We start from the raw sequence: 43,233 nt of genomic DNA on the forward strand, positions 1-43,233 counted from the left end.
TCCCGCCCCACGTCCAGACCGCTGCCGAAGCCCGTACCGCACGGCACGTTCGCGGGCCTAAGGATCACACGGCGCGCGCCGCGTGCCGCCTACCGGTCGTACCGCCCGGCGCGGATGTCACGCGCCAGCACACCGAACGCCGCACGCCCGAACGCCAACTTCGGCCCCTCCGGGTCCTTCGAATCCCTCACAGCCACGACCGACGCAACTCCAGCAACCTCGACACAGGCGCCTCCTTCCGAGTCGCTCTTAGCACTCTTGCTCCAGCGGGCGGACGATAGGTCGAGTGTGCTCACGGGCTCTCCATGATCGAACGGATCAAGTTTCCAGACTCTTTCGCGGACAGTGCGGCGGTCTGGATCACGTTGAAGAGTATGGCAAGTTCCTGTACGTCGGGTGGGTTCGTGAGCACCTGTCCGTGATGTATCACTCCGTCCACGTAGGCGACGTCGGGCGCCTGCTTGAAGCTGAGCAACTGAAAACCGCACGGTTGAAAGACAGCGGCATCCGCTGGGATGAGTTGAATTGAGAGCTTGGGGTGCTCCATGACTTCCAGCAGACGCTTACACTGCTCCGACCGAAATTCGGTCTTAAGATCACGGACGACCGCTTCGCGGATAAGTACGAACAGCCAAGGCGGATCGGCCCTGCGAAGAATCGACTGTCGCTCCATACGTATCGCAACCAACTCGTCCACATTGCCTGCCCGCATTCCAGCTCCAAACACAAACCGTGCGTACTCCTCTGTTTGCAGGAGGCCGGTGAGCAACAGAGGCTCGTAGATGCTGATCTGCGCTGCCTCCGGTTCCGCCTCAGCCAGCGGACGGAAGCCGTTCGGAATCAGGCCCCGCTTCCGTGCTTCGACGTGCTTCTCCCACATGCGACGGAACATGCCGCCAGCCTGGAAGTAGGTGTCCAGGTCGTCCGCGAGTCCTTCGGACGGGGGCTTCTCGAAGGTCTCGACCTTGGCTATCCACTGCGGTGTGCAGCCGAGCGCCGCCGCGAGCCTGTTCCGAGAGAGACCGGACGACTCGCGGCGCGCCCGCAGCTCGTTGACGAACATCTCCTGCTGGGGCGAGGCGCTGGTGTCACGCGAGGGTGCCATCGGGTGTCTCCCGGGTGTCGGCCCGTGTGTTCGGGGGTGTCGCCTGACTTGCTCGGGTGCCGGTGGGGGGTAATCGGTTCGTGGCTCAGCGTAACTCTGCCCTGGAAGGGTTTCCGTTGAAACGCCGAACCGATTCGCAGGGGACCCGGCCCGTGAATGATCAAGAACGCGCACACCTTGAGGCGCAGTACCCGGGCTGGCACATTCGCCGGCCGCCGATGATGGAATGCCTCGTGGCCACCCGCCTCGGACGCCCGCTCACGCACCGGGAGATCTACTACGGCCTCTGCGCGACCATCGTCGAAGACACCTACGAGTTGCTCAGCGAGGCCCTCGCAGGACAAAGCAAGATCGAGGGGTCCTTGTGATCTTCACATTGGCGGTCACCGGTGCCGCGCTCATCGCCGTCTTCGCCGCCTGCATACTGATCCTCTTCCTCAGCATGGCCATTGCCGACAACGGTTACGTCGGAAAGCACCGCGGCCTTGCCGATCAGCGGAGGAAGAGGGCCACGAAGCGAGACCGGGTCCCCGGCAATCCTCGCTCCTACCACCGGACGCTCGGTGGGCGAAATACCGGAACGGCTGACCGCCGTCCCGTCCCCCGCACCCGGCAGGCGCACCCATCGGCATGAGCCGATCAAGCAGCGGCCCTTGAGCCGCTGCGTCCCGAACTCCCCGGAGCGGCCACCGCCCGCGAGTACGCCTACGCCCCCCCCGGCGACCTCGCAGGCGTACCGCGTTCCCCCAGCACGGCGGCCGCTCCGGGGGCAGGTCGTGCCGTGCGGACGACCTCGCCCGAGTCGGGAACCGGGCGGTCAGCCCGAGAACACCGCGGCCAGGATGATCGCGATCATGCTCGGGGCCAAGAGCAGGGCGGATCAGTCCCGTCCGGGGTCGGCGTTGATGCGCTGCTGGAGTTGGGCGTTGATGCGCTGGGCCTCGGTGAGCTGGTCTTGAAGGATGATGATGCGGCAGGCCGCCTCCAGCGCGGTGCCCTGGTCGATCAGGTCGCGGGCGCGTTGGGCCAGGCGCAGCTGGTAGCGGGAGTAGCGGCGGTGGCCGCCGGCCGAGCGTTGCGGGACGAACAGTTCCGCGGCGTCCAGGCCGCGCAGGAACCCCGGGGTGACACCCAGCATCTCGGCGGCCCGGCCCATGCTGTAGGCGGGGTAGTCCTCGTCGTCGAGCTTGTCGTCCAGCCTGCCGTCGGGACTGCTGACGGGCCCGGTGGCGGGGTCCTGCCGTTCGGCGTCGTCTGGCACCGCGCCGGGCTTGGCGGGGTGCGGGTCGTGGTGTGCCGGGTGGGTGCCGGGCCTAGCCGACTGGGGTGCTTTCACAAAACCTTCCGTACTGTCGTTGGGTGCCGGGTGCAGGCCGGATGCGTCCTTGGGGAACGACGGGGCCCCGGCGCCGAAGGGCGGCGCCGGGGCCATGAGGTACAACACCATCATCCGGCGCTGTGGCCGGGTGTCTTCCGCGCCGGCCGCCTGAGGCGGGGGCGCGGGGATCGCGGATGCGTGACCGTAGACCACCGTCCAATCTGTGGGGCTGCGGTACCCGCGCGGCGTGACTGGAGCCTGCAACGGGCGATCCCGATGGTGCCGAGACACTCCTTCCGTGTTCTCTACCTGCATTACCTGTGTTCTCTGCGGTGTTGCCACTTGCCTTCGTGCCGTCGGCGGCCCGTTGGCCGCCGGGCGCGGAGCCGGCTGCCGGGGTCCCTTCCACTGCGTTGACCCCGGCACGTCCGGCCCGCGACATCCATCTGTCCGGGCAGTTCGTCATCTGCCGCGTCTCATGGACTCGTCTCTCTTCGATGACAGGAACACTACCCCACCCCGTCGCGAATATCTACCTCGATCGGCATAGGTTTTCGGAGATCAGCTGATGCGGTTGTCCGTCGCCGGCGCGCGGGCTTACACCCAAACTCGGCGTCCGGACCTTCGCGGCGGGCGATTTCAGCAGGTGAGGTGGGTGATGACGCGGTTCAAGGTGGCGGTGACGGAGATGTGCCTGTCCACGCCGGGGGCGGCGACACTCACCACCAGCACCCGGCCGTCCGGATCAGAATCGCCGGTTTCATCACGCTCCGGCGGCGCGGACTCGGGTGACGAAAGGCGGCTCGGGCGGCGCGGTAGTCGACTGCGGCGCGGGCGTGCTGGTCGGCCAGTTCGCCCGAGCGGGCGGCGGGCCGGGAGGCGAGGTGGGTCGCCCGAGCACCGGGCGGGCGCCGGTCAGGAATCGAGAAGCGCCAGGCCTCACGGCAGGGCTAGCGTCACATCGCATCACACCGATCACGAGCAGGGGGAACAGCGATGAGTGCGGATTCCGGAGATGGGAGCACCAGCGGCTTCTCCGAGCAGGAACGCGCGGCCATGAAAGAGCGCGCCGCGGAACTGAAGAAGGAGGCGGCCCGTGGTCGTGGCGGCAAGGCGGCCGCCGGGGAACTCGACGTGCTGACGAAGATCGCGGAGATGGAGGCTCCGGACCGCGCAGCGGCCGAACGCATCCACGCGATCGTCACCGCCAACGCCCCGGAACTGTCACCGAAACTCTGGTACGGGCAGCCCGCCTACGCCAGAAAAGGCAAGGTCGTGTGCTTCTTCCGGAGCGGGCACGCCGACAAGGAGCGTTACTCGACCTTGGGCTTCACCCCCGAAGCCGACTTCGACGACGACAGCGGCCTGTGGCCGACCTCCTACGCCGTGACCGAGCTGAGCGCCGAAGCCGAAAAGACGATCACTTCGCTCATCAAGAAGGCCGTGAGCTGACACCACGCCGATCTCACGCGACCGTGGCCGACGAGGTGTCAACCCATTCGAGGGGACCGCTACGGGAGCATGGTGACCGATTCCGAATCCATGAGTGCCTCCATTAGAGCTGTTTCGCAGGGGTGGGCGCGGGGTGCGACGGCGAGCCCCCTCGCCCGCCCCGCGTGATGATCAGCCGGGCGGTGAGGCACGCGGCGGCTACCAGGAGCGCGAATGCGACCGTCAGGGCGACGGTGTAGCCGTGCACGACGGACGCGTCCGGCAGTGCGTTCGGATGGGCGGCGAGGAAGGCCGCGCCGGCGCTGGCCGCCAGGGTGTTGAACAAGGCGGTGCCCAGGGCGGCGCCCAGCTGTTGAGCGGCGTTGTAGGCCGCGGAGGCGGCCCCGATGTCGTGCCCCTGCGTGCCCGCTGTGGCGAGGCTGGCGGTCGGTGGCATGACGCAGCCGAGCCCGAGCCCGGTGAGCATCAGCGCCGGGACCAGGTAGAAGGAGAAGACGCCGGTGGTGTCGGCCGTCAGCCGCGTCAGGAGCAGCATCCCGGCCGCGGCGGCGAGCAAGCCCGGCACGATCAGGGCGGCGGGCGGGACGCGGCCGTGCAGCTTCCCGGCGATGAGCATGGATCCGGCCAGTGCCGCGAGCGCGTTGATGATCAGTGTGAGCCCGGCCTGGACGGGCGAGTAGCCGAGCACCGTCTGGGTGTAGTAGCTCATGAACAGGTAGAAGCCGAACATCGCGACGAACATCAGCGTGATGGCCAGGAACGCCCCGGCGCGGAGCCGGTTCAGCAGCACCCGCATCGGCAGCAGCGGATGGGATGCGCGGCGCTCGGCGCACCGCCAGTAGCAGTACCGTTCCTACACAGTGATCAGGAGTGAGTCTTGGACCCACATCCCGGTACTGCGCGCATCCCGAACGGTGTTGGATGCGCTGGGTCCCCGCGTTCGCTTTGGTGTCCCGGTCCGGCTGGATGCATCGTGTGCACGTTCCGTGACGGGTGGGCGGGTTCCCTCACGCCCTCGGACACTTGGTTCGGCCTGGGCGGTCCGATGCCTCTGCCCATCGCTCTGGTGGGCAGGGGGCGGTGTCGTCCGTCGCCGGATCGGGTGTCCGAGGGCGCGTCTGCCGATCGCCACCGAGGCGGCGTCATGGCGGGTCATTGGACGTTTGCTGCTGGTGAGGGGCTTGCGCCAGTGCTGGTCGCCCCACTGGAGGTGTAGGCCGGGTCGACCGCGACGATCGCGAGACCCTGCACGGCGGCCATCGAGACCAGCCGCGCCTTGAGCTTCCCAGTGGGGAAGCCGGAGATCAGCTGCCGGAACCGTTTACGCCGCCCGTGCTTCTCCCGGGTCTTTTCCTGCGCGAAGTCAAGGTCTTCGATGGCGATGGCGGCGACGCCGCATCGCCGGGCCCAGTGCAGTAGGGCGGTGATGGCGTGCCGGATCTGCGCGTCCCGGTGGTCGGCGGTGCCGGACAGGTCGTAGCCGAACCGCACGGGGTCGCCGATGGGGTTGCCGTGGGTGTCCAGGCGGTAGGCGGCGAAGTGGTCGGCGTTGGTGTCGACCCCGATGATGCCGTGGGTGCGGGCAGCCTCGAGCGGGACTGTAGGGATGGCGGGGCGTTGCCAGGACGCGGTGAGGTACCAGCGGTCCCGGTCCGGGTCGTGGTGGATGCGGTAGGCCACCGCCCTGTCCGCGCAGATGCGGTCGGCCCACTCGGCGGCCCGGTGCGCGAACCGGGCGCGGGCGGCCAGGACGTAGCGGCTGTGCGGGGCGTTGGCCAGGTGCGCCAGCGGTGCGGGCAGCCTGATCGATACTTCGCCGTCGGGGGTGACGCGGATGGTCTCGTTGCCGTACCGCTTCCCACTTTCCCGTCGGCGTGGCAGAACCACCGCCCGGCCTCCCACCGCGCCCGCCAGTGCTCTTCGGTCAGCCCAGCGGCCTCTAGGTTATGGCGGTTGTTCAGCAGACGCTTGCCGCCGCGCACCACTCGCACCCGCCCGGCCTCCCAGTCCGCCCGCACGGCGGCGAGACGGTCCTTGAGGACGTGCAGGCGGCGGGACTTGGCGAACCACTCCCGCCTCGACCGGTACCCGCCTGGTGTCCGCCGGGTGCCCTTCTGCCCGACCGGGACCGACAGCCGCCGCTCGATGGCCGCGACCCCGGCCTCCAAGCTCTTCAGATGCGCGAGCTGGGCGCGGCGGGCCAGCGCCCACTGGTCATGGGTGGCCTTGGTGATCGACCCGGCCCACCGCGCCGACGACCCACCCGTCAACTCCCGCTTACGCGCCGCCCACCCGTCGGCGTCGTGCGCTGTGCCGTCCCGGCACCGGGCCGCCAGGTCACGGCCGGCCAGCGACCCCAGATGACTGCCCACCTCCCGCAGCACCTGCTCGTCCTGGAGCGTGAGGCCCTTGAGCCGGGCCCGGATCGCCACCCCCGCCTGGCCGGCGGCCACGAACGACGCACCGATCGGCCGTATCGACGGCACCGCCGGTGGCCGCTCGTCCCGCCCTGCGGTATGCGCGGCGGCAGGGTCGTTCCCCTTGGCCGTACCGTCCACGCCGGGGTGGGCGACCGCCGTGGGGACGGCGTCCACCCCACTGACGGTGGCGAGCTGCGACATGACGGATACATTAAGTCATCATATTCGAACATGCAATCGACTTGACCGCGCACCGTTCTCCCGCCGCCCGCGACATGCCCTTCGGCCACCGGCGCGCAGCGAACAGAGCCCCTGCGCACTCGTCCCACCGGCTCCACAATCACCCACGTCACTCATGAACGGCTACCGACACTCATGAACACCCAACCGCCAGCAGTTCCGAACCCTCAGCCCGCGTCGCGGGAGGACCCGAATACGAGAAGACGGGGTCACGTAAGGCCGGGCGTCTTCTGCGGTGCCGCGGCGAGCGCGCCCCGCACGAAGGCGATCATGGGCGCGCGGGTATTCGAGATGTGTATCCCGGGGTGCAGATCGGCACGGCCGGAAGACCTTGTGCGTCGGCCGGGTGGTCAGCCCGAGGCCACTGCGGCCAGGATGAGCGCGATCATGCTCAGTGCCAGGAACAGGAACAGCACGCCGAAGACCGCGTAGGTGAAGATGACGCCGGGCCATTTCTGCGGCGCGGGGCCGAGCGCGCCCGCCATGAAGACGATCATGGGCGCGCGGTATTCGAGATGCAGCTGCTGGCCCGGCTGCACCGGGACGGTCGCCCCGGCACGCCCGACCTCGGGCGGCAGGAGGTAGGGAAGGTGGATGAACAGCTGATGGTGGCCAGGCGGAAGCGCCAGCGCGTTGGGCCCCCACCTGCCGGGAAGGCGCTGCCCGTTCAGCGTGATCACAGGTGAGAAGAAGCGGTAGATCCACGCCAGTGGATGGTGCTTGATGTCGACCACCAGTTGGCCCTGCCCCGCGGCGGACTGCCCCGCCCACTGGGGCTGGCCCTGCTGCCCGTACCCGCCCGGCGAAGGTTGCTGCGGGGGCATCCCCCAAGGTTGATTCATGGTCCCCTCATCTGCGCATTGGCGGACAACCTATATCAGAGGGGCGGGACGCCCATGGAACCCTGCCTGGGTGTGCAGGCGGCGGTGAGGGTGTCGAGGACGGTGGTGCGGAGGAGCGGCAGCTTGTAGGCGGTCTGCGGGAGTGGGGTGGCGCGGGCGGTGGCCAGGTCGGCGGCCGCCGCCAGGGTTTCCTCGGCGGCGGGCTTGCCGAGCAGCGCTTCCGCCACTTCGGGGAGCAGGAGGGGCGTGCGGGCCACTCCCCCTACGGCGACGGCGGCGCTGGTGATCGTGTCGCCGTCGAGGGTGAGGCGGGCGGCTGCTTCGGCCAGCGGCCACTCCGCCGTCTCGCGGCTGGTGGCGCGGCGGTAGGCGGCCCGTTCGGACGGGGCCGGCACCGGCATGCGGACCGTCTGGAGGATCTCGCCGGGCGCCAGGCGATGGTCGCGCGTCGGGTCGCCGCCGTCCCCGTACAGGTCGGCGATTCCCAGCGGGGAGCGGCCGTGGACGTCGGCGGTGGCGCCGTAGGTGAGGAGCGCGACGGCGAGTGAGGACGGGTGCGGCGCGACGCAGGGGCCCTGGTCGATGACGGCCGAGTAGAGGTGGGCGCCCTCGCGGGCGGGGCAGGCGTCGCCTCCGGTGTGGTGGCAGGAGAAGCCGGGGGTGCGCAGGTACCAGCAGCGGTTGCGCTGGAGGAGGTTGCCGCCGACGGTCGCGACGTTGCGGATCTGCGGGGTGGCGACGGCGGCGGCCGTGGCGGCGAGCGCGGGGTAGGCGGCGGTCAGCCGGTCGTCGGCGAGCAGGTCCGCGATGGTGGTCAGCGCGCCGATCGCGGCGGAGCCGTCCGGCCGCCAGGTGACGCCGCGCAGGCCGGGGACGCCGAGCAGGTCGACCAGGGGGCCGGTCGTCCGGGTCATGACGTCGGTGCCGCCCGCGCGCAGTTCGCCGCCGGTCTCGCGGACGGCTCCGGCGGCGTCCTCGATGGTGGTCACCTGGCGATCCCCTCGAGCAGCCGGTCGGGCCGGATGGGCAGGTCGTGCGGGCGCCAGCCGGTGGCGGCGCGGACAGCGTTGCCGATCGAGGCGGCGACGCCCATGGTGCAGATCTCGCCCAGGCCGACGCCGCGGCCGGGCACGTGGTCCCAGCCCTCGGTGTGGAAGTGCACGTCGATCTCCGGTGTGTCGGCGATGCCGGGGATGCGGTAGTCCTCGAGGTTCGCGGTGAGGACGGTTCCGGTGCCCGGGTCATCGTGGCGCTGCTCGAACAGGGCGTAGCCGATGCCTTGGACGACGCCGCCCTCGCACTGGTTGCGGGCCGGCCTCGGGGCGTAGATGTGGCCGGCGGCCACCCCGCACCAGACGCGGGCGGGTCTGATGCGTCCGAGGAGGGTGTCCACCTCGACCTCGGTGACGACGACGGCTCCGGAGAAGCCCCGTCCGATGGCGAAGTGGTCCAGGGGGAAGGGTGTGACGTATCCGCGGCGGTCGCGGGGGCGCCTGCCGACGACCCGGGTCCCGCCGGCCTCGTCGAGGGAGCGGGCGCCGAGGGCCTTGCGGAGGCGGCGGGCCGCGTCCTGCGCCGCCGGGGCGATCGAGGCGGTGGAGCAGCTGCTGGCGGCCGTCGGCCCGTACACGTGGTCGCTGTGGCCGAGTTCGACGCGCACCTGGCCGGGCAGCAGGTCGAGCGCGGACCGTACGACCTCGGCGATCACCGAGCGGCTGCCGGTGCCGATGTCCTGGGTGGCGATCCGGGCGACCACCGCGCCCTGCTCGACGACGAGCTCGACCTTGGTGCCCGGGTCGAGGAAGTACATGTAGTTGGCGGCGGCGACGCCCACGCCGCGGCGGACGCGTCCGTCGCCGGGGTCCGTCCGGTCGCGCCACATCGGCAGGGCCGAAGCCTCGTCGTACAGGGCGTGGCGCTTGGGGTTGCCGTCCCAGCGGCGGCGCAGCTCGATGGGGTCCTCACCGCGGCGCAGCGCCATCTCGTCGACGGCCTGCTCCAGCGCCCACAGCATCGGCGGCATGCCGGGGCCGCGGAAGGGGATGCCGGGCGCGCGGTTGGTGACGTGGTCGTAGTCGCGGATCCGGCGCGGCGCGTTGCCGTAGACGAACCGCGAGTGCCACGCCGCGTTGGACCCGATGGAGACGCCGGAGTCGCCGTGGGAGTCCATCGTGAAGGCGGCCAGCTCGCCGTCGGCGCCGGCGAGGAGGGCCAGGTCGATGCGCGTCCCGGGCCGGGTGCCGCCGTCGACGATCTCCTCCGGCCTGCTGAGGACGACCCTGACCGGCGCGTCGTGCAGCCGGGACAGCTCGACGGCGGAGACCACGTCGGCGGTGACGTTGACCTTGGAGCCGAAACCGCCGCCCACATGCTCGGCCACGATGTGGACCTGCTCGGGCTTGAGTTTCCAGCGCTTGGCGGCCTGGTCGGCGACGCGGGTGACGGCCTGGGTGGACAGCTGGAGATGGAGCTCTCCGCCTTCCCACCGGGCCACGCAGCTGTGCGGTTCCATGCAGGTGTGCGCCTGCACGCCGGTGGTGAAGGAGGCCTCGACCAGGGTCCGGCCGCCGTCGCCCCGGGCCTTCTCGATGCGCTTCGCGGCCGTGCCGCCGCGCCAGCTCATGGAGGCGGGGCCCCGGACGTTGCCGTTCCACTTGGCGCTCGCGAGCGGTCCCTCGTTGGCGCGGGGGGCCGCCTTGCGGGACTCCTCGGTGGGGTAGACGACGGTGTCGTCCTCCGGAGACAGGACGGCGGGCAGCACCGTGTAGTCGATCTCGACGCGGGCCGCGGCGGCGAGCGCCTCCGCTTTGGTGGGCGCGGCGACCGCGGCCACCGGCTGGCCCACGTAGCGGACGACGCGGTCCGCCGGGAGCAGTTCGGCCAGCGGGCCGTCGTAGCGGATCCCGTCCACCTTCGCGTGCGGGTGCGGCGAGCGCACGATCACGCCTTCGAGCCGGCCGTCCAGGACGACGTCCGTCGTGTAGCGCGCCGCGCCCGTGATCTTGCTGAGGGCCTCGACGCGTACCGGCGTCACCGTGCCCTCGTCGTGCTTGCCCGCGCACGCCGCCGCGACCGCCGCGTAGATCCCGGCGTAGGCACCGCAGCGGCACAGGTGCCCGGCCAGGGCGTCGGCGATCTGCTCGCGGGACGGCTCGGCCGTGCCGTGCTCGTCCCGCCACCGGTCCACGAACGCGGCGGCCTCCACGACGAAGCCCGGCGTGCAGTAGCCGCACTGGAGCGCGTCGTGCTCGGCGAAGGCGCGCTGCACCGGATGGTCGCCGGCGTCGCCGCCGAGCCCCTCCACGGTCGTGACCTCGCGGCCGGCGACCGCACCGGCCGGCAGCAGGCAGCTCGCCGCCGTGCGCCCGTCGACCAGCACCGTGCAGGTTCCGCACACGCCGGTGCCGCAGGCGACCTTCGTCCCGGTCAGCCCCAGCCGCTCGCGCAGCATCTCCGCGGCGGTCTCGTCCTCCCCAGCACCGACGTCGATGGACTTGCCGTTGACACTGACTTCCATACGCGCTCCATGCGCCGGATCGGGGATCGCCGCCATCGTGGCACGACAGCGCCTGGTAAACCACTACATTGGTCTGATTTCACCTTCTAGGATGATCATCCAACCTATCGTCGCGGCGGATGGGAACCAGCGTGTCGCAAGAGCAGAGCGTGCCACCGGGCATCGACCCGAGCATCCCTAACGTCGCCCGCATGTACGACTACGTACTCGGCGGGAAGGACAACTACGCCGCCGACCGCGAACTCGCCGGCCACCTCATCGCCTCGATCCCCGACGGCGTCGAGGCCCTGCGCGGGAACCGCCGCTTCCTCGGCCGCGCCGTCGCCCACGTCGCCGAGCAGGGCATCGACCAGTTCATCGACCTCGGCGCGGGACTGCCCAACCAGGGCAACGTCCACGAGATCGCCCAGCGCGTCCACCCGCACGCCCGCGTCGTCTACGTGGACATCGACCCGGTCGTCATCACCCACGCCCGCGCCCTGCTGGCCGCCGACGACCGCACCGCCGCCATCCAGGCCGACATGCGCGACCCCCGGGCCGTCCTCGACTCCGAGGCCGTCGCCCGGCTCATCGACTTCGACCGCCCGGTCGGCGTCATCTTCAACGCCATGCTGCACTTCGTCACCGAGGACGAGGACCCCGCGGGCATCGTCGCCGCCTTCACCGACGTCATCGCCCCCGGCAGCCACCTCGTCATCTCCCACAGCACCGTCGACGACCGCCCCGCCGACCTGGTCGAGATCATCGAGAGCGCGTACGAGAACGCCTCGGCGCCCATGGTCTTCCGCGCCTACGACGGCGTCCTGCGCCTGTTCAACGGCCTCACCCTCGTCGAGCCGGGCCTGGTCAAGGTCAACCGGTGGCGCGCCGACGCCGCCGAGGCCGCCGCGAGCGGCGGCGCCTGGGTCTACGGCGGCGTCGCCGTCAAATGACCGCGCTGGGGCCCGCATTCAGGCGGTGAAGGCCTCGACGAGCATCCAGGTGGCCAGGCCTGCCATGCAGAGGGCGCCGATGCGTTGGACGGTCTTCAGCGGGACGCGCTTGGCGATGAACTTGCCCGCCAGCAGGGCCAGGGCCGACACCGACATCAGGGCGGCGGCCGAGCCGATCGCCGTCGGCAGCCAGCCGTTGGTGGCGGCCAGGTTGGCCGTGGTGATCTGGGTCAGGTCACCCCACTCGCTGACGAACACGGCGGTGAAGGCGGCGGCGTAGGACGGCCAGAACCGGGTGATCGTCCCCCCGGCGTGGTCGTCGTCATCGTCGTCCCCGCCGCGCATCAGCATGAAGGCGCCGAAGGCGAACAGGGCGGCGGAGACCAGCTTGACCGCCATGTCCGGCAGCAGGCCGAGCAGGCTGCCGGCGCCCACCGCGATCGCGACGTGCACGATGAACGCCGTGGACGTGCCGAACCACACGTACAGCGGGCGCATCCGCGTGCCCATGGCCAGCGAGGCGAACATCGTCTTGTCGGGGAGCTCGGCGAGGAAGATCAGCCCGAAGGCGGTGAGGATCGCCAGGGGGTCCAGGGTCATGAACGAGGCCTTCCGCTGGGGCCGGGCCGCGTGCTTCGGGTCGACACCAGAAGGCGCCGGGGATCCACTCGGCCCGGCACGACGGGACGGCCCGCACGGTGGTGCAGGCCGGGTCATGCCGTGGCCGAAGGTCTCGTCCGCCCTCCGCACGGATGCGGGGGCCCGGTGGCCGGGACGTCCTGGGACGTCCAGCGTGTCGACCAGCGGTGTTACAGGACTACTCCCCTTCGCCGCCCGCGAGTCTAACCGATGCCCGCACCAGGCGATGTGGCGCGGGTCAGGCCCGTCTCGCTTAAGGGAGGCGGTGCTGGGAGACGAAATCCCAGATTACGGTGTTGGCGTTTATGTCGTAGGTGGTGCCGCCGAGGAACGGGCCTAGGAATGGGAGGCCGCCGGGCCAATTGTGACCGCCGCCCTTGATCTGGTAGACGACGACGGGGCCGTCGGCCGCGCAGTCGGGGTGGTCGTGGCGGACGACGGTGGTGTTGTCGTCGGGCGCGATGTCGGGCAGGTTCGTGGCGACGGTCTCGCCGCCGCACTCGTTGTTGCGCGTCCAGAAGTCGAGCGCCGGCTGCACCGTGGAGTAGGGGACGATGAAGTCGCCGTCGCCGTGGATCATGACGATCGGGACATGGCGCCCCGGGCTGCAGGAGGCCGGGTCGGACAGCTGGCCGGCGACGGCGACGTAGGCGGCGAACCGGTCGTTGTCGCAGGCCATCTTGCTGGTGAAGAAGCCGCCGTTGCTCATGCCGGAGGCGTAGAGGCGCTTCGGATCGGCGTTGAACCGCTGGACGAGGATGTCCTGGAGTCGCTGTACGAAGCCGGGGTCGTCCACGTCGGGGGATGGCGTCCCGGCAGGGACGCCCTGCCAGCCGGGCCCGTAGTGCTCAGGGGTGATCATGATGAAGCCGCGGGTCTGCGCGTAGTCGGCCATGCGGCCGTAGTACTCGGCGATGCCCGGCGTCTCCAGGAGCCCGGGGAAGTGGAACAGCACCGGCCGCGGGGTCCCGTCGTAGTCGTCGGGCAGGCGGAGGATCGCGTTTCTGGCCTGCCCGGCGTGGGTGATGCGGATGGCGTGGTCGCCCGGATCGGGACGGCGGTCCTCGATCGTGAACGTGACCGGCTGGGACGAGGAGGAGTCGCCGCGCCGTACGGTGCCGTTCCCCTCCCACTTCACCGTCGCGGTGCCCGGGACCGTGACGCCGCCGTTGACCTTGGCGGAGATCTCCACGCCCGCACCGGGGTCCTTGAGGGTGAACTCACCCTTCAACCCGAAAACGTTACGGGCGATCTGGAACGAGACGTTCGCCGTCCCGCCGCCGGCACCGGGGAGCGTGCCCGAGCCCTGGATCTTGTCGGTCTCATACGTCGCGACGTTGTCGAGGACGGCGATGGCCCCCGAGGACAGTTCTCCGGTCAGTTCGTAGGCCGGAGAACCGGCCGCGGTGACCGTGACGCGGTCTTCGAGTGGTGGAGCGGCGTGGGCGGTCCCGGAGGGTGCGACGCTCAGCGCCGCCCCCGCAAGGCACGCGGCGGCGAGACCGCGCCAGGACCGAGGGGAATGGTGAACCACGGCAGGCATCTCCTGATTCATGGACGAGGAACGGGGCAGTCAGAGGGGGCCGAGGCCGTCTACTCGGAGTAGAGAGCCGGTGGTGTAGGACGAGGCGTCGCTGGCGTAGTAAAGGGCGGCCGTGACGATCTCCTCGGGGTGGCCGAGGCGGCGCAGCAGCATGTCCGGCCTGTCCTCCCCCGGGGTCGCCCAGCCCTTGGAGATGTCGGTGTAGAACCCGCCGGGCGAGATGACGTTGAAGCGGACCTCTGGGGCGAACTCCTGCGCGAACGCGACGCTGATCGCGTTGAGGGCCGCCTTGGACCCGGCGTAGGGGGCGAAGTTCGGGGACGGCCGCAACGCACCCGTGCTGGAGACGCTGATGACCGAGCCGCCGCCGCCCGCCTTCATCCGCTCGGCCACCACCGCCGACAGCCGGAACGGGCCCTTGAAGTTGACCCCGACCACCTTGTCGAACAGTTCCTCTGAGGTCTGCGCGGACGAGGGCGCCAGCGGTGACATGCCCGCGTTGTTGACCAGGACGTCGATCTTGCCGAACCGTTCGTAGGCGGTTTCGGCGAGTGCGTCGAGCGAATCCCAGCGGCCCGCGTGGCAGGCCACCGGCAGGGCCTTGCGGCCGAGCGCCTCCACCTCGCCGGCGACCGCCTCGCAGGCGTCCAGTTTGCGGCTGGCGATCACGACGTCGGCGCCGGCGGCCGCGTAGGCCAGCACGATCGCGCGTCCCAGCCCGCGGCTTCCGCCGGTGACCAGCGCCACCTTGCCGGTGAGGTCGAACAGTTCGGCGGGGGTTCGCGTCACGAGACCGCTCCGATTCCGTGCGCCCCGTAGCGCTCGCGCAGCAGGCGTTTGTAGAGCTTGCCGTTGGGGTCGCGGGGAAGTTCGTCGACGAAGTCGACCGTGCCGGGGCATTTGTACGTCGCCAGTTCGAGCCGGCAGTGGGCGATCAGTTCCGCGGCCAGCGCGGGGTTCGCCGTGGCGTCGTCGGTGAGCTGGACGACCGCCTTGACGGCCTCGCCCATCTCCTCGTCCGGGACGCCGATGACCGCCACGTCCGCCACGGCGGGGTGGCCGACCAGCGCGTTCTCCGCCTCCTGCGGGTAGATGTTCACCCCGCCCGAGATGATCATGTGGGCGCGGCGGTCGGTGAGGTAGAGGTAGCCGTCGCCGTCCAGGTAGCCGATGTCGCCGAGGGTGCGCCAGCCCTTGTCGTTGGTCACCGACGCGGTCTTCCCGGGGTCGTTGTGGTACTCGAACGGCCGCCCGCCCGCGAAGTACACCACGCCGGGTTCGCCGGGCGGCAGGTCCCGGCCGTCCTCGCCGACGATGTGGCACTCCTGGTAGGGCCTGCCGACGGAGCCGGGATGGGCCAGCCACTCCTCGGGCGTGATCGAGGTGTGGCCGACGTCCTCGGTACCGGAGTAGTACTCGTGGATGATCGGCCCCCACCAGTCGAGCATCCGCCGCTTCACCGATACCGGGCACGGCGCCGCCCCGTGGGTGGCGTTGACCAGGCTGGAGAGGTCGAACCGCTCGCGGTCGGCCTGCGGCAGCCGCAGCATCCGGATGAACATCGTCGGGACGAACTGCGCGTGGGTGACCCGGTGCCGTTCGATCAGTTCCAGGCATTGCCGGGCGTCGAACTTCTCCATCACCACCACCGTCGCGCCGAGGCGGTGCATCGATGTGGAGAACACCAGGGGCGCGCCGTGGTACAGCGGCGCGGGCGACAGGTAGACGGCCCCCGGCCCGGTGCCCTGCATGACCAGGCCGTTCGCGATCTGGACGGGCGGCGACTCCGGGTCGCCCAGGCGGGTGCGCGGCAGCGGCTTGCGCACGCCCTTCGGCCGTCCGGTGGTGCCGGACGAGTAGAGCATCTCGCGTCCCTCGCACTCGTCCGGGAGGGGGTCGGCCGGGTGCGCGGCGAGAAGGTCGTCGTAGCGGTCGAAGCCGGGGATCTCCCCGGCCGCCGACACCCGCACGGGGATCCGGGCGAGGTCGAGCCCGCCGACCACGCCGGCCATCGCCTCGCTCGCGATCAACGCGCCCGCCCCGGAGTCGTCCAGCACGTACTGCACCTCGGCGGGACGCAGGTGGCTGTTGATCGCGGTGTAGTACAGGCCGGAGCGCTGCGCCGCCCACGCGACCTCCAGGTACGCCCGGTTGTTCTCCATGAGGATCGCGATGTGATCGCCGACCTGGAGACCGCGGGCGCGCAGCGCCTGCGCGAACCGCAGCGACCGCTCCTCCAGTTGCGCGAAGGTCACGACCTCGCCGGCCCCCATGATGACCGCGGGCCTGTCCGGGGTGCGCCGGGCGTGCCAGGCGAGCGTCATCGACTCCGTCATGATACGGGCCCTTCACTGGCGAAGAATTATGTTCTCCTGTATGAGAAACTTATTCTCATACCCGATGTGAGGCAATGCCCGATTCCCGCCCGGGGCGTCGTCCGTCGAGAGGAGAAGGCATGGCGTGGGACTTCGAGACCGAACCCGAGTACCGCAAGAAGCTGGATTGGGCGGACGAGTTCGTGCGGGACGAGGTCGAACCGCTCGACCACCTGTGGGGCAGCGAGACCTTCGTCCCGAGGGACGAGACCAAGCGCAAGATCCTGGAGCCGCTCAAGGACGAGGTGAAGCGGCGGGGCCTGTGGGCGACGCATCTCGGCCCCGAGCTGGGCGGGCAGGGCTTCGGTCAGCTCAAGCTGGCGCTGCTGAACGAGATCCTCGGCCGTTCGCCCTGGGCGCCGCACGTGTTCGGGTGCCAGGCCCCCGACACCGGCAACGCGGAGATCATCGCGCACTACGGCACGCCGGAGCAGAAGGAGCGCTACCTGCGGCCGCTGCTGGACGGCGAGATGTTCTCCAGCTACTCGATGACCGAGCCGCACGCCGGAGCCGACCCGACCCTGTTCACGTGCCGGGCCGTCAGGGACGGCGACGGGTGGATCATCGACGGCTGGAAGTACTTCTCGTCCAACGCCAAGGTCGCCTCGTTCCTCATCGTGATGGCGGTGACCGACACCGAGGCGAGCCGGGGCCAGGGCATGTCGATGTTCCTGGTCCCCGCCGGCACACCGGGCATCAAGATCGAGCGCAACGTCGGCCTGTACGGGGAACCGATGAACGAGGGCTCCCACGCGCTCATCCACTACGACGGCGTGCGGGTGCCCGCCGAGGCCCTGCTGGGCGGGGAGGGACAGGCTTTCGCCGTGGCCCAGACCCGGCTCGGCGGCGGCCGCATCCACCACGCGATGCGCACCATCGGGCTGGCGCAGAAGGCCCTCGACATGATGTGCGAGCGCGCGCTGTCCCGCGAGACGCAGGGCAGCCGCCTGGCGGACAAGCAGTTCGTCCAGGGCTACATCGCCGACTCCTACGCGCAGCTCGTCCAGTTCCGCCTGTTCGTGCTCTACACCGCGTGGGAGATCGACAAGTACAACGACTACAAGAAGGTCCGCAAGGACATCGCGACGGCCAAGGTCGTGATGCCGGCCGTGCTGCACGACATCGCCTGGCGGGCGATGCAGGTCCACGGCGCGCTCGGCACCACCAACGAGATGCCGTTCTTCCAGATGATCCACGGGGCGGGCGTGATGGGCCTCGCCGACGGCCCCACCGAGGTCCACAAGGTCACCGTGGCCAAGCAGGTCCTGCGCGACTACCGGCCCAGCGACGACCGGTGGCCCACCGAATGGATCCCGAGGAAGGCCGAGGCCGCCAAGGCCAAGTACGCCGAGTATCTCGAACATGAGGTAGGGAACCTGTGATCGATTCTGAGCGGCTCGCCCGCTGGATGGACGACGCCGGGCTGCCCGGCAAGGGCGCACCGGTCGAGCAGCGGCTGCTGTCCGGCGGAACCCAGAACGAGATCTACGAGATCGTCCGCGGCGATGAACGCTGCGTCATCCGGCTCCCGCCGCCGGAGGCGCCCGCGGACCGCGACAAGGGCATCCTGCGCGAGTGGCGGATCGTCGAGGCGCTGGACGGCACCGAGGTTCCCCATGCCAAGGCGGTCGCGGTGTGCCGGGACGCCTCGGTGCTCGGCCGTCCCTTCTACCTCATGGGGTTCGTCGACGGCTGGTCCCCGATGGGCCGCACGACCTGGCCCGCACCGTTCGACACCGACCTGATGGCCCGTGCCGGGCTCGGGTACCAGCTCGCCGAGGGCATCGCCCTGTTGTCCAAGGTGGACTGGCGGGCGAAGGGCCTGCACGACCTCGGGCGCCCGGACGGCTTCCACGAACGTCAGGTCGACCGGTGGACCCGGTTCCTGAACCGGATCAAAGGCCGCGAGCTGCCCGGCTTCGACGAGGCCGCCGCGTGGCTGCGCGCCCACCGCCCCCTGGACTACATCCCAGGCATCATGCACGGCGACTACCAGTTCGCCAACGTGATGTACCGGGACGGCGCCCCGGCCCGGCTGGCCGCCCTCGTGGACTGGGAGATGGGGACCGTCGGCGACCCCAAGCTCGACCTGGCCTGGATGATCCAGAGCTGGCCGCAGGACACCGCGGCCCCGGAGGCGTCCGAGAGCAGCTACGTCGACCTGCGCGGGATGCCGTCCCGGGACCGGCTCCTCGCCCACTACTCCGAGATCTCCGGACGGCAGGTCGACGACATCGACTACTACCTCGTCCTCGCGAAATGGAAGCTGGGCGTCGTCCTGGAGCAGGGCTACCAGCGGCGCGGGAGCGACGAGAAACTCCATGCCTTCGGCCCGGTCGTCCTCGACCTGATGAGAACGGCCGCTGACCTCGCTGAATCGAGCGGATACAAATCATGACCGACGAGCTCGTCAGGGAACGGCGCGGTGCCGTACTGATCGTCCGGCTGAACCGGCCGGAGGCGCGCAACGCGCTCAACAGCGCGCTGATCGACGGGCTCGGCCGCGCGGTGGCCGACGCCGAGGACGACCCGGAGATCCGCGCCGTCGTGCTGACCGCCGCCGGCGACCGGGTCTTCTGTTCCGGCATGGACCTGCGGGAGTTCGCCGCCGGCGGCGCGACGCCCTCGGCCGAGGGCGTCGCGGCCTTCACCCGGCTGTGCCGGGGCGAACTCTCCGTGCCCGTGATCGGGGCCGCGGCCGGCGCCGCGGTCGGCGGGGGCCTCGAACTGCTGCTCGGCTGCGACGTCATCGTGGCCGCCGACACCGCCCGGTTCGGTTTTCCGGAAGTGAAGCGGGGCCTGTACCCGGCGGGCGGCGGCACGAGCATCGGCACCCGCATCCCCCTCGCGATCGCGCTGGAGATGACGATGACCGGCGACCCCGTCGATGCCCACCGCGCCTACGAGCTGGGCCTGGTCAACGCCGTCGTGCCGCCGGAGAAGGTCCTTGACGCCGCACTGGACCTCGCGGAGCGGATCGCCGCGAACGCGCCGCTGGCACTCGCGGCGGTCAAGGAACTGGTGCGGCTCCACGTCACCGATTCCGCGCGCGCGGCCGAACGCGACGCGGAGCTGCAGGCGTCGGTGTTCGCCAGCGAGGACGCCAAGGAAGGCGCGACGGCGTTCATGGAGAAGCGCAAACCAGAGTGGAAGGGCCGGTGAGGGCCGCGCGTCAGCCGTCGCCCGGCTCGATCAGCACCTTGCCGGTGGACGTCCGGTCCGCGACGGCGGCCAGCGCGGCGGTCGCCTGCTCCAGCGGGTAGACGGCGTGGATGTGCGGCTTCAGCTCGCCCGCCTGGAGGAGCCTGGCCAGCTCGGCGCCGCCGCGCCGCAGCGCCTCGGGGTCCCGCCGGCCCCAGCCGCCGATCTCGAAGCCGCGCACCGTGACGCCCTTGAGCATGACCAGGTTGAGCGGGATGCGCGGGATCTCTCCGGTGGCGAAGCCGACGGTCACGAACCGTCCGCCCCATCGCATCGCGCGCAGCGAGGGCTCGGCGTGCTCGCCGCCGACCAGGTCGATGACCACGTCCGCGCCCCCGGCATCGGCGAGCCGCCGCTTCAGGTCGTCGTAGGGCAGCGCGACCTCGGCGCCCTTGGCCAGGCACAGCTCCCGCTTGGCCTCGGACGAGGCGACGGCGATGACGCGCGCGCCGAACAGCCGGCCGAGCTCGACGGCCGCGAGGCCGACACCGCCCGCCGCGCCGAGCACGACCAGGGTCTCGCCCTCCCTCAGCTCGGCGGCCAGCGTGAGCGAGTGATAGGCGGTGGCGTAGGCGACGCCGAACGCGGCGGCGGACCGCAGATCGATGCCGGGCGGCAGCGCGGTCACGCTCGTCGCGGGAACCACCACGCGCTGCGCGAAGGCCCCGACGAACGTCGAGCCGGACACCGCGTCACCAGGCGCGATCCCTTCAACATCGGGGCCGGTCTCGACGACCCGCCCGGCGAACTCGCTGCCCGGCGTGAACGGGACGGGCGCCGCGACCTGGTAGGTCCCGCCGACGATGAGGATGTCGGAGAAGTTCACCGCGGCGGCATGCACGTCGACGACGACCTCGCCGGGCCCTGCCGTGGGATCGGGCAATTCGTCAACCGTGAGCCCGTCCAAGGCCCCGTGAACCGAACACCGCAGCGCCTTCACCACCGGCCTCCTCGCCTTCGAATCCGCAGACCTGGAGAGAATAACATTCTCAAAACCTAGAATCTGGCTCTCATCGAGTCTGTGATGCGAGGGCGGGACGGGACAGGTCAGCGCGCCGGGTACTGCTTGACCTGCTCGATCAGACCGGCGAACTCCCTAACGGACAGGGTGAGGTGCCCCCCGTCCGGGTCCCTGCTGTCCCGCACACCGATGCCGACCCCTGACGCAAGACGTCCCAGCTCAACGCACTGGTGGTCGTCAACGCCGCCGCTGTGACTGCTCTTCCGCCAACGAACGATCATGAGTACTGCTCCAAGTACTTCTCGACAAGGGCACGCGAGGCGTCTTCGGGGAGGGCCTTCGCGCCGATACGTTCGAATCTAGTCGAAAAGTCCCTCACCTCGATGGGGCTCTCGATCAAGCGTCCGCCGTGTTGCGCACCGGCGTAGGCGACGTCCCGCTCTTCCAGACATATGACTTGGAACGGCCCGTCGAATCCCTGATGAGCGCCAGCCGCGGTCGGCACAATCCGCATGATGACGTTCTGGTGGCCCGCCATGTCGAGCAGGTACTCGAGCTGGTGCTTCATGACCTCGGGGCCACCGATGGGAGACGCCAGAACGTTCTCGTCCACGAGCATCCACAGCGTAGGCGCATCCGGGCGTTCCAAGATCAAGCGCTGCCGCTCCACACGCATAACCACCCCGGCCTCGATGTCCTTGGTCGACCCCGGTTCGAGGAGCGCGCGGATGTACCCCTCGGTCTGGAACGGTCGGGGTATCGCCTTCCCGTGGTAGGTCTTGATCGCGGTGGACGTCTTCTCGTACTCCATGCACTGACGTGCCCAATCCGGATCATGGGCCATTCGGGCAAACCAGAGGATCAACTGAAAAAGCAGACCTGTCCCGTAGTGCTTGTCGAGCAGCCGCATTTGATCATCCTGGGGGCGCCGCCTGCCCGCCTCCATGTTGGAAACAGTCGATCGGGCGAGACCGATAAGCTCGCCGCACTGGGCTAGTGACAGGCCTGCCTTCTCCCGCATGAAACGCATGAAGAAGGCCAGGAAATGCCACATCGAGACCCGAGGGTCCAGGGGTTCACGGACGGGGGGCATCGCTTCTCCCTAGTTTCCAACTTACGTGGACACAACAAAAGATTAGACGTCTCGGTGATCCTTGTCACAGGAAATCGGAATCTCGGACAAGGACAGGACGATGGCGATGACGGCGACCGAAGAGTCGGTCATGCCCCTTATGGGCACACCGGCTGCCGTGGGGCTCGCACGCACTTTTGTGGATGCGCGAATCCGCAAATGGGACTATCTCCACATTCTCGACAGCGCACTTCTCGTCGTCTCGGAAATCGTCACCAACGCGAGCCGCCAGACGCCGCATGAGGAGATCCGGCTCCAGCTCAGCCGGGACGCGTACGGCGTCATCATCGCCGTCTGGGACGCGGCCCACGAGCTGCCCCAGGCCAAGCCCATGACCGAACTCACCCTCGACGACCTCGACCTGTCCGAGGAGGCGTTCGACGACAACGGCGGCTGGGGCCTCCACATCGTCCAGGCCCTCTCCACCAGGTGCGGCGTCATCGGCGACCCCGCAGGCGGCAAGTGGATCTGGGCACGAATTCGCCCGTAGCCGACCTGTGCCCACGGAGAGTCGAGGCCCGGGTTTTATTTTAAGGACGTAAATTCGCTGTTAAGTTCGTAATTCGTGCGCTGTCTGGCCACCTTTCCGGCAGTAGTGTCCGAAACGTGTTGATCAGCCCACATGAGCAGGAGCGCCTGCTCCTGCATGTCGCAGCGTCGGTCGCGGACGCGCGCCGGGATCGCGGTCTGCGGCTCAACCATCCGGAGGCGACCGCGATCATCGCGGTCCATCTGCTGGAGGGTGCCCGGGACGGGTATTCCGTCGCCGAGCTGATGGAGTCCGGCCGCACGGTGCTGACCCGGGAGGACGTCATGGACGGCATCCCGGAAATGCTCGACTCGGTGCAGATCGAGGCGACGTTCCCCGACGGGACCAAGCTCGTCACCGTCCACCGGCCGATCCCGTGAGCCGGCGCCCGCTGGTCCCCGGCGAGGTCGTCACGGGCGACGGCCCTCCGGTCTCCCTCAACACCGGCCGGCCCCGGGTCGCCGTCACCGTGGTCAACACCGGCGACCGTCCCGTCCAGGTCGGCTCCCACTACCACTTCGCGGTGGCCAACCCCGCGCTGCGGTTCGACCGCTCCGCCGCCTGGGGGCACCGGCTGGACGTGCCGGCCGGCACCTCGGTGCGGTTCGACCCCGGGCTGACCAGGGAGGTCGCCCTGGTGCCGCTGGCCGGGAACCGGGTGGTGCCGGGGCTGCGGCCCGAGCAGGCCGGAGCGCTGGATGGCTGAGCTGTCCCGGGCCCGGTACGCGCAGCTGTACGGGCCCACCGCCGGCGACCGGATACGGCTGGCCGACACCGACCTGTTCATCGAGGTCACCGAGGACCGCAGCCGCGGCGCGGCGGCCGGCGACGAGGTGGTCTTCGGCGGCGGGAAAGTGATCCGCGAGTCGATGGGGCAGGCGCGCACCACCCGCGCGGACGGCGCCCTCGACCTGGTCGTCACCGGCGCCGTCGTGCTCGACCACTGGGGCGTCGTCAAGGCCGACGTCGGGATCCGCGACGGCCGGATCGTCGCGCTCGGCAAGGCCGGCAACCCCGACACGATGGACGGCGTCCACCCGGACCTGGTCATCGGGCCGTCCACCGAGGTGCTCGCCGGCAACGGCCGCATCCTGACCGCCGGGGCCGTGGACTCCCACGTCCATCTCATCTGCCCCCAGCTGCTGGACGAGGCGCTCGGCTCCGGCGTCACCACCCTCATCGGCGGCGGCACCGGCCCGGCGGAGGGGACCAAGGCCACCACCGTGACCGGCGCCTGGTACCTCCCCCGGATGCTGGAGTCGCTCGACTCGTGGCCGGTGAACGTCGCGCTGCTCGGCAAGGGCAACACGGTCGGCGAGGAGGCGCTGTGGGAGCAGCTGCGCGCCGGGGCGTCCGGCTTCAAGCTGCACGAGGACTGGGGCTCCACCCCGGCGGCCATCGACGCCTGCCTGCGCGTCGCCGACGCGTCGGGCGTCCAGGTCGCCCTGCACTCCGACACCCTCAACGAGGCCGGGTACGTCGAGTCGACGCTCGGCGCCATCGCCGGGCGGTCGATCCACGCGTACCACACCGAAGGTGCGGGCGGCGGGCACGCACCCGACATCATCACCATCGCCGCGCACCCGAACGTGCTGCCCTCGTCCACCAACCCGACCCGGCCGCACACCGTCAACACCCTCGACGAGCACCTCGACATGCTCATGGTGTGCCACCACCTCGACCCGTCGGTGCCCGAGGACCTGGCCTTCGCCGAGTCGCGCATCCGGCCCACGACCATGGCCGCCGAGGACGTCCTGCACGACCTGGGCGCGATCTCGATGATCGGCTCGGACTCGCAGGCCATGGGACGGATCGGTGAGACCATCGTCCGCACCTGGCAGACCGCCCACGTCATGAAGCTCCGCCGCGGCGTCCTGACCGGGGACGGCCCGGCCGAACCCGCCGACAACCTGCGGGCCCGCCGGTACATCGCCAAGTACACGATCAACCCGGCCGTCGCGCACGGCCTCGACGGCGAGCTCGGTTCGGTGGAGCCGGGCAAGCTCGCCGACCTGGTGCTGTGGCATCCGGTCTTCTTCGGCGTCCGCCCGCAGGTCGTCGTCAAGGGCGGAATGATCGCCTGGGCGGCGATGGGCGACGCCAACGCCTCGATCCCCACCCCGCAGCCGGTCCTGCCGCGCCCGATGTTCGGCGCCGTCCCGCGCACCGCCGCCGCCACCTCGGTGCACTTCGTCGCCCCCGCCGCCATCGACGCGGGTCTCGCCGACCGGCTGGGGGTGAACCGCGCCCTCGTGCCGGTCAAGGACACCCGCCTGCTCGGCAAGGCCGACATGGTCCTCAATGACGCGCTGCCGCGCATCGACGTCGACCCGGACACGTTCACCGTGTCGATCGACGGCGACGAGGTCGAGCCCGCCCCCGCGACCGAGTTGCCGATGGCGCAGCGCTACTTCCTGTTCTGATGACACTGCCGGCGCTCCTGCTTCTGCTCGCCGACTCCCGCCTTCCGGCAGGAGGCCACGCCCACTCGGGCGGCCTGGAACCGGCGGCGGGGGCGGGCGCGGTCACCGATCTGCCGTCGCTGGCGGCCTTCCTGCACGGACGTCTCGCCACCGCCGGGCTGGTCACGGCCGGGCTCTCGGCCGCCGCCTGCGCCCTCGCCGGCCGCCCTGCCGATCGGGAGGCGTGGACGGTGCTGGACGCGGAGGCCGACGCGAGGATGCCGTCGCCCGCCGGGCGGCGGGCCTCCCGGGCGCAGGGCAGGTCGCTGCTACGCGCGGTCCGCGGTACGTCGCCGCATCCGGTGCCGGACGCGCTCGGAGCGTTCCCGGCGCCGCACCACCCGCTCGTCCTCGGCGCCGCGGTCGCCGTCGCCGGCGGCTCCCCCGCGGAGGCCGCCTCGGTCTGCGCGTACGGAGCGGTCACCGGACCGGCGGCGGCCGCCGTCCGGCTGCTCGGGCTGGACCCGCTGGCCGTGCACCGCGCGCTCGCGGACCTGGCGCCGCTGGTGGACGCGGTCGCCGCCGAGGCCGCCGGTTTCGCGGACGGCGATCCGGGCGCGCTGCCGGCCGCGTCGGCGCCCGCCCTCGACGTCTTCGCCGAACTGCACCTCCAGGCGGACCTGCGCCTGTTCGAATCCTGACCGAGAGGAAGATCCATGGGCGCGAACCACGACCACGACCCGCACGCGGCGGCGCCGGCCGGGGGGCGGGCGCTGCGGCTGGGCGTCGGCGGGCCGGTCGGTAGCGGCAAGACCGCCCTGGTGGCGGCACTGTGCCGGACGCTCCGCGACGACCTCCGCCTGGCGGTGGTGACCAACGACATCTACACGACCGAGGACGCCGAGTTCCTGCGGCGCAACGCGGTCCTGTCGGACGACCGGATCGTCGCCGTCCGCACCGGATGCTGCCCGCACACGGCGATCCGCGACGACATCTCCGCCAATCTGGACGCCGTCGAGTCGCTGGAGGAGCAGCACGAACCGCTCGACCTCGTCATCGTGGAGAGCGGCGGCGACAACCTGACCGCGACGTTCAGCCAGGGTCTCGTCGACCGGCAGATCTTCGTCCTCGACGTCTCCGGCGGCGACAAGGTCCCCCGCAAGGGAGGGCCCGGAGTGACCGGCGCGGACCTGCTGGTCGTCAACAAGACCGACCTGGCCCCGCTCGTCGGCGCCGACCTGGGCGTCATGGACCGCGACGCCGCGCGGGTGCGCGGCGGCAAGCCGGTGATCTTCAGTTCGCTGCGCGAGCGTCCCGGTGCGCCGGAGGTCGCCGGCTGGGTCCGGTCCATCCTCGCCGAGACCCGGGCGGTCACCTCCGGGGCCTCGTGACCCGGCACTACACGGCGCACGCCGCCGTCCGCGCCGAACCCGACGCCGCCGGGCGGACCGTGCTCACGACGCTGCGTTCCGACGGGCCGTACGCGCTGCGCGCCACCCCGGAGGCCGTCTATCTGGTCGGTGCCGCGGCGGGCCCCCTCGGAGGCGACGAACTGCACCTCGACCTGGACGTCGCCGCGGGCGCCACCCTGGCCGTGCGGTCCGTCGCGAGCACCCTGCTGCTTCCGGGCGACGGCGAGTCCAGGACGTACGTGCGGGCGGTGGTCGGGCCCGGGGCGCACCTGGACCTCGCGCCGGAGCCGACGGTCGCGGCGGCGGGCTGCGACCACCGGGCCGTCACCGACGTCACCCTGGCGGGCGACGCCACACTCCGGTGGCGCGAGGAACTCGTCCTGGGCCGGCACGGGGAGACCGCGGGCCGCTACACCGGCCGCGTCGACGTCACTCTCGACGGCAGGCCGCTGCTGCGGCACGAGCTCCGACTGCCCGACCGCGTCCTCCACACCAGCGGCGCCGTGCTGGGCGATGCGCGCTGCACGGGAAGCCTGCTGCTCGTCGGTCCCGGCCTGGCGAAGGAGGCTTGCGCGGCCGACGGACTGGCGGTGATGCCGCTCGCCGGGCCGGGCGTGCTGGTCACCGCGCTCGCACCCGACTCGGCGACGCTCCACCGCCGCCTCGGCCGCGGGGAGGAGACCGCCTGCGGCACCCCAACAGGAGGCCGGGGGACGCGGTGAGGTTCTGTTGACGCATCGGATACAAAGCGGAATTGATTGGGAAATAGCGCGGGGTTTCCATTAACCCGACTCACGACGTGAAGCAACTGCGTCGACCAGTTCGGGGCCTGTCCGCAAGGAGTGGTACGTGCTCAGGAAATCTCTGCCGGTATTGGTCTCAACGGTCACCGCATCGCTGCTGTGCCTCACCGCCTGCGGCGCCGAGCCGGGCGCGTCCGGCGGAACGGCCTCGGCGAGCGGGAACACCATCAAGGTCGGTGTCCTCCACTCGCTGAGCGGGACCATGGCCATCAGCGAGGTCACGGTCAAGAATTCCGAACTGATGGCCATCGAGGAGATCAACGCCGCCGGGGGCGTCCTCGGCAAGAAACTCCAGCCGGTCATCGAGGACGGCGCCTCGGACTGGCCCACCTTCGCGGAGAAGGCGCAGAAGCTCATCCGCAAGGACGATGTCGCCACCGTGTTCGGCGGCTGGACCTCCGCCAGCCGCAAGGCGATGCTGCCCGTCTTCGAGCGCAACAAGGCACTGCTCTGGTATCCGGTGCAGTACGAGGGAATGGAAAGCTCGCCCTATATCTATTACACCGGCGCGACCACCAATCAGCAGATCGTCCCGGCCCTGGACTACCTCAAGGAGAAAGGCAAGAAGAAGATATTCCTCGTCGGGAGCGACTACGTCTTCCCGCGCACCGCGAACAAGGAGATCAAGGCGTACGCCAAAGCCAATGGCATGACCGTTCTCGGCGAGGAGTACACGCCGCTGGGGACGACGGAGTACAGCACGCTCGTCAACAAGGTCATGCAGGTGAAGCCCGACGCGGTGTTCAACACCCTCAACGGTGACAGCAACGTCGCGTTCTTCAAGCAGCTCAAGAGCGCCGGCGCCACCGCCTCGTCCCTTCCGGTGATGTCGGTGAGCATCGCTGAGGAAGAGGTCAAGGGCATCGGGGCGGACAACATCGCGGGCCACCTCGTCGCCTGGAACTACTACATGACGACCCCGGGCAAGGCCAACGAGGCTTTCGTGAAGGCGTTCAAGGCCAAGTACGGCGACGACAAGGTCACCTCGGACCCGATGCAGGCCGGGTACAACGCCGTGAAGCTGTGGGCGGCGGCGGTCGAGAAGGCCGGGACGACCGAGGTCGAGGCGGTGAAGAAGGCCGCGGGCGGCGTCTCCCTCGATCTCCCCGAAGGCAAGGTGACGATCGACGGCGCCAACCACCACGTGCACAAGACCGCCCGCATCGGGGTGATCCAGCCCGACGGCACGATCGAGGAGGTGTGGGACTCCGGCAAGCCGATCGCGCCGGACCCGTACCTCAAGAGCTATCCGTGGGCCGCCGGCCTGTCCTGATCCCAGGATCCCCGAACCCGATGGCCCCGAACCCGATGACCCCGACCCCGATGACCCCGGGTACCGAGGAGTCGCATGGAAGCTCTGCTCAGCCAACTGCCCATCGGCCTCAGCATCGCCGCCGTCCTGATGCTGGTGGCACTCGGCCTGACGTTCACGTTCGGCCAGATGGGCGTGATCAACATGGCCCACGGCGAGTTCATGATGGCGGGCGCCTACACGGCGTACGTCCTGCAGGACTGGACCGGGCGGCAGGCGGTGCTGGTGGCCCTGCCCGTCGCGTTCGTCGTCGCGGGCACGATGGGCCTGGTCCTGGAACGGGCGGCCATCCGCCGCTTCTACGGACGGCCGCTCGACACCCTGCTCCTCACCTGGGGGGTCAGCCTGCTGCTCCAGCAGCTCGCGCGTGACATCTTCGGCGCACCCAACGTCCAGGTGCGCGCTCCGGAGTGGCTCAGCGGGGGCGTGCAGATGTTCGGGTCGCAGCTGCCCTACACCCGGCTGTTCATCCTCCTCCTCGCGGCACTGTCGGTGCTCGCGATCTGGGCCTACCAGAGCTGGACCCGGCAGGGCCGCCGGATGCGGTCGGTGATGCAGAACCGCCAGCTCGCCGCGGTCAGCGGCGTCGACACCGGCCGGGTCGACCAGCTCACGTTCTTCATCGGCTCCGGCGTCGCCGGGATCGCCGGCGTCGCGCTGACGCTGATCGGCCCGATCGGCCCCAACCTCGGCACCTACTACATCGTCGACGCCTTCCTGGTCGTGGTCGCGGGCGGGCTCGGGCGGCTGCGCGGCGCGGTCATCGCCGCGCTGGCCCTCGGCCTGCTCAACTCCTACGCCGAGTTCTGGACGGACGCGAGCCTCGCCAAGGTGATCGCCTTCATCGCGATCGTGGTGTTCCTGCAGGCGCGACCGCAGGGCCTGTTCGTCCTGCGCAGCCGGGCGCTGACATGACCGCCCGCTGGCGCGGAACCGCGCTCTTCCTCGCAGTGGCGGTGCTGGTCCTCGTGGTCGCACCGGCCGCCCTGGACCCGTTCCGGCTCGGTCTGCTCGCCAAGTACCTGTGCTTCGCCATCGTCGCCCTCGGCATCGGGCTCGCATGGGGCCAGGGCGGCATGCTCACGCTCGGCCAAGGCGTGTTCTTCGGACTGGGCGGCTACTCGATGGCGATGTACCTCAAGCTCCACGACGCCGGGCCGGGCAGCCTGCCCGACTTCATGGTGTGGAGCGGCGTGGAGCAGCTGCCGGCGCTGTGGAAGCCGTTCACCAACCCGGTGTTCGCCATAGCCGCCGCAGTGGCCGTCCCGGCGGTCGCCGCCGCGATCCTCGGCTTTCTGGTGTTCCGCCAGCGAGTGCGCGGCGCCTACTTCGCGATCCTCAGCCAGGCGCTCGCGGCGGCCTTCGTGATCTGGCTCGTGGGCCAGCAGGGCCTCACGGGCGGGACCAACGGGCTCACGCATTTCTACGACGTCTTCGGCCGCGACCCGGAGGACGACGGCTCCAAGCGCGTCTTCTACTTCGTGGTGGCCCTCGTGCTGGGTGCGCTCTACCTCCTGTGCCGCCAGCTGGTGAAGAGCCGCTTCGGGCGGCTGCTCGTCGCGGTGCGCGACGGCGAGGACCGGGTGCGCTTCCTCGGCTACAACCCGGCCACCGTGAAGACCGTGGCCTACGCGGCCTCCGCGGCGATGGCGGGCATCGCCGGGGCGCTGTACGTGCCGGTCGTCGGCATCATCTCGCCGTCGCTGCTCGGGGTCGTCCCGTCGATCGAGTTCGTGGTCGCGGTGGCCATCGGCGGGCGGTTCTCGCTGGCCGGAGCGGCCCTCGGCGGGGTCCTGCTCAACTGGGCGCAAACCACGTTCAGCGAGCAGTACCCGAGCGGCTGGGTCTACCTGCTGGGCCTGATGTTCATCCTCGTGATCATGCTGGCGCCGGGCGGCGTCGCCGGCACGGTGCGGCAGGCCGGGGACGCCCTGGCGCGGCGCCGGGCGCGAACACGTCCGCCGCCCGCGACCGGGGCCGCGGTGACCGCCGCGGCCGGGGAGAAGGAGGTGGCCGCACCGTGACCGCACTGCTGGAGATCCGCGGACTGGAGGTCGTGTTCGGCGGGTTCCGCGCCATCGACGGCGTCGACCTCACCGTCGCTCAGGGCGAGTTGCGCTTCCTGATCGGCCCCAACGGGGCCGGTAAGACCACCCTGATCGACGTGATCACCGGCCTGACCCGGCCGGCGAGCGGGTCGGTGACCTACGCCGGCACCTCCCTGGTGGGACGGCCGGAGCACCGGATCGTGCGGCGCGGGATCGGCCGCACGTTCCAGACCTCCGTGGTGTTCGAGGAGCTCACCGTTCTGGAGAACGTCGACCTCGCCGCCTCCTTCCGCCGCCCGCTGCCGGCGCTGCTGCGGCGGCGGCGCGGCGTGCCGGACGTCGTGGCGGCGGCGCTGGACCGGATCGGGCTGGCCGGCCTGGCGGACCGGCCCGCCGGAGTGCTGTCGCACGGCCAGCGGCAGTGGCTGGAGATCGGCATGCTGATCGCGCAGCGGCCGAGTCTGTTGCTGCTCGACGAGCCCGTGGCGGGCATGAGCCGCGACGAACGCGAGCGGACGGGTGAGCTGCTCACCGAGATCGCCACGGATCACACGGTCATCGTCGTCGAACACGACATGGAGTTCCTGCGGCGGTACGCGTCCCAGGTGACCGTCCTGCACGAAGGCAGAGTGCTCGTGGAGGGGGACGTCGCCACCGTCCAGGCCGATCCCCGGGTCCAGGAGGTTTATCTCGGCCGGTCGCGAGAGGAGAAAGCGGTATGAGCATGCTTCAGGTGAGCGGATTGCACGCCGCGTACGGCCGGTCGCGGGTCCTGTTCGGGGTGGACCTGACGATCCGTCCGGGTGAGCTGGTCACCGTCATGGGCCGCAACGGCGTGGGGAAGACCACGCTGCTCAACTCGGTCATGGGCCTCCTCGCCCCGACCGCGGGCAGGGTCACGTTCGACGGCACCGACGTCACGCGGATGCGCACGTTCCGACGGGTCCGGCTCGGCATGGGTTACGTCCCCCAGGGACACGAGACGTTCCCTCAGCTCACGGTCTGGGAGAACCTCCAGGTGACGCTGGAGGCCACCGGACGCCGCGACCGGGACGCCATCGACGACGCCCTGGAGGTCTTCCCACGACTGACCGGCCTGCTGAAACGGCAGGCCGGTTTCCTGTCGGGAGGGCAGCAGCAGCAACTGGCGATCGCCCGCGCCCTGGTGACCCGGCCGCGGCTCCTGATCCTGGACGAGCCGACCGAGGGCATCCAGCCGTCGATCATCCGCGAGATCGAGGAGGCCATCGAGAAGCTCCACAGGGAGCGCAACCTCGCCGTCCTGCTCGTGGAGCAGTACTTCGACCTGGCTCTCCGCCTGGCCGACGCGTTCGTGATCCTCGACGGCGGCACCGTCGCCCACTCCGGAACCGCCGCCGACCTCCACACCGACGAGGTCAAACACCTCCTCGCCGTCTGAACGCGGGCCTCCTTCCGGGGGGCCTACGGATGGGCGGAGCGGCGCCAGACCGTGCCGATCTGGGTGCCGGCCCAGACGGTCGTGGTGTACGGGACACGCGTCATCGAGTACGCGATCGCGCCGGCGGGCGGGGTGGCGCCGGTCCAGGAGGCTCCGTCGAAATGCAGCAGTTCGGCGGTGTTGTGCGGGGTGGACACCCAGACGCCGCCGCGCCCGTCGGAGGCGATCGAGCCGAGGAACCCGACCGCGGACATCGGACGCACCGCCCCGGTGGTACCGGTCGCGCGGGGGATCTGGTGGACGGTGAACCCGGAGCCGTTCCAGTGGTGCAGCGCCGGCGGCGGGAACAGCGGGTGCTGCTCCAGCGCGTAGAACCAGACGTCGTCAGGGGCGACGTACTCGATCTGCAGGATCCAGTGGGCCCAGGTCGTCCCCCACGGGATGCGCGTCCAGTCCGTGCCGTCGAAGTGCCAGAGGGGGGTCTGGCCGGTCTGCGACTCGGGATATCCGCCGGCCCACACCTCCGAGGCGGTTCCGGCGGCGATGGCGTTGAGCCCGGAGGGCTGCGGCAGGGTGAGCGAGTTCGTCCAGCGTCCGCGCCGCCGCACGGACACCGTCGTGGTGTCCCCGGCGATCCCGGTCGCCCACAACCCGCCGGCCTGGTCCAGGTCGATGGCGTACGGCTGCTCGCCGGCGGGCCCGGCCGCCGTCGTCCAGCGGCGCCCGTTCCAGTGCAGCAGGTCGGTGCGCTCTTGGGCGTTCGGGCCCGAGGCGACGGCCCAGACGCTTGCGGCGTGCCGGGCGCGGACGTCGTTGACGACCGCCAGCCCCTCGGGGAGGGCGGCCCGCGTCCAGCCGCGCCAGGTCCGGTGCAGCATGACGGCCTGCGCGTCCGGCTGGTACGCGTTCTCGGTACCGCCGGCGAAGACGTGCCACGGGTCCGGCGCGGCGATGCCGGGCAGGTAGCCCTGGCCCGACAGCGGCGGGATGGGCACGTCGGCCCACTCGCCCGGCGGCGGGGCGGCGGCGCGGGCCGTGCCGGTCAGCGGTCCGGCGACGGCGGCGCCGAGCAGGGCGGCGCCGCCGAGCGTGAAGGCGCGGCGGGACGGGAGAGGATTCGGAGCGGATCGAGTCACGGTGGCTCCCCGGACAGGCGGCAATTCACTGCCAGTATTTGGTGGCAATGTTCCTGGATCCACACCCTGACCTAAGGCGGCCAGCCGATCGGACGGCCCGGCCAAGACTCGCGCACCCAACCGTCACGGCGACGGACGACCCGGCGCAGCGGCCATCGACTTCGGTCAAGCAATCGGTATCGATTGCTATGCTCGATCCATGAGCACACCTCCGCCGGACCTCGACCAGGTGGCGGCGGCGCTCCGTCAGATCAGCCGGGGGCTCGCCGCCTTGGCCGACGCCATTTCCAGCGCTTCCCGGGATCCGGAAGAGGACCGCTACCTCGCCGTCATGGCGGAGTGGGGGCGTCGCGGGCTCACCCGCGACGAGTCCAGCCGGTTGTTCCGCAAACACGGCTTCTCGCCGCAGGCCGCCGGCGGCTGGGTGAAAGGCGACTGGCTGGAGGTCCGCGACGACGGCAGGCGCTACCTCACCGACCGGTCCCTTCAGTGGCTGGCCGAACAGGAGACAGACGATGAGCAGTGACCCGTTCAGCGTGCGCTTCCAAGTGCGAATTTACGAGGTCGACCCGCAACTCCACCTCAACGGCGCCGTCTATGTCCAGTACGCGGACCATTCCCGTTTTCAATGTTTGCAGGCCGCCGGAGTCTCGGTCGAAGGAATGCTCCGCGACGGATTCGGCCCCGTCAATCTCGAAACCGTCATCCGGTATTACAAGGAACTGCGGGCGGGGGACGAGGTCGATGTCACCTGCGACTGGAAATGGGGCGCGGGCAAGACCTACCGCGTCGAGCACGCCTTCCGCCGATCGGACGGCGAGGTGGCCGCCGAGGTGAACTACGTGAGCGGCCTGATCGACCTGGAGGCCCGCCGCCTGCTGACCGACCCGGCCCATGTATGGCTCTCCCGCGCCACACGGCCGGACCTGCTCAGACTGCCCGCGACCGAAGCCGTCTCAGCCGACTGACTCCAACCCGGCGGTTGGAATGCGGTGTGCTCGCATAGCGCCGCCCACGAGGTACTCGTTCGCCCGGCTCTCGCTCAACCCACCCCAATGCGGCCCCTGGGACAGCCCGTGAGAGGGTCGTAAAAGTGACGAACTACGCCCGAATGTATCGCTTCGGCATGACGCCATGGGAACGCTACGGAAAGGCCGCGGCGGACAGCATCGCCGCCCTGCTGGACCGCGAGGAGACCGAACGTTCACGTCCACTCGGAAGGGCCCTCGATCTCGGCTGCGGCCGTGGCCAGTTCACTCCCGAACTGGGACGCAGAGGCTGGGAGGCCGTGGGCGTCGACTACGTACCGGCCGCGATCGAAGAGGCCAAGCGCCAGGAGGCTAAGGGGGTCACGTACGTCGTCGGTGACGTCACGGACCTCCCTTCGGCCGACCTTGGAACGTTCGATTTCTTCCTCGACATCGGCTGTTTCCAGGGTTTCGACACCGGACGGCAACGGGCCGAGGGGCAGGGTGTCTCCGCGCTGGCGAACCCCGGCTCGACATTGCTGATGCTCGCCTTCGGCGTGACCCGGCTGCGCTCCCGGATCGGTGGGGTCTCCCAAGCGGAGGTCGAGGCCGCGTTCCCCGACTGGGAACTGCTCGACGTCCAGGCCGCGGAGACCGCGGGCCTGGGCTGGCCGATGAACAGAACCTCACCCCAGTGGTACCGCCTGCGCCGACCGGCCTGACCGCCCGGCCGTCCTCGACCCGGCCGCGTCCTGGTCGCCGGCTACGGCGCGAGCATTCGAGCGAGCCCCGTCAACTCAGGGAGGCGGCGAACTCCAGGACGCGCGCCGCGTCGCCGTAGGGGCTGATCAGCAGGTCCGTGGCACCGGCGTCGGCGAAGCGGCGCAGTCGCGCGGCGACCGCCGTCTCGTCGCCCGCGATGACGGTCTCGTGCACGCCCGACAGGCCCTGGCGGTCGAGGATCGCCCGGTAGGCGGGCAAGTCCGACGCGGCGGCGAACCGCTCGGCCACCTCGCGGTGGACGCCGTCCGGGTCGGTGCTGAGCGCGACCATGGCGCCCGCCAGCACGCGCGGTGCGGGCCGCCCGGCGGATTCGGCGGCCCTCGTGATCGCGGGCACGACGTGGTCGGCGATCGCGTCGGCGCCGGTCCAGGTCGTCACCGTGCCGTCGGCGAGTTCCCCCGCGATGCGCAGCATCGCGGGCCCGAGCGCGGACAGGATCACCGGCGGCGGAGTCACGCCCGGGGCGTCCACCGTGCCCGCCGCGGTCAGCGTCTCGCCGTGGTGGTCGACGTCCTCGCCGCGCAGCAGCGGCCGCAGGGCGGAAAGGTACTCGCGGACGTGCCGGGCGGGGCGATCGTAGGGGATCCCGTAGGAGCCCTCGATGATCGCCTGATGGCTCGGCCCGATGCCGAGGGTGAAGCGCCCGCCCGCGGCGGCCTGCGCGGTGAGCGCCTGGCTCGCCAGGGTGAGGGGGTGGCGCGGGTAGGTCGGGACGATCGCGGTGCCGACCTCGATGCCGGGCACCTCGCGTCCGGCGAGCGCCGCGGTCATGAGGGCGTCCCAGGACGAGAGGTGGCCGAAGAACGCGCTCGCGAGCCCGGCGTCCCGGGCCAGGCGTACCTGAGCGACGAGGTCGTCCAGCGGGGCCATCGCGGCGGCGGTGAACATTCCGATGCGCATGGGGCTCCAAAGATGAATCGGATCTTCCGGTTCCGTTACGAGTCGCAGGGTAACCTGAATCCGAGATTCCGGGCGACTCCGGACGGAGGACGATGCGAGCCGACGCACAGCGCAACCGCGAGCGGATCGTCGCCTGCGCGCTCGAACTCTTCGCCGAGCGCGGTCCCGGCGTGGGCATGGAGGACATCGCGCGCGAGGCCGGGCTCGGCGTGGGCACCCTCTACCGGCACTTCCCGGACCGGCGGGCGCTCGTCGAGGAGATCGCGACCGCCGCGCTCCACCGGCTCGGCGAGCGGATCCGGCTGCTGTCCGCGCAGGACCTCCCACGCTGGGACGTGTTCACCCAGGTCATCGCCTACTCCATCGGGCAGCCGCTCGCCCTCGTCAAGTCCATCGCCGAGGACGGACCCGTCCCGCACGAGCGGCTGGCCCTGCAAGACGAGGTCAACGACCTCCTCCGGGACGTCGTCGAGCAGGCGCAGCGTGAGGGGACGGTGCGCCGTGACATCGGCCCCGCCGAGGTCGTCGACATCCTCAGCACGAACGTCTGCCGTCCGGGCGCGCGCATCGGCGACGCCACCTCCCGAGTGATGCTGGACGGCCTCCGGGGCACGGCTCAGGAGCGGCGTTCATGGGAAAGCGGATACGCAGGCACCTGATCGGGCCCTCCGCCGAGATGAGAATGCCGGCGATCTCGAAGAACGAGGGCGATGTCACCTGCGACCGCGCTCCCGCCCGATCGGACGGGCCTCCAGCACGTCCCGGGGCCGGACGCGGTCGCCTTCCGAATTCCGGCCGACCGATGATTCGCGGCGGCGACTACGGTCAACACGGATATGAACACCTTTGACATCACCATCGCCGTACCGACCGAGGACCGCCGCCGGGCGTACACCTTTGCGCGGGCGCTGGGGTTCGAGACCCCTGGAGAGCTCGCCGAGGACGGGGTTCCCGAGCCTCTTCAGGTAGTCGTCAATGAACGGGCACGTGTCATGTACATCCCGACCGGAGGTTTCGGCTGGGTCACCGCCGACCGGGCCACCGCCGCCCAAGGCACCGTCGAGTGTCTCCTGAGCGTTACCGTCGACTCGACCGTTGCAGTGGACGAACTGGTTCGCACGGCGGTGGAAGCCGGCGCCAGCGTCGCGACCCAGCCGGGGCAGCAGCAGTGGGGCTACACCGGCACCATCGCCGACCCCGACGGCCACCTCTGGGAGATCGTGCACCCCGCCGACTGACGCCGAACCCACGCGGCCCCTAATGGTGATGATCTTGTTGCCGAGACTGGAGCACGTCATGTCCGACCTTTTCCAGCCTGCCGTCCTCGGGGGCCTCGACCCGGCCGCGCCTCTGGACGACCTCGAACCGCTGCGCGACATCGTCGGCGACGCCCGCGTCGTCGCGCTGGGCGAGGGCTGCCACTTCGTCCGCGAGTTCACCGACGCCCGCTTCCGGCTCCTCCGGTTCCTCGCCGAGCGCTGCGGATTCACCGTGCTGGCCTTCGAGTTCGGCTTCGCCGAGGGCCGCCCGCTCGGCCGCTGGATACGCGGCGCGGGCGGCGATGACGAACTGTCCGGCATGCGGGGCACCACGTTCGCGGGAATGACCGGCGAGCTGGCCACCCGGCTCCGCGGACACAACCGGACCAGTGAGCATCCCCTCGACCTCGTGGGCATCGATGTGCCGGAGGCTGGCGGGACGCTGCGTCCCGCGCTGGAGCCGGTCGCCGAATATCTGCGGGAAGTCGACCCCGACGCGGTTCCCTTCGTCGAGATCGCCCTGCGCATCTCGGACGAGTTCACCGGGGCCTCGCAGGCGCTGGCCGCTCCCGGCTGGGGCCGGCTCGACCGGGCCGACCAGGACGCGCTGACCGCGGCCCTGGCCCGGCTGCGCCTGCGGGCACGCGCCCTGGAGCCCCGCTATGTCGCCGCGGCCGGTCAGGACAGGTACGACGTCGCCCTGCGCGACATCGAGGCGGCCTGCCACACCGATTACATGTTCGGGGCCATGAGCGCACTCTTCGCCGGTGGTGGACTGCCGCAGGACACGTCCGTCCGGGAACGGTTCATGTCCACCACGCTCCGGTGGCACCTCGACCGCGCGGACCCTGACACCAGGTTCGTCCTGGCCGCGCACAACAACCACATACAGAAGACGCCGATCTACTTCGACGGCGAACTGTGGGCCTACCCGATGGGTCATTACCTGGCCCGCGAACTGGGCGCCGACTACCGTTCCCTCGCACTGACGCACACCGCCGCCAGCGTCCCGGAGATGGTGCCCGACGACACGCCCGGCACCGGCTTCTCCATCGCCGAAACGCCCGTGCCCCCGCCGCAGCCGGACAGCATGGAAGGAGCCCTCACTCGGGCCGGTCTCGGTGAGGACGTCACGCTGACCGACCTGCGGCCCCTCGCAGGCGGGCCGTTCCCCGCGCGGATCCGCACCCAGAGCAGCGACCTGGAAATGCCCGTCGCCGACGCGTTCGACGCCGTCCTCTGCACCCCGACCGCAACACCCGAGGTAACGCTCTCCTTCTAAGCCCACCGCTAGGCGATCACCACGAACATCGACCGCGTCCCTCATCTGCTCCCAGAGCTGCGGACAGGTTGGGGCTTGGCACCTTTTGGGCCAGTAAGGCGGTCTGGGTAACGGACCATCCCGATCAGCATGCGACACTCTGCGAATGATCCGCGTGATGTTCCTCTATCCGAAGACCGACGAGTCGACGTTTGACATGGACTACTACACGTCGACGCACATGCCGATGCTCGCCGCCGCGCTCGGCGACGACTGTCAGAGCTGGGGCGCCGACAAGATCACCAGCGGTCCGTACGAGGCGATCGGTTGGGCGCTCGTGTCGAGCGCCGAAGCGTTCGGCGCAGCGATGACCGAAAAGGGCGCCGAGATCAGGGATGATGTCGCCAACTACACCAACGTGCGCCCCGACGTGGTCATGGGAGACGTTGTCAGATAGGGGCGACGACTGCTGGGAGCTCCGGCTCGCAGCAAACGGCTTGAGGCTCCCCGGCTCCAGCCACCCGGCAACCTAGACGCCCGCGTCGAAGGTGGGTGGTCGTCCTCCGGCCGAGCCCTTGGCCTTGCGGTGGGCCTACTGGTCGACCTTGACCGGGACGGTCGCCCCGGATCCCGCGACGCCGCAGGTAGGCCCGGTTGCCCGGGAGCAGTAGGCCTTGTCGCCCAGCACCTGGTCTGGGCGCGTGCGTGCACGTCCCGGTCCGGTCCGGTCCGGTCCGGTCCGGTCCGAGCACACCAGCCCGCTCCCACTAGTGAACCCGCGCGGAGTTCCGCGACCGGCGGCCGTTCTTTCACCACGGTCAGGTACCGCATGGCCAGCGAGCACGGCCACCGCCTGCTCACCAGTCAGCGGCTCCTCCCTCCCTGCGGGTGAGCTCCAGGTCCGCGAGGCGTCGCCGGGCGTAATGGTTCTCGATACGCCAGCAGCAGGCGGCTTCCCAAGCGTGGACAGCGGCACGCGCGCGTGCCTGCTGGGCGGTGGGCAGGACCGTAATCGGCAGGTCGGCCAGGTCGAGGTCAACGTGGTCAACCCGAGCCTCGTCCCAGTCCAAGAGACCAACGCTGCTCGGGGTCACACGGATATTGCCGGGGGCGGGATCACCGTGCACCACCGCCATCGGGACACCCGCGAGCCCTCGCCACGCCTCGCGGCAGGCCCGGACGGCCGCCTGCGGCATCGCCGACAGATCAACGTCCCCACCGCGCTCATGAAGCAACAGGTCGCGGGTGGACCGGAACCCAGGGCGCTGCGACCAGCCTCGCGTGACCGCATGCAATCGCCGCAGTTCAGTGGCCACGGCCGCCCAGTCCTCACGTGCGGGCGGACGCCCGTTGAGCCACTCCTGCACCACCACCCCACGCACGTGGCGCCGACCGTCCAGCGTGGGCACTACAGCCGGGACAGTGAAGCCACACCCGCCGAGGTGCTCCAGGAGGTCCAACTCCCAGTCCAGCGCCGGTACCGTTCGCCTGCTCCGCCGTACCACCAGCCGCTGCCCATCGCCCGCGACAGCCTCCCGCACGTGGTTACGGTTACCACCGCCGGGCCTCCCCGTGATCCGGATATTGCCCCAGGCGCGAAGCTCCTCCTCCATCACCTCGGGGTTTCGGGGGTGGTGGGACGCTCAGCGCTCCGAGTGCCGCTTGACGCACTCGACCAGGCTCGCGAACTCCGCCACGGACAGGGTGAGATGGCCCCCGTCCGGGTCCTTACTGTCCCGCACCCCGATCCCGACCCTTGGCGCAAGTCGTCCCAGCTCAACGCAGTCCTCGTCGTTGACCCCGCTGCTATGGGTGCTCTTTCGCCATTGGACGTTCATGTGTACTGCTCCAAGTACTGCTCGACTAGAGCGCGCGAGGCATCTTCCGGGAGGGCCTTCGCGCCGATGCGGTCAAACCTAGCCCAAAGATCGCGCACCTCGGCGGGGGCCTCGATCAGCCGTCCGCCGTACTGCGCACCCGCGTAGGCAATGTCCCGACGTTCCAAGCTGATGATCTGGAAAGCACCGTCGAAACCCTCATGAGCACCCGCCGAAGGTTGGATGAAACGGATGATGACGTGCGGGAGATCCATCATCCACAGGAGGTGCGCGAGCTGTCCCTTCATGACCTCAGGGCCGCCAACGCAGGCGCGGAGCACCTCCTCTTCTAGGATCACGTAGAAGAACGGCGGCTTGTCCCGGTCAAGTAGGACCTGCTGCCGGGCCAGGCGCCTGGCCATGGTGTCGTCAGCATCATCCGGCGTGCCCGCCACGGCAAGAGCGCGCATGTAGTCCTCAGTCTGGAAGGGCCTGGGAATCGTTTTCCCGTGGTACGCCCTGAACGCCCCCGCCTGTTCTTCGTGCGGGACGAGTTGACGTCCCCAGTCCGGGTCATGGGTATTTCGGGCATACCACAGCAAGAACTGCAAAAGCCCGCCCGTGCCATACTTCTCGTCCAGCTTGGTGAGCTGGTCTTCCTGCGGATGCTGCCTTACTGCCTCGATGTTCGAAACAGTGGATCGAGCCACCCCGATGATCTTCCCGCACTGGGTGAGCGAGAGTCCCTCCTTCTCGCGAAGAAACCGCAGGTAGAAGGCCAGGAGGTGCCACAGAGAAATCTTGGGTTCGATGGGGTCGCGGACGAGCGGCATCAGATCTCCTGTTTGGTGTTGTTTATAAGTACAAGAAGAACCTAGAACGTTGCGGTGATCCTTGTCGCAGGAAATCGGAATCTCGGGCAAGGACGGGACGATGGCGATGACGGCGACCGAAGAGTCGGTCATGCCCCTTATGGGCACACCGGCCGCAGTGGGGCTCGCACGCACTTTCACGGATACACGAATCCGCAAATGGGACTATTTCCACATTCTCGACAGCGCACTTCTGGTCGTCTCGGAACTCGTCACCAACGCGAGCCGCCAGACGCCGCACGCGGAGATCCGCCTCCAGCTCAGCCGGGACGCGTACGGCGTCATCATCGCCGTCTGGGACGCGGCCCACGAACTACCCCAGGCCAAGCCGATGACCGAACTCACCCTCGAAGACCTCGACCTGTCCGAGGAGGCGTTCGACGACAACGGCGGCTGGGGCCTTCACATCGTCCAGGCACTTTCCGCCACGTGCGGCGTCATCCGCGACCCCGCCGGGGGGAAGTGGGTCTGGGCAAGGATGCGCCCGTAGCTACATGGCGGGCGCCTGACTCAGATGCGCCTGAGGCGGACCTGGCCGTCGCCCCAGACCAGGCCCTGGCCCTCCAGCTGGAAACCCGTGATCTCCCCGAGCGCGCAGACGCGGTTGGGCTTGGTGAAGCGAATGGGCAGGTAAATGATCGGGCTGTCCGCGGAGACGAGGACCGCCTTCATTTCGCAGAGGGGGGCGCCACCGGGCGTGGTGAGCTTGATCTGGATGGCCTCGCTGCCTACGGTGCCGCCGCGGATGGTGAACACCCTGCGGACCCCCCGGGGGTCCGTCCCGGCCCAGCGGCCGTGGAACTGGACCGGTATCGCGTTGTTGCGAGCGCGGGTGAGGCGGCTCGACTGGCGCCGCGCGGCCCAGCGGATGTCCGTGCCGTTCATCTTCATCGTCTGCGGAGGGTCGTGCTCGCATCTGCCCGGCGGAGTGCTCCTCGTGAGGCGCGGACGGAGCTCGACGACGGGCGAACCGGCGGCCAGCCTGGCGACGTACTCGCACACCGCCCTGTCGAGCAGCCCTCTTTCGCCCTTGTCGGTGCTCACCCTGATCGTGGCGACGTCCGCACCGAGTTTGCCCTGGGTAAGGGTGATCCGGCGGTACCGCGTCACCGGGTTCCCGGCCTGGGTGGTCGTGTCGTAGTCGCCCTCCCAGGTTCCGAGCATGGCGGGCGGCACAACGCCTTCGCCCTTCCCGGTCCCGGCGCCCTGCCCGGAGGAGTCGTCTCCGGAACCGCCGACGCGGGCGACGGCCGTCCCCGCCGCGAACAAGGCGACCCCGGCGGCGACGGCGACCGCCGGGTACAGCCATCTGCGCGACGCGGGACGGTGATGGCTCGGCTTCGTGAGGGCGTTGTCCCTCATCCCGTCCATCGTCGCGTCCGCGGGCGGCCCTGCGGGTGACGGCGGAGCGGGAGCCATGTGGAGCTCGGGGCTCTCCAGGTCGAGCAGGGCGGCCGCGTGGCGGCCCAGCTCCGTGACGACCTCCCCCGGCAGCCAGGCGTTCGACGGCGGAGGCAGCCGCTCCAGGATCGCGCCGAGCGGGGGACGTTGCTCCGGCACCTTGGCCAGGCATGCCTCCACCAGGGCGCGGACCGGGCCGGACAGCCCGCCGAGTTGCGGGTCTCCCTGCGCGACCTGGAGGAGCACGGCGTGCACGCCGCTGAGGCCCGCACCGAACGGCTGGCGGCCGGTCGCGGCATAGGCGAGCACCGAGCCCAGGCTGAAGACGTCGCTGGCCGGACCCAGCTCGTTGCCGCGTGCCTGCTCGGGCGACATGAACGCGGGCGAGCCGATCAGGGCCCCGGTGCGGGTGGCCACGCTGGCGTCCACCGACCGCACGATGCCGAAGTCGATCAGCCGCGGGCCGTCGATCGTCACCAGCACGTTGGACGGCTTGATGTCGCGGTGGATCAGCCCGCAGCCGTGCACGGCCTGCAAAGCGCGGACGAGCCCGGACGCCAGGGCCAGGACGGACCGCTCGGGCAGCGGACCGTGCCGCTCCACCGTGTCCGCCAGCGTGGGACCGGGCACGTACCCGGTGGCCACCCACGGGGTCTCCGACTCGGTCTCGGCGTCCAGGACCGGGGCCGTCCACTGGCCGCCGACCCGGCGCGCCGCCTCGACCTCGCGGCGGAAGCGCCGCCGGAACATCGCGTCCTTGGCCAGTCCGGTGTGGACCAGCTTGACGGCCACCATGCGCCCGCCGGGCGAACGGCCCAGGTAGACCTGCCCCATGCCGCCCGCACCGAGCCGGGCGAGCAGCTGGTAATCGCCCATCGTCCGCGGATCGTCGGGCTTCAGGCCTTCCAAGGGTCCCCCTCGTTTCAAGATCAGGCGCAGACTACGGGCGCCCCTGTCCGCTCGCCAACCCGGATCGGGCAGATCATCGCAAGGCACTCCGTGAGTGAGATGGCGGGCCGCGACTCCCGGTTCGGGGCCCGCTCCCTGATGTCCGGCGGGGAGTTCACCGGGCCGTCGCCGTCCGGAGCCGACATCGATCATCCACCTGACGTTCACCTGCACTTCGGGGCGGTTCGGACATGCGAGTCGTCCCCCGGTTTTATGATCATTGGCCCGGAGTCCGCGTCACGGGGTGAGGGTGGGGATGGCAGCAGCGGGCGTGCCGGGCTCGGG

47 protein-coding genes and 1 pseudogene are annotated in these 43,233 nt (G+C 70.2%); 26 read left to right on the top strand and 22 right to left on the bottom strand.

The window, feature by feature from the left end; all coding sequences use genetic code 11:
• Nucleotides 1-89: 89 nt before the first annotated feature.
• Nucleotides 90-296, bottom strand: coding sequence for a DUF397 domain-containing protein (locus tag E1285_RS15535; protein WP_132152554.1), 207 nt, complete (start codon nucleotides 294-296; stop codon nucleotides 90-92).
• Entirely contained in the window at nucleotides 293-1,063 is a 771-nt protein-coding gene (locus tag E1285_RS15540; RefSeq protein WP_165966629.1) for a helix-turn-helix transcriptional regulator, read from the bottom strand. Before E1285_RS15540 ends, E1285_RS15535 begins: the two co-directional genes overlap by 4 nt.
• A gap of 194 nt (nucleotides 1,064-1,257) precedes the next feature.
• On the opposite strand from E1285_RS15540, the gene E1285_RS15545 reads away from it, so the two are divergent.
• Nucleotides 1,258-1,473 carry a hypothetical protein gene (locus E1285_RS15545; protein WP_132152558.1) on the top strand — a complete coding sequence of 72 codons (216 nt, stop codon included), beginning with the start codon at nucleotides 1,258-1,260 and terminating at the stop codon, nucleotides 1,471-1,473.
• A 512-nt stretch (nucleotides 1,474-1,985) separates the two neighbouring features.
• Here E1285_RS15545 and E1285_RS15550 read toward each other — a convergent pair.
• Nucleotides 1,986-2,261 (bottom strand): MerR family transcriptional regulator, encoded by a 276-nt coding sequence (locus tag E1285_RS15550; protein WP_132152631.1) that lies wholly within the window; start codon nucleotides 2,259-2,261, stop codon nucleotides 1,986-1,988.
• A 1,158-nt stretch (nucleotides 2,262-3,419) separates the two neighbouring features.
• Here E1285_RS15550 and E1285_RS15560 point away from each other — a divergent pair.
• Nucleotides 3,420-3,875: a DUF1801 domain-containing protein gene (locus E1285_RS15560; protein WP_132152562.1), complete on the top strand. Its 456-nt coding sequence runs from the start codon at nucleotides 3,420-3,422 to the stop codon at nucleotides 3,873-3,875.
• A gap of 103 nt (nucleotides 3,876-3,978) precedes the next feature.
• Here E1285_RS15560 and E1285_RS15565 read toward each other — a convergent pair whose 3' ends face one another.
• The 5 genes from E1285_RS15565 to E1285_RS15585 form a co-directional block, all read right to left on the bottom strand.
• Nucleotides 3,979-4,680: an MFS transporter gene (locus tag E1285_RS15565; RefSeq protein ID WP_279510066.1), complete on the bottom strand. Its 702-nt coding sequence runs from the start codon at nucleotides 4,678-4,680 to the stop codon at nucleotides 3,979-3,981.
• Nucleotides 4,681-5,027: 347 nt separating this feature from the next.
• Nucleotides 5,028-5,762: a hypothetical protein gene (locus E1285_RS48180; RefSeq protein ID WP_279510065.1), complete on the bottom strand. Its 735-nt coding sequence runs from the start codon at nucleotides 5,760-5,762 to the stop codon at nucleotides 5,028-5,030.
• A 1,123-nt stretch (nucleotides 5,763-6,885) separates the two neighbouring features.
• Nucleotides 6,886-7,377, bottom strand: a complete 492-nt coding sequence (locus E1285_RS15575) for a hypothetical protein (RefSeq protein ID WP_132152566.1) — start codon at nucleotides 7,375-7,377, stop codon at nucleotides 6,886-6,888.
• A 35-nt stretch (nucleotides 7,378-7,412) separates the two neighbouring features.
• Complete coding sequence (locus E1285_RS15580; RefSeq protein ID WP_243722801.1) at nucleotides 7,413-8,366, bottom strand: FAD binding domain-containing protein; 954 nt, start codon at nucleotides 8,364-8,366, stop codon at nucleotides 7,413-7,415.
• Nucleotides 8,363-10,894, bottom strand: coding sequence for a molybdopterin-dependent oxidoreductase (locus E1285_RS15585; RefSeq protein ID WP_132152568.1), 2,532 nt, complete (start codon nucleotides 10,892-10,894; stop codon nucleotides 8,363-8,365). The genes E1285_RS15580 and E1285_RS15585 overlap by 4 nt, the downstream gene beginning before the upstream one ends.
• Nucleotides 10,895-11,013: 119 nt before the next feature.
• Between E1285_RS15585 and E1285_RS15590 the strand changes: the two genes are divergently transcribed.
• On the top strand, nucleotides 11,014-11,826 hold the full coding sequence (locus E1285_RS15590) for an SAM-dependent methyltransferase (protein WP_132152570.1): 813 nt from the start codon (nucleotides 11,014-11,016) through the stop codon (nucleotides 11,824-11,826).
• An 18-nt stretch (nucleotides 11,827-11,844) separates the two neighbouring features.
• Here the strand turns inward: E1285_RS15590 and E1285_RS15595 are convergent, their stop codons facing one another.
• The 4 genes from E1285_RS15595 to E1285_RS15610 all read right to left on the bottom strand — a co-directional run bounded on the left by E1285_RS15595 (nucleotide 11,845) and on the right by E1285_RS15610 (nucleotide 16,344).
• A complete protein-coding gene (locus E1285_RS15595) occupies nucleotides 11,845-12,426 on the bottom strand; it encodes a TMEM165/GDT1 family protein (RefSeq protein ID WP_132152572.1) in 582 nt (193 codons plus the stop codon).
• Nucleotides 12,427-12,718: 292 nt separating this feature from the next.
• Nucleotides 12,719-14,008 carry a prolyl oligopeptidase family serine peptidase gene (locus E1285_RS15600; protein WP_165966630.1) on the bottom strand — a complete coding sequence of 430 codons (1,290 nt, stop codon included), beginning with the start codon at nucleotides 14,006-14,008 and terminating at the stop codon, nucleotides 12,719-12,721.
• A gap of 30 nt (nucleotides 14,009-14,038) precedes the next feature.
• On the bottom strand, nucleotides 14,039-14,797 hold the full coding sequence (locus tag E1285_RS15605; protein ID WP_243722802.1) for an SDR family oxidoreductase: 759 nt from the start codon (nucleotides 14,795-14,797) through the stop codon (nucleotides 14,039-14,041).
• On the bottom strand, nucleotides 14,794-16,344 hold the full coding sequence (locus E1285_RS15610) for an acyl-CoA synthetase (RefSeq protein ID WP_243722803.1): 1,551 nt from the start codon (nucleotides 16,342-16,344) through the stop codon (nucleotides 14,794-14,796). The genes E1285_RS15605 and E1285_RS15610 overlap by 4 nt, the downstream gene beginning before the upstream one ends.
• 119 nt (nucleotides 16,345-16,463) lie before the next feature.
• Here E1285_RS15610 and E1285_RS15615 point away from each other — a divergent pair, with 119 nt between their 5' ends.
• From E1285_RS15615 to E1285_RS15625, 3 genes are read left to right on the top strand one after another with little or no spacing between them, the layout of a single operon-like run.
• Nucleotides 16,464-17,765, top strand: a complete 1,302-nt coding sequence (locus tag E1285_RS15615) for an acyl-CoA dehydrogenase family protein (protein WP_132152578.1) — start codon at nucleotides 16,464-16,466, stop codon at nucleotides 17,763-17,765.
• The gene (locus tag E1285_RS15620; RefSeq protein WP_207946608.1) at nucleotides 17,762-18,781 is read left to right on the top strand and encodes a phosphotransferase family protein; all 1,020 of its coding nucleotides are present in this window, start codon (nucleotides 17,762-17,764) and stop codon (nucleotides 18,779-18,781) included. The genes E1285_RS15615 and E1285_RS15620 overlap by 4 nt, the downstream gene beginning before the upstream one ends.
• Complete coding sequence (locus E1285_RS15625) at nucleotides 18,778-19,545, top strand: enoyl-CoA hydratase-related protein (RefSeq protein ID WP_132152580.1); 768 nt, start codon at nucleotides 18,778-18,780, stop codon at nucleotides 19,543-19,545. The genes E1285_RS15620 and E1285_RS15625 overlap by 4 nt, the downstream gene beginning before the upstream one ends.
• 10 nt (nucleotides 19,546-19,555) lie before the next feature.
• On the opposite strand, the gene E1285_RS15630 is transcribed toward E1285_RS15625, so the two are convergent.
• From E1285_RS15630 to E1285_RS15640, 3 genes are all read right to left on the bottom strand, one after another.
• Nucleotides 19,556-20,467, bottom strand: coding sequence for an NADPH:quinone oxidoreductase family protein (locus tag E1285_RS15630; protein ID WP_207946609.1), 912 nt, complete (start codon nucleotides 20,465-20,467; stop codon nucleotides 19,556-19,558).
• A 164-nt stretch (nucleotides 20,468-20,631) separates the two neighbouring features.
• A complete protein-coding gene (locus tag E1285_RS15635; protein WP_132152584.1) occupies nucleotides 20,632-20,826 on the bottom strand; it encodes a DUF397 domain-containing protein in 195 nt (64 codons plus the stop codon).
• Nucleotides 20,823-21,599: a helix-turn-helix transcriptional regulator gene (locus E1285_RS15640; RefSeq protein WP_165966631.1), complete on the bottom strand. Its 777-nt coding sequence runs from the start codon at nucleotides 21,597-21,599 to the stop codon at nucleotides 20,823-20,825. The genes E1285_RS15635 and E1285_RS15640 overlap by 4 nt, the downstream gene beginning before the upstream one ends.
• Before the next feature lie 145 nt (nucleotides 21,600-21,744).
• On the opposite strand from E1285_RS15640, the gene E1285_RS15645 reads away from it, so the two are divergent.
• From E1285_RS15645 to urtE, 12 genes are all read left to right on the top strand, one after another.
• Nucleotides 21,745-22,167, top strand: coding sequence for an ATP-binding protein (locus E1285_RS15645; protein ID WP_165966632.1), 423 nt, complete (start codon nucleotides 21,745-21,747; stop codon nucleotides 22,165-22,167).
• Between the two features lie 116 nt (nucleotides 22,168-22,283).
• Nucleotides 22,284-22,586 carry an urease subunit gamma gene (locus tag E1285_RS15650; protein ID WP_132152590.1) on the top strand — a complete coding sequence of 101 codons (303 nt, stop codon included), beginning with the start codon at nucleotides 22,284-22,286 and terminating at the stop codon, nucleotides 22,584-22,586.
• A gap of 11 nt (nucleotides 22,587-22,597) precedes the next feature.
• Nucleotides 22,598-22,912 carry an urease subunit beta gene (locus tag E1285_RS15655; protein ID WP_132152637.1) on the top strand — a complete coding sequence of 105 codons (315 nt, stop codon included), beginning with the start codon at nucleotides 22,598-22,600 and terminating at the stop codon, nucleotides 22,910-22,912.
• A complete protein-coding gene (locus E1285_RS15660; RefSeq protein ID WP_132152592.1) occupies nucleotides 22,905-24,629 on the top strand; it encodes an urease subunit alpha in 1,725 nt (574 codons plus the stop codon). Before E1285_RS15655 ends, E1285_RS15660 begins: the two co-directional genes overlap by 8 nt.
• The gene (locus E1285_RS15665; RefSeq protein WP_132152594.1) at nucleotides 24,629-25,309 is read left to right on the top strand and encodes an urease accessory UreF family protein; all 681 of its coding nucleotides are present in this window, start codon (nucleotides 24,629-24,631) and stop codon (nucleotides 25,307-25,309) included. The genes E1285_RS15660 and E1285_RS15665 overlap by 1 nt, the downstream gene beginning before the upstream one ends.
• Before the next feature lie 15 nt (nucleotides 25,310-25,324).
• On the top strand, nucleotides 25,325-25,999 hold the full coding sequence (gene ureG, locus E1285_RS15670) for an urease accessory protein UreG (protein ID WP_132152596.1): 675 nt from the start codon (nucleotides 25,325-25,327) through the stop codon (nucleotides 25,997-25,999).
• Nucleotides 25,996-26,742, top strand: coding sequence for an urease accessory protein UreD (locus E1285_RS15675; protein WP_132152598.1), 747 nt, complete (start codon nucleotides 25,996-25,998; stop codon nucleotides 26,740-26,742). The genes ureG and E1285_RS15675 overlap by 4 nt, the downstream gene beginning before the upstream one ends.
• Before the next feature lie 175 nt (nucleotides 26,743-26,917).
• Nucleotides 26,918-28,096 (top strand): urea ABC transporter substrate-binding protein, encoded by a 1,179-nt coding sequence (urtA, locus tag E1285_RS15680; RefSeq protein WP_243722805.1) that lies wholly within the window; start codon nucleotides 26,918-26,920, stop codon nucleotides 28,094-28,096.
• Nucleotides 28,097-28,171: 75 nt separating this feature from the next.
• The gene (gene urtB, locus E1285_RS15685; RefSeq protein WP_132152602.1) at nucleotides 28,172-29,050 is read left to right on the top strand and encodes an urea ABC transporter permease subunit UrtB; all 879 of its coding nucleotides are present in this window, start codon (nucleotides 28,172-28,174) and stop codon (nucleotides 29,048-29,050) included.
• Nucleotides 29,047-30,159, top strand: a complete 1,113-nt coding sequence (urtC, locus tag E1285_RS15690) for an urea ABC transporter permease subunit UrtC (RefSeq protein WP_132152604.1) — start codon at nucleotides 29,047-29,049, stop codon at nucleotides 30,157-30,159. Before urtB ends, urtC begins: the two co-directional genes overlap by 4 nt.
• Nucleotides 30,156-30,905: an urea ABC transporter ATP-binding protein UrtD gene (urtD, locus tag E1285_RS15695; protein ID WP_165966633.1), complete on the top strand. Its 750-nt coding sequence runs from the start codon at nucleotides 30,156-30,158 to the stop codon at nucleotides 30,903-30,905. The genes urtC and urtD overlap by 4 nt, the downstream gene beginning before the upstream one ends.
• Nucleotides 30,902-31,603 (top strand): urea ABC transporter ATP-binding subunit UrtE, encoded by a 702-nt coding sequence (urtE, locus tag E1285_RS15700; protein WP_243722804.1) that lies wholly within the window; start codon nucleotides 30,902-30,904, stop codon nucleotides 31,601-31,603. The genes urtD and urtE overlap by 4 nt, the downstream gene beginning before the upstream one ends.
• A 23-nt stretch (nucleotides 31,604-31,626) precedes the next feature.
• Here the strand turns inward: urtE and E1285_RS15705 are convergent, their stop codons facing one another.
• On the bottom strand, nucleotides 31,627-32,739 hold the full coding sequence (locus tag E1285_RS15705) for a hypothetical protein (protein WP_132152607.1): 1,113 nt from the start codon (nucleotides 32,737-32,739) through the stop codon (nucleotides 31,627-31,629).
• 199 nt (nucleotides 32,740-32,938) lie between these two features.
• Here E1285_RS15705 and E1285_RS15710 point away from each other — a divergent pair, with 199 nt between their 5' ends.
• From E1285_RS15710 to E1285_RS15720, 3 genes are all read left to right on the top strand, one after another.
• Nucleotides 32,939-33,265, top strand: coding sequence for a hypothetical protein (locus E1285_RS15710; RefSeq protein WP_132152609.1), 327 nt, complete (start codon nucleotides 32,939-32,941; stop codon nucleotides 33,263-33,265).
• Nucleotides 33,255-33,707, top strand: coding sequence for an acyl-CoA thioesterase (locus tag E1285_RS15715; protein WP_132152611.1), 453 nt, complete (start codon nucleotides 33,255-33,257; stop codon nucleotides 33,705-33,707). Before E1285_RS15710 ends, E1285_RS15715 begins: the two co-directional genes overlap by 11 nt.
• Nucleotides 33,708-33,850: 143 nt before the next feature.
• Nucleotides 33,851-34,429, top strand: a complete 579-nt coding sequence (locus E1285_RS15720) for a class I SAM-dependent methyltransferase (protein ID WP_132152643.1) — start codon at nucleotides 33,851-33,853, stop codon at nucleotides 34,427-34,429.
• Between the two features lie 70 nt (nucleotides 34,430-34,499).
• On the opposite strand, the gene E1285_RS15725 is transcribed toward E1285_RS15720, so the two are convergent.
• Nucleotides 34,500-35,390 (bottom strand): LLM class F420-dependent oxidoreductase, encoded by an 891-nt coding sequence (locus E1285_RS15725; RefSeq protein WP_132152613.1) that lies wholly within the window; start codon nucleotides 35,388-35,390, stop codon nucleotides 34,500-34,502.
• A gap of 92 nt (nucleotides 35,391-35,482) precedes the next feature.
• On the opposite strand from E1285_RS15725, the gene E1285_RS15730 reads away from it, so the two are divergent.
• The 4 genes from E1285_RS15730 (at nucleotide 35,483) to E1285_RS15745 (ending at nucleotide 38,367) form a co-directional block, all read left to right on the top strand.
• Nucleotides 35,483-36,049: a TetR/AcrR family transcriptional regulator gene (locus E1285_RS15730; protein ID WP_132152615.1), complete on the top strand. Its 567-nt coding sequence runs from the start codon at nucleotides 35,483-35,485 to the stop codon at nucleotides 36,047-36,049.
• Nucleotides 36,050-36,226: 177 nt separating this feature from the next.
• Complete coding sequence (locus tag E1285_RS15735) at nucleotides 36,227-36,628, top strand: VOC family protein (RefSeq protein WP_132152617.1); 402 nt, start codon at nucleotides 36,227-36,229, stop codon at nucleotides 36,626-36,628.
• 58 nt (nucleotides 36,629-36,686) lie between these two features.
• Nucleotides 36,687-37,931, top strand: coding sequence for an erythromycin esterase family protein (locus E1285_RS15740; protein WP_132152619.1), 1,245 nt, complete (start codon nucleotides 36,687-36,689; stop codon nucleotides 37,929-37,931).
• Between the two features lie 145 nt (nucleotides 37,932-38,076).
• Nucleotides 38,077-38,367 carry an EthD family reductase gene (locus E1285_RS15745; protein ID WP_132152621.1) on the top strand — a complete coding sequence of 97 codons (291 nt, stop codon included), beginning with the start codon at nucleotides 38,077-38,079 and terminating at the stop codon, nucleotides 38,365-38,367.
• Nucleotides 38,368-38,533: 166 nt separating this feature from the next.
• Here E1285_RS15745 and E1285_RS47360 read toward each other — a convergent pair.
• From E1285_RS47360 to E1285_RS15765, 4 genes and pseudogenes are all read right to left on the bottom strand, one after another.
• Nucleotides 38,534-38,637: pseudogene (locus tag E1285_RS47360) on the bottom strand (IS5/IS1182 family transposase); the annotation flags it as partial.
• Nucleotides 38,638-38,767: 130 nt separating this feature from the next.
• Nucleotides 38,768-39,523 carry a phosphotransferase gene (locus E1285_RS15755; protein WP_207946610.1) on the bottom strand — a complete coding sequence of 252 codons (756 nt, stop codon included), beginning with the start codon at nucleotides 39,521-39,523 and terminating at the stop codon, nucleotides 38,768-38,770.
• Nucleotides 39,524-39,553: 30 nt separating this feature from the next.
• Nucleotides 39,554-39,748, bottom strand: a complete 195-nt coding sequence (locus E1285_RS15760; protein WP_132152625.1) for a DUF397 domain-containing protein — start codon at nucleotides 39,746-39,748, stop codon at nucleotides 39,554-39,556.
• A complete protein-coding gene (locus tag E1285_RS15765) occupies nucleotides 39,745-40,692 on the bottom strand; it encodes a helix-turn-helix transcriptional regulator (RefSeq protein WP_132152627.1) in 948 nt (315 codons plus the stop codon). Before E1285_RS15765 ends, E1285_RS15760 begins: the two co-directional genes overlap by 4 nt.
• Between E1285_RS15765 and E1285_RS15770 the strand changes: the two genes are divergently transcribed.
• A complete protein-coding gene (locus E1285_RS15770) occupies nucleotides 40,667-41,089 on the top strand; it encodes an ATP-binding protein (protein WP_165966634.1) in 423 nt (140 codons plus the stop codon). The two genes, E1285_RS15765 and E1285_RS15770, sit on opposite strands and share 26 nt — an antisense overlap.
• A gap of 20 nt (nucleotides 41,090-41,109) precedes the next feature.
• Here E1285_RS15770 and E1285_RS46625 read toward each other — a convergent pair whose 3' ends face one another.
• The gene (locus tag E1285_RS46625) at nucleotides 41,110-42,909 is read right to left on the bottom strand and encodes a serine/threonine-protein kinase (RefSeq protein WP_207946611.1); all 1,800 of its coding nucleotides are present in this window, start codon (nucleotides 42,907-42,909) and stop codon (nucleotides 41,110-41,112) included.
• Between the last annotated feature and the right edge of the window lie 324 nt (nucleotides 42,910-43,233).

The sequence above is a fragment of the Actinomadura sp. 7K507 genome (genome assembly GCF_004348425.1).
Classification (GTDB): domain Bacteria; phylum Actinomycetota; class Actinomycetes; order Streptosporangiales; family Streptosporangiaceae; genus Spirillospora.

Excerpts from the sequence above, each read along its gene's own strand:
- E1285_RS15715 (WP_132152611.1), top strand. The coding sequence starts at position 33,255 with ATGAGCAGTGACCCGTTCAGCGTGCGCTTCCAAGTGCGAATTTACGAG.
- E1285_RS15745 (WP_132152621.1), top strand. The coding sequence starts at position 38,077 with ATGATCCGCGTGATGTTCCTCTATCCGAAGACCGACGAGTCGACGTTT.
- E1285_RS15730 (WP_132152615.1), top strand. The coding sequence starts at position 35,483 with ATGCGAGCCGACGCACAGCGCAACCGCGAGCGGATCGTCGCCTGCGCG.
- E1285_RS15540 (WP_165966629.1), bottom strand. The coding sequence starts at position 1,063 with ATGTTCGTCAACGAGCTGCGGGCGCGCCGCGAGTCGTCCGGTCTCTCT.
- E1285_RS15610 (WP_243722803.1), bottom strand. The coding sequence starts at position 16,344 with ATGACGGAGTCGATGACGCTCGCCTGGCACGCCCGGCGCACCCCGGAC.
- E1285_RS15640 (WP_165966631.1), bottom strand. The coding sequence starts at position 21,599 with ATGTGGCATTTCCTGGCCTTCTTCATGCGTTTCATGCGGGAGAAGGCA.
- E1285_RS15635 (WP_132152584.1), bottom strand. The coding sequence starts at position 20,826 with ATGATCGTTCGTTGGCGGAAGAGCAGTCACAGCGGCGGCGTTGACGAC.
- E1285_RS15600 (WP_165966630.1), bottom strand. The coding sequence starts at position 14,008 with ATGCCTGCCGTGGTTCACCATTCCCCTCGGTCCTGGCGCGGTCTCGCC.
- E1285_RS15625 (WP_132152580.1), top strand. The coding sequence starts at position 18,778 with ATGACCGACGAGCTCGTCAGGGAACGGCGCGGTGCCGTACTGATCGTC.
- E1285_RS15645 (WP_165966632.1), top strand. The coding sequence starts at position 21,745 with ATGACGGCGACCGAAGAGTCGGTCATGCCCCTTATGGGCACACCGGCT.
- E1285_RS15765 (WP_132152627.1), bottom strand. The coding sequence starts at position 40,692 with ATGACCGACTCTTCGGTCGCCGTCATCGCCATCGTCCCGTCCTTGCCC.
- ureG (WP_132152596.1), top strand. The coding sequence starts at position 25,325 with ATGGGCGCGAACCACGACCACGACCCGCACGCGGCGGCGCCGGCCGGG.
- E1285_RS15665 (WP_132152594.1), top strand. The coding sequence starts at position 24,629 with ATGACACTGCCGGCGCTCCTGCTTCTGCTCGCCGACTCCCGCCTTCCG.
- E1285_RS15755 (WP_207946610.1), bottom strand. The coding sequence starts at position 39,523 with ATGGAGGAGGAGCTTCGCGCCTGGGGCAATATCCGGATCACGGGGAGG.
- E1285_RS15735 (WP_132152617.1), top strand. The coding sequence starts at position 36,227 with ATGAACACCTTTGACATCACCATCGCCGTACCGACCGAGGACCGCCGC.
- E1285_RS15550 (WP_132152631.1), bottom strand. The coding sequence starts at position 2,261 with ATGGGCCGGGCCGCCGAGATGCTGGGTGTCACCCCGGGGTTCCTGCGC.
- E1285_RS15585 (WP_132152568.1), bottom strand. The coding sequence starts at position 10,894 with ATGGAAGTCAGTGTCAACGGCAAGTCCATCGACGTCGGTGCTGGGGAG.
- urtE (WP_243722804.1), top strand. The coding sequence starts at position 30,902 with ATGAGCATGCTTCAGGTGAGCGGATTGCACGCCGCGTACGGCCGGTCG.
- E1285_RS15590 (WP_132152570.1), top strand. The coding sequence starts at position 11,014 with ATGGGAACCAGCGTGTCGCAAGAGCAGAGCGTGCCACCGGGCATCGAC.
- E1285_RS15575 (WP_132152566.1), bottom strand. The coding sequence starts at position 7,377 with ATGAATCAACCTTGGGGGATGCCCCCGCAGCAACCTTCGCCGGGCGGG.
- E1285_RS15740 (WP_132152619.1), top strand. The coding sequence starts at position 36,687 with ATGTCCGACCTTTTCCAGCCTGCCGTCCTCGGGGGCCTCGACCCGGCC.
- E1285_RS15760 (WP_132152625.1), bottom strand. The coding sequence starts at position 39,748 with ATGAACGTCCAATGGCGAAAGAGCACCCATAGCAGCGGGGTCAACGAC.
- E1285_RS15615 (WP_132152578.1), top strand. The coding sequence starts at position 16,464 with ATGGCGTGGGACTTCGAGACCGAACCCGAGTACCGCAAGAAGCTGGAT.
- E1285_RS15660 (WP_132152592.1), top strand. The coding sequence starts at position 22,905 with ATGGCTGAGCTGTCCCGGGCCCGGTACGCGCAGCTGTACGGGCCCACC.
- E1285_RS15725 (WP_132152613.1), bottom strand. The coding sequence starts at position 35,390 with ATGCGCATCGGAATGTTCACCGCCGCCGCGATGGCCCCGCTGGACGAC.
- E1285_RS15595 (WP_132152572.1), bottom strand. The coding sequence starts at position 12,426 with ATGACCCTGGACCCCCTGGCGATCCTCACCGCCTTCGGGCTGATCTTC.
- E1285_RS15770 (WP_165966634.1), top strand. The coding sequence starts at position 40,667 with ATGACGGCGACCGAAGAGTCGGTCATGCCCCTTATGGGCACACCGGCC.
- E1285_RS15720 (WP_132152643.1), top strand. The coding sequence starts at position 33,851 with ATGTATCGCTTCGGCATGACGCCATGGGAACGCTACGGAAAGGCCGCG.
- E1285_RS15560 (WP_132152562.1), top strand. The coding sequence starts at position 3,420 with ATGAGTGCGGATTCCGGAGATGGGAGCACCAGCGGCTTCTCCGAGCAG.
- urtC (WP_132152604.1), top strand. The coding sequence starts at position 29,047 with ATGACCGCCCGCTGGCGCGGAACCGCGCTCTTCCTCGCAGTGGCGGTG.
- urtB (WP_132152602.1), top strand. The coding sequence starts at position 28,172 with ATGGAAGCTCTGCTCAGCCAACTGCCCATCGGCCTCAGCATCGCCGCC.
- E1285_RS15710 (WP_132152609.1), top strand. The coding sequence starts at position 32,939 with ATGAGCACACCTCCGCCGGACCTCGACCAGGTGGCGGCGGCGCTCCGT.